Here is a 56,827-nt window from a genome sequence, read left to right as displayed (position 1 = left end):
TGTTGTGGTGTGCCGATCAGGTTGGTCTTGAAGCCATCGTTGTACTGCACCAGGTCCTCAAAGCTGGACTTGGCCCAGTTGCCCTCACCCTCCGGTGATGCCCTGCCCGCTTGTTTGGCGGCATCCCCAAAGGCGTTGACGGCCTCCGGGTCGGCCTTGTCGATGATTTCTGCCAGCACGGCCCGCGCTTCTTCTTCGGTATCGCGGGCGATCACAAAGGCGTTCACGCCGACCTTGACCGAATGGTGGTTGGCAGCGGCCTTGGCGCGGATGTCATCGACCTGGGCCTTGATGCCTTCGGGGGTGTTGCCGTTGGTGAAATACCAGTCTGAAACCCTTGCTGCCATGTCCCGCGCCGCCCTTGAGCTGCCGCCCTGGAAAATCTCCGGTTGACCCAACGGCTTGGGCTTGAGGGTGTAGTTGTTGAAACGGTAGAAGTCGCCCTTGAAGGTGAAATCGTCTTGGGTCCAGATGCCTTTGAGGGTGCGAATGAACTCTTCGGAACGACGGTAGCGCTCATCGTGCTCCAGCCAGGGTTCGCCAATGGCCTGGAACTCGCCCTTGAACCAGCCACTGACGATATTCACCGCGATACGGCCGTTGGTGAGCTGGTCGATGGTTGCCAACTGCTTGGCCGCCAGCGCCGGTTGCCAGGGACCTGGCAGGATCGCCGCGATCACCTTGAGCGTGGTGGTTGCCGCCAGCAACGCATGGCTGAACGCTACGGACTCGTGCTGGTTTTCGGCGCCGTAACCGGCGGTGAAACGAATCTGCGTCAGGCCATACTCGAAGCCGGCGGCTTCGGCCAGTTGCGCCAGCTTGCGGTTGTAATCGATGCCCCAATGGGTACGTTGTTCGATCCTGCTCACCACCAGCCCACCGCTGACGTTGGGCACCCAATAGGCAAATTTCACGGCTTGCTGGCTCATCGAACACTACCTCACACGAAAGGATGTAAGGGTGCTGGAGCAGCAAGCGTGCCAGACTCAGGCAAAGGCCCGCGCCATGGGTGTTGCAGTAGAAATGCCAACTTGGATCATCCGGCGGCTAATGTCGGGGATCACAGTGATTTGTCGATAGGCTGTTGCTGGAGCAACACTTACTGGGGCAAATGTGCAGCTTAGAACGCCAGCTTGTAACCCACGGCCATCAACATCACCGCCAGGCACGGGCGCAATACGCCGTCTGGAATCCTGCCAGTCATATGGCTGCCGAAGTAGATCCCCGGCAACGAGCCCATCAGCAAAAAGCCCAGCAGATGCCAATCCATATTGCCCATGCTCGCGTGGCCCAGGCCCGCCACCAGGGTCAGGGGCACGGCGTGGGCGATTTCGGTGCCGACCAGCCGCCGCGTGGCCAGGAACGGATACAGGATAAACAGTGCCACCGTGCCCAGGGCGCCGGCGCCGATGGAGGTCAAGGCCACCATCGTACCGAGGACCGCGCCGGTGACCACGGTCAGTGCGTTCAGGTTGCGCGGGCGCATATGGTAGTCGTCGCCGGCATGGCGCTGGGCAAAGGCCAACAGGCTTTTCTTGAACAGGATCGCCAGGGCTGTGAGCAGCAACACCACGCCGAGGGCCTGCTTGATCACGGCGTTCATTGCGCTGGGGTCGGTGTGCAGGCTGGCGAGGAACCATAAGGTCAACAACACTGCCGGCACGCTGCCCAGGGTCAGCCAGCCGGTGATGCTCCAGTCGATGTTCTTGTTCTTGCCGTGCACCAGCACGCCACCGGACTTGGTGATGGCGGCATATAACAAGTCGGTGCCAACCGCAGTGGCCGGGTTGATACCGAACCACAACAGGATCGGCGTCATCAGCGAGCCCCCGCCTACACCGGTCATACCCACGATAAACCCCACGATCAGGCCGGCCACCACAAAACCAAAATTACCTACATCCATTACAGCTACCTGCGGCCTTATAAATTTCTGGCCGCAGGATAGCGATTTTTCTTATAACTACTTATACCAATGTGATCTGACTTTATGCCTTTTAGCTCAGTCGCTCACACAAGTACGCCTGGGTCTGGTATGGGAAGGCTACGGTATCGCGGCCTCGCAGGGCGGGATGGGTGTCGATCAAGGTGCGCAATTGCGCGGTGACTGTGGCTTTTTCCGCAGGTGGCAGCGCCGCGATAAAACTCACCGACAGGAATCGATCCATGATCACTTCCTGGGGGCTGCCCACGTGCTGGTAGGCAAAACAGGTCATTTGCGGAGCGCCAAAGTACTCACCGGTGAAGGCTTCGCGCCAACGTCCGCTATGAAAGCGCGGGGTGTCGCCCTCATACGGGGTGATGATCTCAGTGATCGCCGCCACCCAGTCCACCGACTCATCACGTACATTCCACACCAACCCCAATCGCCCGCCAGGCTTGAGCACACGGTGGATTTCCGCCAGTGCAGCGTGGGTGGAGAACCAGTGGAATGCCTGGGCACACACCAGGGCATCGGCGCTGGCGGACGCCAAGGGGATGGACTCGGCGGTGCCGTCGAGCAGGCGTACATCCGGCAATAGCTTGGCCAACTGCGCGCCCATCTCTGCCACTGGCTCGACCGCAATCAGAGTCGGCGCCAGGCTGCTGAGCAAGCGGGTGAACTTGCCAGTGCCGGCGCCGAGGTCGATCACCGTCGATTGCGAATTGATCTGCAGCGCCTCGGCCAGCCAGGCGGTCAGTTGGCGCGGATAGTCCGGTCGGCCTTGGGCGTAGGTGACGGCCTGGGTCGAGAAACCCTGTTGAGCAGACGTGTGAACACCAGTCATTGCCAATCTCTCCTCGGGTAAAGCGGGGCGCACAGTGTGCGCCCTTCCCCGCGGTTTTTCTAATCGGTTCGAGTGGGCAGCCACACCCGAAACCGCGCACCACCCAGGGGCGACGCCAGGGCCGTCAAGGTGCCGCCCTGAGCTTCCAGGGCACGCCGGCTGATCGCCAGGCCAAGGCCGAAACCGCCGGTGGCGCGGTCACGACTGCGATCCAGGCGGTAGAACGGCTCGAAGATGCGCTCGCGTTGATCCGCCGGAATGCCGATGCCATCGTCATCCACCCAGATTTCACAGCCGTTGGGGCACACCTTGACGCCCACCTGGATGCGCTTGTCGCAGTAACGCGTAGCGTTGCGCAGCAAATTCTGCAACGCCCGGGCAGTGAGGCGCGGGTCGAGGCTGAAACGCTCAACCGTGCAGTCGAGCACCACATCGATGACGATCTCCGGGTTTTCCAGCTCATCGTCGACACTGCCCAGCACGCTGTCGATAAACTCGTCCAGCGCCACTTCTACTCGCTCGGGCAATTGCGCCGGGTTTTGCAGGCGGCTGTAAGAGAGCAACTCCAGCACCAGCTCGTCCAGCTCGCGAATATGCGCCACCAGGCTTTGCAAGCGCTCGCGACTGGCCTCGGGCAAGTCTTCGGAGAGCGCCAGGGCCAGGCCGAAGTCCAGGCGTGTGAGCGGCGTGCGCAGTTCATGGGAGACCGCATTGAGCAAATCACGCTGCTGGTTGAGCAGGTGCTCGATATCGTCCGCCATGGTATCGAACACAGCCGCCAGGCTGCCGATGCTGGAACTGGGCGGCAGTCGCGTGCGCTCCCCCAGGTGGCCCTTGCCCAACAGTGCGGCGGTGCTTTTCAGGCGTTCCAGGTCACGCCAGTGCGGGCGCAGCCAGACCAGCAGGCACGCCAACAGTGCCGCGCCGATCAGCACGTTCATCGACCAATACAGCAGGTTCATGTCCAGCGGATCCGGCGGCACGGTGAGTTTGACCGCGAACTGCTGGTTGATCGGCGAGCTGATTTCTTCCATCCAGCCCCACTCGCCCAGGCGGATCACCGGCTTGCCTTGCTCCAGCAGCTGTTCTTCCTGGGGTGTGTAGCGGGCGTCCTGGCGCAGCAGCAGCTCGACCTTCAGCGGCGCGAAATCCTGGCTCAGCTGGTCGGTGACCTGGGACCAGCGCTCCACCGGCGCGCGCTGGTATTGCTTGACCATCAATTTTTGCAGGCCACGGGACTGCTCGACGTTGTAGTCCATGTAGCGGTGTTCGAACAGCTGGATCACCAGCTTGGGAATCAGGAAAATCGCCGCGCTATAAGTCACGATGGTGATCAGATAGAGGCGTAGCAGCACACGGAACATGGTTCAGCATTCCCACTCGGAACGGCTGAACAGATAGCCCTTGCCCCACACAGTCTTGATCTTGCGCGCCTCGCCGGCGTGGTCGTCGAACTTGCGGCGCAGCTTGGAGATCGCCACGTCCACCGAGCGATCGGTGCCGTTGAACTCGATACCGCGCAGGCGCTGCAGGATCTGGTCGCGGCTGAGCACTTCGCCGGCATGCCGGGCCAGCACCACCAGCAGGTTGTATTCACCGCTGGACAGCTCCACTGCCTGCTCGCGCCAGGTCACGGTGCGCTCCGACAGGTCGATGCACAGGTTGCCCATGATGATCCGGTCGTTGGCCACCTGGGGTTCGGACAGGCTGCTGCGGCGCAGCAGCGTACGCACCCGGGCCAGCAGCACACGCGGCTCGCAGGGCTTGGTGACATAGTCGTCGGCGCCCATCTCCAGGCCCAGTACCTGGTCATGGCTGTCGTCGCGGGCGGTCAGCATCAGGATCGGCAGGCCCGCCGAGTCGGCGCGCAACAGGCGGCAGACCTGCAGGCCGTCGAGGCCCGGCAACATCAGGTCGAGGATCACCAGGTCCGGTGGGTTCAGGCGCGCACGTTCGCGCACATGGTCGCCACGGCTGAGCACGCAGACGTGGTAGCCGTTGCGTTCCAGGTAGCTGGCAATCAGCTCGGAGAGTGCGGCGTCGTCTTCGACCAGGAGGATGTTGGGCATGGAGGTGTTTCCAGAAAATACAGTGATAAGTCGTACACAAATCCCATGTGGGAGGGGGCTTGCTCCCGATAGCGGTGGATCAGTCAACCCTTGTGCAACTGATCCACTGCCATCGGGAGCAAGCCCCCTCCCACATTTGATCTTCATTGTAAGCAAGGTTGTGCAAGGATATACGCCACCGACGCCACGCGCGCCGTACCTTACACTTCTTCACACACGACCTACACAGCTTCACAGCACCACGGCGCAGGTGTCCTTAGGATGCGCCAGTCAATATTGGGATAAGAGCATGTCGAAGAATCTATTTGCGCCGTTTTGCCTGTTGGCCCTCACACTGGCGCTGAGCGCGTGTGGTCAGTCTGCAGACGAGGCGCCACAAATGCCCCTGGCCAAAGTGCGCATCGAAACCCTGCAGGCCAAGCCCCTGTCCATCACCAACGAACTGAGCGGGCGTATCGCCGCGCCGCGGATTGCCGAAGTGCGCGCCCGGGTTGCCGGCGTGGTCATGCAGCGGGTGTTCAACGAAGGGCGCGATGTGAAACAGGGCGACGTGCTGTTCCGTATTGACCCCGCGCCGTTCAAGGCTGACCTGGACAGCGCCCAGGCCAACCTGAGCAAGGCCGAGGCCAATGCCTTCCAGGCACGCTTGCAGGAGCAGCGTTACAGCCAGTTGGTTGAAGGCAACGCCATCAGCGGCCAGGAATACGACAACGCCCGTGCTGCCTTGCGCCAGGCCAACGCCGAAATCGCCGCCAACAAGGCCGCCGTCGAGCGTGCCAAGTTGAACCTGGGCTATGCCACTGTGACGGCGCCGATTTCCGGGCGCATCGGCCGCGCCCTGGTCACCGAGGGCGCGTTGGTCGGCCAGAACGAAGCCACACCGCTGGCGATCATCCAGCAACTGGACCCGATCCACGCTGACCTCACCCAGTCCACCCGAGAGTTGAATGACCTGCGCCGCGCCTTTCGCGCCGGCAGCTTGAAGCAGGTCGGCCAGGACCAGGCCAAGGCCACCCTGATCGAGGATGACGGCAGCCTGTACCCGTTGCCGGGCAAATTGCTGTTCGCCGAGATCAGCGTCGACCCTGGCACCGGGCAGATCACGCTGCGCAGCGAGTTCCCCAACCCGGACCTCGACCTGTTGCCCGGCAGTTTCGTCCGGGTGCGCCTGGAGCAGGCCGTGGACAAGCAAGGCATCAGTGTGCCGCAACGCGCCATCACCCGTGACAGTGCCGGTATCCCGATGGTGCTGCTGCTGGACGCCGAGCAGACCGTCAGCCAGCAACCGGTGGAATTGGGTGCGGTGATCGAGGATCGCTGGATCGTCACCAGCGGCCTCAAGCCCGGCGACCGCATCATCGTCGAGGGCCTGCAACACGCGCGCCCCGGTGAAAAAGTTGAAGTGGACGACAGCCCGCTCGTAAAGGAATAACCCGTCATGCCGCAGTTCTTTATTGACCGCCCGATTTTTGCCTGGGTGGTGGCCCTGTTTATCCTGCTGGCTGGCTTCCTGGCGATCCCGCAGTTGCCGGTAGCCCAGTACCCCAACGTCGCGCCACCGAAGGTGGAAATCTACGCGGTGTACCCAGGTGCTTCGGCCCAAACCCTGGATGAAAGCGTGGTCAGCCTGATCGAGCAGGAGCTCAACGGTGCCGATCACCTGCTGTATTTCGAATCCCAGAGCAGCCTGGGTTCGGCGACGATCACCGCGACCTTCCAGCCGGGCACCGACCCGGAAATGGCCCAAGTGGATGTGCAGAACCGCCTCAAGGTGGTCGAGCCGCGACTGCCGCAAGCCGTGACCCAACAAGGCTTGCAGGTGGAAAAAGTCTCCGCCGGCTTCCTGCTGCTGGTGACCTTGACCTCCAACGACGGCAAGCTCGATGACGTGGCGCTCAGCGATTACCTGGCGCGCAACGTGATGAACGAACTCAAGCGCCTGGACGGCGTCGGCAAGGCCCAGCTGTATGGCGCCGAACGCGCCATGCGCATCTGGATCGACCCGCAGAAGCTGATCGGTTTCAACCTCACGCCGGCCGATGTCAACGCGGCGATCAGCGCCCAGAACGCCCAGGTCTCGGCGGGCAGCATCGGTGACTTGCCGGGCACCAATACTCAGGAAATCACCGCGGCGATCCTGGTCAAGGGCCAATTGTCGACCCCTGCGGAGTTCGCCGACATCGTGCTCAAGGCCAACCCCGACGGCTCTACCGTACGCATCGGTGATGTGGCGCGGGTCGAAGTCGGCAGCCAGGAATACCAGTTCTCTACTCGCCTGAACGGCAAGCCCTCCACCGCCGTCAGCGTGCAATTGTCGCCGGGCGCCAACGCGCTGAGCACCGCAACCCTGGTGCGGGCAAAGATGGACGAACTGTCGCGCTATTTCCCGGCCAATGTGGAATACAAGATCCCCTACGACACCTCGCCGTTCGTCAAGGTCTCGATCACCAAGGTGGTCTACACCTTGCTTGAGGCCATGGCGTTGGTGTTTGCGGTGATGTTTCTGTTCCTGCAGAACGTGCGCTACACCTTGATCCCTACCCTGGTGGTGCCGATTGCGCTGATGGGCACCTTTGCCACCATGCTGTTGCTGGGTTTCTCGATCAACGTACTGACCATGTTCGGCATGGTGCTGGCCATCGGCATCCTGGTGGACGATGCCATCGTGGTGGTGGAAAACGTCGAGCGCATCATGGCCACCGAGGGCCTGTCGCCCAAGGACGCGACGAAAAAAGCCATGGGCCAGATCACCGGGGCCATCATCGGTATCACCCTGGTGCTGGTGGCGGTGTTCCTGCCGATGGCGTTCATGCCAGGTTCTGTGGGAGTGATCTACCAGCAGTTCTCGCTGTCGATGGCCACCTCGATCCTGTTCTCGGCGTTCCTCGCCCTGACCTTGACCCCGGCCCTGTGCGCCACCTTGCTCAAGCCGATTGCCCAGGGCGAGCACCATGCCAAGGGCGGTTTCTTCGGCTGGTTCAACAAGCGCTTTGACCAACTCACCAACCGCTATGAAGGCTGGGTGGCGTACGCCCTCAAGCGCAGCGGCCGCTACCTGCTGATCTACCTGGTATTGCTGGTGGGCATGGGGCTGTTGTTCAGCCGTTTGCCCTCCTCGTTCCTGCCGGTGGAAGACCAGGGCTACACCATCACCGATATTCAGCTGCCGCCGGGCGCCAGCAAGAACCGCACGGTGCAGGTGGCCGAGCAGATCGAGGCGCACAACGCCGAGGAGCCAGGGGTGGGTGACACCACCATGATCATGGGCTTCAGTTTCTCCGGCGCCGGGCAGAACGCGGCGCTGGCGTTTACCACGCTCAAGGACTGGTCACAGCGCGGCAGCGATGACTCGGCAGCGTCGATTGCAGACCGCGCCAACATGGCCTTCAGCGAACTCAAGGATGCGATTGCCTATGCGATCCTGCCACCACCGGTGGATGGCCTTGGCACCTCCAGCGGGTTCGAGTTCCGCTTGCAGGACCGCGGTGGCGTCGGCCATGCCGGGTTGATGGCCGCACGTACCGAATTGCTGGACGCGGCGGCGAAAAGCCCGATCCTGGCCAACGTGCGCGAAAGTGCCCTGGCCGAAGCGCCGCAAGTGCAGCTGGAAGTCGACCGCAAGCAGGCCAATGCCTTGGGCGTGTCGTTCGCCGATGTGGGCAATGTGCTGTCTTCCGCGATCGGCTCGGCTTACGTCAATGACTTCCCCAACCAGGGCCGCATGCAGCGCGTGGTGGTGCAAGCCGAAGGCGACCAGCGCAGCCAGGTTGCCGACCTGATGAAGATCAACGTGCGCAACAACGCCGGCAAGATGGTGCCGCTGTCGGCCTTTGTCGAAGCCAAGTGGACCCAGGGCCCGACACAGTTGACCCGTTACAACGGCTACCCGGCCATCGCCATCAGCGGTGAAGCGGCGCCGGGGCACAGCACCGGCGAGGCCATGGAGGAAATCCAGCGCCTGGTCAGCCAGTTGCCTGCGGGCCTGGGCCAGGAATGGACCGGCTTGTCCTTGCAGGAACGCCTGTCCGGCTCCCAGGCACCGTTGCTGCTGGTGCTGTCGTTGCTGATCGTGTTCCTGTGCCTGGCTGCCTTGTACGAAAGCTGGTCGATCCCGACTTCGGTGTTGCTGGTGGTGCCCCTGGGCGTGCTTGGCGCAGTCCTGGCTGTGTCCCTGCGTGGCATGCCTAACGATGTGTTCTTCAAGGTCGGCCTGATCACCATCATCGGCCTGTCGGCGAAGAACGCGATCCTGATCATCGAGTTCGCCAAGGACCTGTATGACCAGGGCGAGGACTTGATCGACGCCACCCTGAAGGCTGCACGGTTACGACTGCGACCAATCATCATGACCTCGCTGGCGTTTATCCTCGGCGTTGTGCCGCTGGCAATTGCCAGCGGGGCCAGTTCGGCCAGCCAGCAGGCGATTGGTACCGGTGTGATTGGCGGGATGATCACGGCGACCTTGGCGGTGGTGTTTGTGCCGGTGTTCTTTGTGGTGGTGATGAAGCTGGTGCGCAAGCGACACAACAAAGATTAATCCAATGTGGGAGGGGGCTTGCTCCCGATGGCGGTGTATCAGTCAGCATATTTGGCACTGATACACTGCCATCGGGAGCAAGCCCCCTCCCACAGGATCAGGTACAGTCTGCTCAACTATCGCCAGCTGTGACCAACCATGCCCTTCCTCGCCCGCACCCACCCTCGCCTCTCATCCGCCGCCGTACTGGGCCTTGTCGTGGGCATTCTGGTACCGGCCGACACTCTCGCCAGCAAAATCCTGATCGGCTGGAACGCCGGAGTCTGGACCTACCTGGTATTGATGCTATGGCTGACCATTCGCGCCAAGGCCGAAGACGTCAAGCGCATCGCCGAAATCGAGGACGAGAACGCCGGCCTGGTGCTGTTCATGGTGTGCATCGCCGCCATCGCCAGCCTGGCGACCATTACCTTCGAACTGGTCGGCAGCAAGGACCTGGCCACCTCCGAGCGCCTGCTGCACTACGGCTTTACAGGGCTGACGGTGATCGGCTCATGGCTGCTGATCGGGGTGATTTTCAGCGTGCACTACGCCAGGCTCTATTACACTTGGCCGGGCAAGGAACCGGCGCTGCGCTTTGCCGAAGGCTTGCTCACCCCTAACTACTGGGACTTCTTGTATTTTTCCTTCACCATCGGTGTGGCGGTGCAAACCTCGGATGTCGGCGTCGCTACCCGTGGCCTGCGCAAGGTGGTGCTGGGGCAGTCGTTGATCGGGTTTCTATTCAATACCGCCATCCTGGGGTTTTCGATCAACATCGCCGCCGGGCTGTTCGGCTAGGGCTGCACAAACCTTCTAGACGCTCACACAACCGCCGAGCATGAATACGCTTAACTTTTCCATCTCGGTGGTTTATGGCCGCGCACAATTGGATCGATCTGTCCCAGGACGCCGACACCGGCATCGAGACGTTGCGTGCGCATTTCGAAGGCCACGCCTACGACCCCCATTGGCACGATAGCTACCTGATCGGCGTCACCGAACAAGGCGTGCAGCAGTTCAATTGCCGCCGCACCCGCCATAACAGTGTACCCGGCCAGGTGTTCCTACTGGAGCCCGGCGAGTTGCATGACGGCGACGCACCAACCGTAGATGGCTTCACCTATCACATGCTCTACCTCGACCCGCAATGGCTGGCGCGGGAAGTGAGTGCGGTATTTGAAGAGGCGCCTGCCAACAGCCAGTTGAGCTTTGCCGATACCTTGATCTGCGACCCACGCCTGGCGTTGGCCACCAGTCAAGCGTTCCAGTCGCTGCACAGCAGCGAATTGCGCATCGTGCGCCAGCGTGCGATGGACCAGTTGCTGGAGCTCATCACCGGCCAACTTTACTGGCGCACCCGTTATCATCCAGACCCGCGTCTGCCACAGGTGGCCCACAAGGCCCGGGAATATCTGCATGCACATCTGCATCACGACGTGGGTATGGATGAACTGGCGCGGGCCTGCAACGTCGACCGCTTCCGCCTGACCCGTGCCTTCAAGAGCGCCTTCGGCTTGGCGCCCCATGCTTATCTGGTGCAACTGCGCCTGGCGCGTGCCCGGCACTTGTTGGCTAAAGGCGAGCCGCCAGCGCAAGTGGCCACTCTGCTGGGCTTTGCCGACCAGAGCCACCTGGGCCGCTGGTTTATGCGCGCCTACGGCCTGACCCCGGCGGCCTATCGCAAGCGTTGCTCAAATCTTCCAGACAGGTAGCGCGTGGGTTTGTGAAGCTCGACTCCATCGATTGGTTCATCGGAGTCTCCCCGCCATGCAGTCCACCTTGTTCCCTTTCATGCTGTTTGCATTCGTCGCCTCCATTACCCCCGGGCCCACCAATATCCTGGTGCTGAGCAACAGCGCCCGATACGGTTTCAAGGCTGCGCTGCCGATCATTTTCGGTGCCTGCGCGGGAGCTGCGGGGATCGTGCTGCTGGTGGGCTGCGGGATCGGCCAGTCGCTGGTGCAAATGCCCAAGGTGCAAACCGCGATGCAATGGGTCGGCGTAGCCTGGCTGAGTGTCCTGGCCTGGCGAATCTTCAGCGCCCCGGCTCAAGCCATCCAGGCCGATGCCAGGCAGGAACCCTTGGGCCTGTCCGGTGCCGCGGCGCTGCAATTGGTCAACCCTAAGACCTGGGTGATGGCGCTGGCAGTGGTGAGCGTATTTGCGGGTACTGGCGCGCAACGCGAGAGCCAGGTGATGTACCTGTCTTTGGTGTTTTTTCTGATTTCACTTCCCTGCCTGGGTCTGTGGGCACTGCTGGGCTCGGGTTCAGCCCGGATACTGCGGTCGGCCCAAGCCATGCAATGGTTCAATCGCGCGATGGCGCTGGTGCTGCTAGCTGCAACCTGGGTGAGCGTGTTTCGCTGAACACCCGGTCATCCGGTCACGTCCTACAATTTCTTGACGACTTTCCTACTTTAATGGTTTCCTGAAACCGGTTTCAGTCATTCCAATAAGAACAGAAGGTCAATGGCCGTGAACAACTTTTCCGCTGCCCAGCGTAGCCGCGTGACCATGCTCGACGTCGCCGAGCGCGCTGGCGTGTCCAAGGCCAGCGTCTCGCGCTTCATCGGCGATGACCGTGCCCTGCTCTCCAATGCCATCGCCCTGCGTATCGAACAGGCTATCGACGAACTCGGCTATCGCCCCAACCAGATGGCCCGCGGCCTCAAGCGTGGGCGTACGCGCCTGATCGGTATGCTGGTAGCCGATATCCGCAACCCCTATTCCATTGCCGTGATGCACGGCGTCGAAACCGCCTGCCGCCAGCACGGTTACAGCCTGGTGGTGTGCAACACCGACCGCGATGACGAACAGGAGCGCCAGCACTTGGCGGCGCTGCGCTCGTACAACATCGAAGGGCTTATCGTGAACACCCTCGGCCACCACCTCGACCAACTGCTGGAACTGCAACGGGAAATGCCCCTGGTGCTGGTCGACCGCAAGGTCGAACTCTTGCACAGCGACTTGGTGGGCCTGGATAACCCGGCGGCGGTACGTATCGCGGTGGAACATCTTGAACAGCAGGGCTACCGCGATGTGCTGCTGGTGAGCGAGACCACCGATGGCACCAGCTCACGTTTGGAGCGCCTGGAGAGTTTCAAGGCCGAGATTGCCAGGCGCCCAGGCTTGACCGGTGCCGTGGTTGAGTTGGATGACGAACTGGAAAGCCGCCTGCAGACCTTTTTGGCCAAGCCCGGTCCCAAGGCGCTTTTTTGCGCCAACGGTGTTGCTGCGCTGGCCTGCACACGTGGGCTCAAGGCATTAGGCTGCGAGCTGTTCAACGATGTCGGCCTGATCGCCCTGGATGACCTGGATTGGTACCCGCTGGTGGGCAACGGCATCACCGCCCTCGCCCAGCCGACGCAAGCGATTGGCGCCAGTGCCTTCGATTGTTTGCTCAAGCGTCTGCGCGGCGATACCGCCCCCACGCGCACTCTGGATTTTTTACCCGAGTTGATTATCCGCGGCTCCACCGCCCTGTCCCTTTGTAGGAGCGAGCTTGCTCGCGAAAGTCGTTAACGATAACGCGCAGCGTCAGGATTAGCGCGGCGCCCTCGAGCTTTTCGCGAGCAAGCTCGCTCCTACAAGGGTTGTGTGTTTTTTTCAGAAAAAATGAAACCGGTTTCAGAGGTAAACAACAATGCATAAATACCCCGTCTCCATCAGCCTTTCCAGCTACGGCGCCGAGCTTGTGCGCCAGCAGGGCCAATTGAGTTTTGTCGCGCTGCTCAGCGCAGCCGGCGCCCAACGCATCGAATGGCGTGAAGAGCTGCTGACCAACGAACATCCCGCCACTTTGGCCCAGGCCGCCGCCGAGCAAGGCCTGAACAGCGTGTTTTCGTCGCCCCTGGAACTCTGGGTCGCCGGCCGGGCCCAGCCGAATGCCGAACTCGCCGCAACCCTGGACCGCGCCCAGGCGTTCGGGTCGGGCTGGCTGAAAGTCTCCCTCGGCTACTTCACCGACACCAACGATCTGGAAAGCCTGCACGCCCTGCTCAATCGCCACCCGGTCAAGCTGCTGGTGGAAAACGATCAGACCCTGCACGGTGGGCGCATCGAACCGATGCAGCGGTTTTTCACCGAAGTCGAACGCCTGGGCCTGCCGGTGAAGATGACTTTCGATATCGGCAACTGGCAGTGGCAGGACCAATCCGCGCTCACCGCCGCACGCCTGCTGGGCCGGCATGTGGATTACCTGCACTGCAAGGCCGTGGCCCGTCGCCCGGACGGCAAGCTGGTGGCCTTGCCGCCCGGCGCCACCGACCTGCATCTGTGGGAACAACTGCTCAAGCACATGACTCAAGGTATTACCCGGGCGGTGGAATTTCCGTTGCAGGGCGATGACTTGATCGAGGTCACCGCGCAGCAGGTCGCCACCCTCGCCCACCTTGGCCAACCCCGTGTGGAGAATGCCCATGTCTGAGATCGATATCCTGTCGTTTGGTGAAACCATGGCGATGTTTGTCGCTGAGCAGACCGGCGACCTGGCCCAGGTCGGGCAGTTCCACAAGCGTATTGCCGGTGCCGACAGCAATGTCGCCATTGGTTTGTCGCGCCTGGGGTTCAACATCGCCTGGCTGAGCCGGGTGGGTAACGACTCTCTCGGGCGTTTTGTGGTCGAGACGCTGAGCAAGGAGGGGCTCGATTGCCGTCATGTAGCAGTCGATCCACTGCACCCCACCGGTTTTCAACTCAAGTCCCGTGAAGAAGCGGGCGCAGATCCCCAGGTGGAGTACTTCCGCAGAGGCTCGGCGGCCAGTCATTTGTCCATCGCCGATATCAGCCCCGCACTGCTTCAAGCCCGTCATCTGCACGCCACCGGGATTCCACCGGCATTGTCGGATGCCACCCGTGAACTGTCCTTCGAGCTGATGACGCAGATGCGCAAGGCCGGACGCAGTGTGTCGTTCGACCCGAACTTGCGCCCCTCCCTGTGGGCCAGCCAGGCGCAGATGATCCGCGACATCAACGCCCTCGCCGGCCTGGCCGACTGGGTATTGCCCGGTCTGAGTGAGGGTCGCCTGCTCACCGGCTTCGACGACCCGGCCGACATCGCCGCGTTCTACCTCGATCAGGGCGCCGAAGCCGTGGCGATCAAGCTCGGCCCCGACGGCGCCTATTACCGCACCCACATGGACCAGGGCTTTGTCGCTGCCGTCAAGGTGGAAGCAGTGGTGGACACCGTCGGCGCCGGCGATGGTTTTGCCGTGGGCATGATCAGCGCCCTGCTGGAAAACTCAAGCTTCCCCGAGGCGGTGCAGCGCGGTAACTGGATCGGCAGCCGCGCCGTGCAGAGTCGTGGCGATATGGAAGGCTTGCCCAACCGCAGCGAACTGCCCACACGATCCGTAGCTTGACCCATTACCTGTTGCCACAACTACAACAAGCTCAGGAGCAACCCCATGGAAACCGTGAAACTCGCCACCCGCCGCTGGTGGTACATCATGCCCATCGTTTTTATCACCTACAGCCTGGCCTACCTGGACCGCGCCAACTACGGCTTTGCCGCCGCCTCCGGGATGGCCGAAGACCTGATGATCACGCCGGGCATGTCCTCGCTGCTCGGTGCACTGTTTTTTCTTGGCTACTTTTTCTTCCAGGTACCCGGGGCGATCTATGCGCAGAAGCGCAGCGTCAAGAAACTGATCTTCGTCAGCCTGATCCTCTGGGGCGGCCTGGCGACCCTGACCGGTGTAGTGTCCAACGCCTATATGCTGATCGCCATCCGCTTCATGCTCGGGGTGGTCGAAGCGGCGGTGATGCCGGCGATGCTGGTGTACCTGTGCCACTGGTTCACCCGTGCCGAACGCTCGCGGGCCAATACCTTCCTGATCCTCGGCAACCCGGTGACCATGCTGTGGATGTCGGTGGTCTCGGGCTACCTGGTGCAGCATTTCAGCTGGCGCTGGATGTTTATCATCGAGGGCCTGCCGGCGGTGTTGTGGGCGTTTATCTGGTGGAAACTGGCGGATGAAAAACCCGCCGATGCCAAGTGGCTCAGTGAACAGCATAAAAAAGACCTGGAAACCGCCCTCGCCGCCGAACAGGTGGGGATCAAGGCGGTGAAGAACTACGCCGAGGCCTTCCGTTCACCCAAGGTGATCATCCTCGCCCTGCAATTCTTCTGCTGGAGCATCGGCGTGTATGGCTTCGTGTTGTGGCTGCCATCGATCCTCAAGGCCGGTTTGCAGATGGACATGGTCGAAGCCGGCTGGCTCTCGGCGCTGCCTTACCTGGCGGCGGTGATCGGCATGCTCGTGGTGTCCTGGGGCTCGGACAAGCTGCAAAAGCGTAAGCGTTTTGTGTGGCCGCCGTTGCTGATCGCGTCCATCGCTTTCTACGCGTCCTACGTATTGGGCGCTGAACATTTCTGGTGGTCCTACACCCTGCTGGTGATCGCCGGGGCATGCATGTATGCACCCTACGGCCCGTTCTTCGCCATCGTCCCGGAAATCCTGCCGGCCAACGTCGCCGGTGGCGCCATGGCGCTGATCAACAGCATGGGCGCGCTGGGCTCGTTCGGCGGCTCGTATCTGGTGGGCTACCTCAACAGCAGCACCGGTTCGCCCGGCGCTTCGTACCTGTTGATGAGCGGCGCGCTGCTGCTGTCGGTGGTGCTGACGATTTTCCTCAAGCCCGGCGCCAGTGACCGCTCGCCGGCGCCAACCCTGGAGTTGAAGGTAAAAACCTCATGAAAAAGTCCGTTGTGTTGTACAAGAAACTCTCCGCGCCGCTGATGGCTCGCCTGCATGAGCAGGCCGAGGTCACGCTGATCGATGCACTGGATGAGACCGGCCTGGCCAAACTGCGCGATGCGCTGCCCGGCGCCCATGGCCTGTTGGGTGCAAGCCTGCGCCTGGACGCCCAGTTGCTCGACCTGGCACCCAAGCTGGAAGCAGTGGCCAGCGTTTCGGTCGGGGTCGACAACTACGACATCGATTACCTGACCCAACGCGGCATCCTGCTCAGCAACACCCCGGATGTGCTCACCGAAACCACCGCCGACACCGGCTTTGCGCTGATCCTGGCGACCGCCCGGCGTGTGGTCGAGTTGGCCGACATGGTGCGTGCCGGCCAGTGGAACAAGAACATCGGCCCGGCGCATTTTGGCAGCGATGTGCATGGCAAGACGCTGGGCATCATCGGCATGGGCCGCATCGGCGAAGCCTTGGCCCAGCGTGGGCATTTTGGCTTCGGCATGCCGGTGATCTACCACAGCCATTCGCCAAAGCCTGCGGTGGAGGCGCGCTTTGGCGCGCAGTACCGAAGCCTCCAGGACTTGCTCAAAGAGGCGGATTTTGTCTGCCTGACCCTGCCGTTGACCGCCGAAACCGAGAAGCTGATCGGCGCCGAAGAGTTCGCAGTGATGGGGCCGGAGACGATCTTTATCAATATTTCACGCGGCAAGGTGGTGAACGAGGCTGCGCTGGTCGAAGCGTTGCAGCAACGCACCATCCGGGCGGCGGGGTTGGATGTGTTCGAGAAAGAACCGCTCAGCCACGACTCGCCGTTGCTGCGCTTGAACAACGTGGTGGCGACGCCGCATATCGGCTCGGCCACCCATGAAACGCGCGAGGCGATGGCCAAGTGTGCGGTGGATAATCTGCTGCAGGCCTTGTCGGGTGAGCGGCCACAAAACCTGGTGAACGCGGCTGTCTGGAAACAGTGAACCCATGTGGGAGGGAGCCCACTCCCACATTCGACCGCGTTTCAAATCAGGTCAGATTACAAACCGCGCCACCATCCCATTCAAATCCACCGCCAACCTCGACAGCTCATGGCTGGCTGCGCTGGTCTGGTTGGCGCCCGCCGCCGACTGGGTGGCCAGGTCGCGGATGTTGACGAGGTTGCGGTCCACCTCGCGGGAGACCTGGGCCTGTTCTTCCGACGCGCTGGCAATCACCAGGTTGCGTTCGTTGATCAGGCTGATGGACTGGGTGATCTGCTCCAGGGCCACGCCGGCAGCACGGGCCATTTCCAGGGTGGCTTGGGTACGTTGATTGCTTTGCTGCATGGACTGCACAGCTTCACCGGTGCCGTTCTGGATGCCGGCGACCATCTTCTCGATTTCCTGGGTCGACTGCGCGGTGCGATGGGCCAGGGCCCGCACTTCATCGGCAACCACCGCAAAGCCACGCCCGGCCTCACCGGCGCGGGCGGCTTCAATCGCGGCGTTGAGCGCCAACAGGTTGGTCTGCTCGGCAATCGCCCGGATCACGTCGAGGACCTTGCCGATATCCCGACCTTGAGTCGCCAGGCCTTCGATCATCACGGCGGTGTTTTGCACATCCTGGGTCATGGTCTGGATCGCGCCGACGGTGTCCATCACGCGGTCGCGGCCATCGCGCGCCGCCTGGTTGGACTGCCCGGAGGCCTCGGAGGTGGAGACAGCATTACGCGCCACTTCTTCTACCGCTGCGGTCATCTCGTTAACCGCCGTGGCGGCCTGGTCGATCTCATTGTTCTGTTGCTGCAGGCCGCGGGAGGCTTCCTCGGTGACAGCGCTCAACTCTTCCGCCGCTGACGCCAGCTGCGTGGCCGAGCCGGCGATATGCTGGATGGTCTGGCGCAGGTTGGCCTGCATGCTCGACAAGGCACTGAGCAAGCGCGCAGGTTCATCCTTGCCATCGTCCGCGAAGGTTTTGCTGAGGTTGCCGGCGGCGATGGTCTCGGCAACTTCCACGGCTTTGCGCAATGGCGTGACGATGCTGCGGGTCAGCAGCCAGGCCAACAGCACCGTGAGCAATGCGGCCACCACCGACACCGCCACCACGCCGGTGATTGCGCCCTCATAACTTTGCCCAGCCGCCGCGTCAGCGGTCTTCGCATCGGCGGCGTTGAGGGCGATCAGCTTGTTCAACTGCTCGCCCATCTGGTCGGTGCCGTCCTTGATGCGACTGTTGATCAGCGTACGCATTTCATCGACCTTGCCTTGCTTGGACAGCACCAGCATGTCGGCCTGGGCCTTCAAGTAGTTATCCAGCGTCACGCTGAAGGTCTTGTACAACACTGCCTCTTGCTCGCCCATCGGCAACTGGACGTAATGGGCCTGGGCAGCCTTGACCTTGTCGGTCAGTACGCCGATGCGGGTTTCGGCTTCCTGCAGGGCAGCCGGTTCGCGATTGACCAACACCCGGAACGACAGGATGCGCATGCGCAGTACGTTTTCAGTGATGTTGCCCAGGGACGTCACGCTGGGCAGCTGGGTTGCGCTCATGTCCACGGAAGACTGCCGGATCTGCGTCATGCGGTTGACCGCAAACACCCCCAGGATGACCACCAACACTGCAATGAAGGCGAAACCGAGAAACGCTCGAGGGGCGATATTCAGATGACGAAGGGACATAGGGCTGCTCTCAGAAGTAGTGTTTGCGAGCATCCCTGCCGCGAAACGATCCGTCAGCGTCAACGCACTGGCCAGACCTTGGTCACCACTGTTGTGGTTTTAATGTGGGCCTATATTTACTATCGGCCGGGGCCGGGGTTTTGCGCAGGGTCTTTATTAATATTTTTTTACACTTCTGACGGCTGGCGGTTTCTGGCATTCTTCGCCTCCATTTTCCGACCCGAGCCATCATTTTGTCTGACGCTCAAGCCCCCCGCCCGCGCTATAAATCCGACCTGATCTATGGCCTGGAAGACCGCCCGCACTTCACCGCCGCGATATTTGCCGCCCTGCAGCACGTCTTGGCCAGTTTCGTCGGCATCATCACCCCGACCCTGATCGTCGGCGGCGTACTCGGCCTGGAAAGCGAGGTGCCGTACCTAGTGAGCATGGCGCTGTTCGTCTCGGGGCTCGGCACCTTCGTGCAGGCGCGTACATTCGGGCCGGTGGGCTCGGGCCTGTTGTGCCTGCAAGGCACCAGTTTTTCGTTCATCAGCGTGATTCTCAGCGCCGGCTTCATGGTCAAGGCCCGGGGCGGCGGCACCGATGAAATCCTGTCGACGATCTTTGGTATCTGCTTTTTCGCCGCGTTTATCGAGGTAGTGCTAAGCCAATTCATCGGCAAGCTGCGCAAGCTGATCACCCCGGTGGTCACCGGAACCATCATTACCCTGATGGGCCTGTCGCTGATCAAGGTGGCAGTCACCGACATGGCCGGTGGCTATGGCGCCGGCGACCTCGGCGCCGCGGGCAATATGGGCCTGGCGGCGCTGGTGCTGCTGACCATCGTGGTTCTCAACCGGTTCAGCAACCCGTTCCTGCGCCTGGGTTCGATCGTGATCGGCCTGAGCCTGGGTTTCTTCGTCGCGTGGTGGCTGGGCCGGGTCGACATGGCCGCCCTGCCCCAGGTGCCGTTGATCAGCGTGCCGGTGCCGTTCAAGTATGGTTTCTCGTTCGACTGGGTGGCGTTTATCCCGGTGGCGGTGATCTTCCTGATTTCGCCCCTGGAAGCCGCCGGTGACCTGACTGCCAACTCGATGATTTCCCAACAACCGGTCAAGGGCCCGCTGTATATCAAGCGCATCAAGTCCGGCCTGCTGGCCGACGGCCTCAACTCGGCGATGGCCGCCACCTTCAACAGCCTGCCGATGGTGACCTTCGCCCAGAACAACGGGGTGATCCAATTGACAGGCGTGGCCAGCCGCTACGTCGCCTATTTTATTGCCGGCCTGCTGGTGCTGCTGGGGCTGTTCCCGATGATCGGCGCGGTGCTGCAACTGATGCCCAAGCCGGTGCTGGGCGGCGCGACCCTGATCATGTTCGGCACCGTGGCAGTGGCCGGGATCAAGATCCTCGCCGAAGCCGGCCTGCATCGGCGCAATGTGCTGATCGTGGCAATCTCCCTGGGCATGGGCCTGGGCGTTGCCGCCGTACCGGAAGTACTGCGCGACCTGCCCAAGGCGCTGCACAACATCTTCGAGTCGCCCATCACCGTGGGTGCGTTCTGTGCAATCCTGCTGAACATTTTCCTGCCCGAAGAGTTCATAGAGCTGGAAGAAGATGAATTCGATCCGGAGTCTTCTACCCTCAAGGTCATGCAAGACCCCGACGTCACGAAACAATAGGAGCACCTTTCATATGCGCAAGCTCATGGTTCTATCGCTGTTGCTGCTGACCTTGAGCGCCTGCGCGCTGTTCCCCAACCGTGACCCGGTCAACATCAACGTAGTGGGCATCGAGCCGCTGCAAAGCCAGGACCTGGAAGTGCGCTTCGCGGTGAAGCTGCGGGTGCAGAACCCCAATGAAACCGCGATCGACTACAACGGCGTGGCCCTGGACCTGGAAGTCAATGGCCGACCGTTGGCCTCAGGCGTGAGTGACCAGGCCGGCAGCATCCCACGTTTCTCCGAGACGGTGCTGATGGTGCCGGTCAGCGTTTCGGCGTTTTCGGTGTTGCGCCAGACCCTGGGCCTGAGCCAGACCCAAAGCCTGAATAACCTGCCCTATGTACTGCGCGGAAAACTGGCGGGCGGGTTGTTCGGCACCATGCGCTTTGTAGAGCGTGGCACCCTGGATTTGCCCAATACCGCCACCTGGTGATGCGAGAAAGATCTGATCCAAATCCGCGAAATGCTGAAGATCAACTGTAGGAGCGAGCTTGCTCGCGAAAAACGTCAACGATAACGCGTGTTTCCTGAACAAACGCGGCGCCTATGGGTTTTTCGCGAGCAAGCTCGCTCCTACAAAAGCTTTGGTTTGACCCGGTTCAGTCAGTGATGAAGCGAACACCGGGCTGGGCGCGCTCGTCTACGGTCAGTTCAAAAATATCCGGCCGGGCGTAGTGCCCCGCCACGTCATAATCGTAGCGTGCCCGCACCAAGTCATCGGTATTGATCTGCGCCGTCAACAACCCCGCCTCTCCCAGCATCGGCCCGGCCAGAATGTCACCCATGGGCCCGACAATCACGCTGCCGCCGGCAATCAACGGGCGATCTGCGGGCCAGTTGGCAACCTCGACACCCGACGCCTCTGGCGATGCCTGCACCTGGCAAGCACTCACGACAAAACAGCGCCCTTCATGGGCGACATGGCGCATGCTCACCTGCCACATTTCGCGCTCGTCCACCGTGGGCGCACACCACACCTCCACCCCTTTGGCGTACATCGCGGTACGCAGCAGCGGCATCATGTTTTCCCAGCACACCGCGCCGCCGATACGTCCAACTGCCGCGTCGATCACCGGCAGCGTCGAGCCATCGCCTTTGCCCCAGATCAGCCGTTCGGTACCGGTCGGCATCAACTTGCGGTGCTTGGCGACCAGACCACTTGAGGGTTCGAAGTACAGCACAGTGCAATACAGCGTACTGCCACTGCGCTCAATCACCCCGAGCACCAGGCTGGCACCGGTACGCGCCGACAACCCGGCCAGCGCCTCGGTCTCCACACCCGGCACGTCGATGGCATTGGCAAAATACCGCGCAAACGCTTCACGCCCTTGGGGCAGGCGATAGCCCAACTGTGTACCGAAGCTTTCGCCCTTGGGGTAGCCGCCCAGCAACGCCTCGGGCATGACCACCAATTGCGCGCCACTGTGCAAAATCTCATCTTCAAAAGTCAGGATCTGCGCAAGGGTGTCAGCCTTGCCACTGGGCAAGGAACCGATTTGCAAGGCAGCGACGATAGAAACAGGCATCAGAATCACTCCGAAAGTGGGGGTTGCCCATTCTCCGGCCAGGCTCGATCATGAATAAAGCCCACTCCAGTGCTAAATGATATGAGCCAAATGAATATCGCCCAGGTTGACCTTAACCTGCTGAAAACCTTCGAAGCCCTGCACGACGAGTCCAGCGCCAGCCGCGCAGCGTTGCGCCTGGGGGTGACGCAATCGGCGATCAGTGCCGGCTTGCGGCGTTTGCGCGAGGTGTATGGCGACCCATTGTTCATCCGCACCGGCCGCGGCCTGGCGCCGACATTGCGCGCCAATCAGTTGAAACCGGTGATCAGCGAGGCACTGGATCGCTGCCGGCAGAGCCTGGCGATGATCAACCCGGATAACCTGCACTACGAGGGGCGCTCGGTGGTCCTGGGGCTGTCCGACGACTTCGAGATTGCCTACGGCCGTCGACTGATGGACGCCATCGCTCAGCGCCTGCCAAAACTGCGGGTAATCTTTCGCCAGACCCACAGCCAGATCGTCGCTGGCGCCCTGCTTGACCGCAACCTGGACCTGGCTGTCACCGCCGGCGGTTTTGCCGAGCGCAGGTTGAGTCGACAGGTACTGGGGGAAGGCGATTATCGCTGCCTGGTAGACCCGTCCAGCCTGGCGCCCGGCCAGCAACGTATCGACCTTGAGGAGTTCGTCGCACGGGAGCATGTGCTGGTGTCGTCGGGCGGCTTTATCGGCATTACCGACGAAGGCTTGGCGGCGCAGGGCTTGAGACGTCAGGTGTGCGCGTCCACCAGCCACTTCGCCGCGCTGCCGTACCTGCTCAAAGGCAGCGCGGCAGTGGCGACGATTCCCGGGCACGCGGCCCAGGCCATCGCGCAGATGACCGGCCTGCAGGTGTTGCCCTGCCCGTTGGCGCTGCCGCGTTACCCGGTGGAGCTGGGTTGGCGCACCCAGACCCAGCTTGATCCGCTGTTGCTCAAGGTGCGCGAGGCGGTTGTGGCGTGCTTTACTTCGCCGCCGCCATCAGCTTGTTGACCTCACTGCGCACCATGTTGGAAAACTCCGGCGGCGACATGCCGTCCAGTTCGGCACGCACCCATTCGGCCCACTTGCCCTTGCGCTTGGCGCGCTCGCCGAACAACCGCGCGGCTTCGCCCTTGGCCTTGCCCAGGTTGGTTTGCCACAGGTCATAGAGGCGGGACTTTTCATCTTCCAGCTCGGCGCGTTCGGCGAGGGTCTTGTTGGCGAGATTGAAGCTCATGTTAAGTTACCTGCTGCACAAATAGGTGACATCTTACACTGTAGGTCTAAAGTTCCCGATCCGGATTTTGCCGCAGATGAACGCCCGGGAAAATAACTGCAACTTTTGCCGCTGCCCGACACTCCATTGTTCACTGTCACATTCACCTGCAAGGAGTCACCCCAATGGCCCGCAAAACCGCCGCCCAAGCTGCCGAAGAACAAATCAAGGACCAAGCTTTCAGCGAATTGACCGCGCTGATCGAGGAGTCGGACAAACTGCTCAAGAACAGCGCATCCCTGGTGGGCGAAGAAGGTGAAACCCTGCGCGAGCAGGTCGCCATCAAGCTCAAGCAAGCCCTGGACTCGCTGTCCAGCGTGCGTGAACGCAGCAAGCCGGTGGTCGATGCCACCGAGACCTATATCGGTGGACACCCATGGCAGACCGTGGCGATTTCCGCCGGTTTCGGGCTGGTGGTCGGCCTGTTGCTGGGTCGCCGCAACTGACCCATGGCGTGGCAACGGCCCACCGCTGCCACGCCATTGTTTCAACTCGCCAGCTCGCGCAATTGCTGCAATACCTCCACCTCCAACATGATTCCCTCCTGCAACGATTTCGCCCGCGTGCGATGCCGCCGATCCCCCGGCAACCTCCTCAACCCTGCCGCATGCATCTGCCGCACCAGTTCCTGGCTGCGCTCGGCGAAGCCTTGCCCTGCCGTTTTGGCCGGATCGATCACGATCAGCAACTGGCCGGTCCAGGGTGTGCGGGCGCCAGGGTGGTTGGACCAATCAAACTCAAAGGAAAAATTGCCGCCAGTCAGGGCTGCCGCCAACAGTTCGACCATCATCGACAGTGCCGAGCCCTTGTGCCCTCCAAACGGCAACAACGCGCCGCCCTCAAGGATGGCCTTGGGGTCCTGGGTCGGCTGGCCCAGGCTGTCGACCCCGGTGCCCAGGGGCAAGCGCTCGCCCTTGCGTGCGGCAATCTGCACATCGCCATGGGCAATGGCGCTGGTGGCCAGGTCAAATACAATCGGCGGGCCATCGGCGCGGGGTGCGGCAAATGCAATGGGGTTGGTGCCGAACAGCGGCCGATCCGCGCCGTGGGGCACCACGCAGGTCATGCTGTTGACCACGCTCAGGGCCACCAGGCCTTCTTCGGCAAAGGGCTCCACGTCTGGCCACAGTGCGGCGAAATGGTGGGAATTGCGAATCGCCAGCAAGGCGATCCCGGCACTGCGGGCCTTCTCCACCAACAGGCTGCGCGCCGCCGCCAGGGCCGGTTGGGCGAAGCCGTTGTTGGCATCCACGCGTACAAACCCGGAGGCGACATCCTCGACCACCGGCACTGCCTTGCCGCTGACCCAGCCACTGCCGAGCGTCGAGACATACCCGGGAATACGGAACACCCCATGGCTATGGGCGCCATCGCGTTCGGCGCTGGCGCAATTGTGCGCGAGCACCAAAGCCACCTCGGGCGACGTGCCATGCCGAACAAATACCTGTTGCAGCAAGGTCACCAGCTCGGTGAACGGGATCGAGGTCGAAGCCGTGGCGACTGTCGGAGACTGTGCAGACATTTGAAGCTCCGTTTTTATGATTGGAAGGGGCAACGAATGGACAAATCCAGATCGTCGATTAAACACCACGCACAGCGCTCACTGTCAACTTGCCGCTTGGCTCAATAGTTACCCCCGCCCGGTACAAGGGCCTGACTACCCTGCGTTTCCGTATTCACGCTGGAGCCAGGCCATGACTCGCGTCACCCCACCGTATTTTTTCGACGAATTTTTGCAACCCGTCAATCGTTCGACACTGAGCGAGCGCGAGCGCGCCCTGGGGCTTACGGTCAAGGACCTGGAATGGCTACATGGCGTGTATTACGCCAGCGCTGCCAGCCGTCAGGATAGCCGCCTCCAAAGCCCCGCCATGCGTGTCGAAAAGCTGTTGCTCACGGTAGCGGGCAAAGCCGTGATCCCACTGGCCGGTGTGTTCCTGATGAGCCCCAGTCCGGACGGTAGCAAGGCCCTGCTGTATACCCCCTACGGCGGTATCCAAGTCTTTGACAGTCATGCCACGCTGCTCGCCGAGGTCAGCCAGGCACTGGCCGACCCGGTTCAGCGCGTCGAATTGCTCAGTTTCCTGTCGATCGCCCAGCGCAACAGCCTGCCGGTGGGCACGGCCATGACGCTGACAACCCTACTGGTCGAAGGTGCCGTCATGGCGGACCAGGAACAAACCCTGCAGGCCTGCCAGCAGGCCAACGTACACGCCATCCTGGCTCAGTTGCAGAAAACCCCGACCCTGTCCGGTATGCTCGACACCCTGCTCGGCATCATGGCCCATCCGTATTTCCCCGGCTTGGATCAACGGGATACGCGGGTCAATTGCTTTATGCAAAGCCCGACGGATGCCGACCGGCGCTGGATCGACCCGCTGCCGCTACGGGAAGCGCTCCTGCTGTTCTACGTGAAACACGCCTGGCCTACAGGGCAAACCCGCGAATTCTTCAACCCCAAGCATGTCACCACCGACTTCACCCCGACCCAGTTGCAACAAGACCGGGAACACTGGGAGCGCCTCGTAGAACAAACCTCCGGTACGCTGTCCAAACTGCTCGATAGCCTGCTGCAAACCTACTGGAACGAAGACATCGACGGTGGCACCTCGCGCCTGCAACTGTTTGCGCAAGTCATGGCCGACAAATTTCGCCTCGATATACTGCTCAAGCGCCAGGCCGGCATCCTTAGCTCCACCGATAGCCATATGCTCCAGGCCATGTTCCTAGACGACCAGGCCGCTCGCAGCGCCTACGCCGCCAACCTGAGCGTGGAAAAAGTGCGTATCTATGCGCCCTACCAGCACTACGTGGAATTGGCCAGCACCCTGATGCTGCACGAAAACCACGCTTATCTGTACACCCAATCCCGTGGCCTGCAGGTACTCCAAGACCTGGATGACCTCAAGGACACACTGTTGAGCATGCTCAAGGCCGCCGGACACGAAGATGAGCTGCTTAATTTCCTGTCCCTGGACGAACGCAACATCTTCATCGGCCTGGACCAGATAAACATTGCTGCGCGCCCCGTCACGGGGCATGTGTTTACCAGCATGATCGAAGACATTGCCGCCAAGCAGATCAGTAACATGAACCACGCCCTGGGCCTCTATCGCGCAAGCGCCGGCCAGGTGGACCTGGACGCCTTGCTCGATTACGCGTTGGACATCCGCACCATGCTCGACCATCGGCTGGTCGACCTGGAAACCAAGGGGCGCTGGACGGTCCATCCTGTGACCAGCGGTAATGGCCGCCCCTCCACGGTCCTGGCCGAGCGCGCCAAATTACATCTGCGCCGCCTGCAAGCTGCCCAAGAGGGGTTAAGCATTGAGCTCGCTAAGCACCCTACACTGCGCGGCATGGCAGCCGTGGCGCTGGACATGCAACTGCAAAAGCACCAGCTGGACCTCAAGGCCGATGAGGTCCACATCAACACCTACGCCTCCCGCGCCCAGCAGCGCGAGGAGCGTCCGGCGCTTTCGTCCCTGAGCATGGTTGAACACTTCATCCAGCGCCTGGCCCAGGAAAGCAGACCGCTGCCGGTGTCATCCAGGACGGGTTTCTACACAAAGCGCGACCAGGGTGTGGCCCAACAGCTCAATAACATAAGCCTCAAAAGCTTTAACGCCATCATCGAACAGGTGCTGAACGTGTTTGCCGGCCATGATATGCGTGAACTCCCGCGTCTGTTCCTGGAAAACACCCGCGATAAACATGCGCACTCGATGCTGCTGGGCCTGCGCAGCGAGGCTGAACTACGGCTGCTGGGGAAAACCCTGCCGACCGCTCCCCATGCCATTCTGGATACGGTGTTGCGCACCGACAGCCTGGTGCGCCTGACCCGCCATGGGATCAACGGTTTCCTCCCGGATGCCTACGCACTGACCTTGCAACAGGGCACGTACGATACGCTGCTGCCGTTGGCCAACCTGTTTGTAATCACCGAGCGTGGCGGCCTTGACCCCAGGCGCTCGGGCCAGGCGACTCTATGGACGCCCCGGCGCGGCCATGAGGTATTTGCCTCGGTCCCGGCCCTGCTCCAGGCCCTCACCAAGCGCCTGGAGCATCCGATCAAACGCCTCTCGCTGCTGGAGAACCTGCCGTTTTCCCAACGCGTGCCTCATCGGCAGTATCGCCTGGGGCCACTGCAACGTATTGACGAGAACCTGCTGGATGATCGTCTGAAAACTTACGGCAACTGCGTCATGGACGCGGTGGATCATCTGTTGGCAATGGACCTGCCCGCGCGCGCCGTGCAGGACCGCCTGGATGCGGTCCTGCAGACGCCTGCCCCAACCAACCTGGGGCGGGCCCAGGCGTTGGCCGAGGCCATGGTCAACCAGCAGGCCCTGCCCGTCTGGCTGGCAATGGCGCCAGCCGCGGAGCAGATCCACCACGCCGAACTGCTGGAGCAATATCACAACAGCGCCCCCGAGGAAGAAGACTACCTGCATGGCATTACGACCATCCGCGAGCATACCTTTTCCGCCCTGCTGGAGCTGCTCCAGGCACGCTTTCCCAAGCAGACCATCAGCCCTGATAACGTGCTGATTCCCGTACACCAGGCCCTCGATATCCACGACTACAATCTGACCGATTTTGCCTTGCGCCACTGGCCGGACCTGAACAGCCAGATTATTCGCCCGCGCTCACGTAGCGCCGAGCCCTTGCCCCCTACCCTGGATGCCAATGCGGTGATCCAGATGGTGCGGCAGTTGGACTTGAAATCGATCTACCAGAAGCACCTGCAAACTGCGCTGGACACCAGCACCGAGGCAGCCCGTGCACGCCGGCGTCGGTTCTGCCGGCAATTGCCTTGGCAGGTGTTGCAATATGCCCACGAGCAACGTCTGCAAGAACGCCTCTCGAGCGAGGCCCTGGGCCTGGTCCAGCAAGTGTTCGACATGCCTGATGGCCTGGCACGCGCGGCGCTGGAGGGCGCGTCTGCGCTGATCCGGCCCGTGGAATTGGTGGCGACCGCAGGCGCCACTGCCGCCAAGGTACTGGGCATGTACCTGATCGGTGCGCCCAGCAAAGAGGCCGGCCCTGTGGTGCTGTATGCCCCCTACAGCGAGCACCATGTGCTCAAGCAATACGCCAGCGAACAAGCGTTGCTGGATGAACTGGAGCGCCCGGGCGAGCTGCAGGACTGGGCCCTCCAGCACCTGGAGGATCCGCACCAGGCCATTTACCGTGGCTTGTGGCAGGACAATCGTCATCGCCCATCGGAAGTCCACCTTGCCTCGGCTCCGGTCATGGGTAACCTGCTGCATTACCTGTTCAGTGAAAACACGCTGATCCTGCTCAAGATGCTCGCCTGCCAGTTCAAAAAAGGCACCAAGCTGCTCTGGGACAAGGTCGTCGACCTACTCGGCAAGGGGATTCCCACGGCGGTGTACTTCATGGCGGGCAAACTCGCCTATCCGCTGGTGGTCTGGCGCAGCTACAAGCTGGTCAAGCGCTCGATGGAAGCGTTGCAACTGCACCAGTGGAAAGCCGCAATGAAGGACTTCATCCTGGCCGTGGTGCAAATGGCCTCGCTGTACAGTGAACTCGACGGCAGCGAAACCCCGCCGCCCGATGAGGCAGAGGTCGTCGACCTGCCGGAGGGCACACTGCCCACGGCCACCACCCTGGCCACCTTGGACCTCACCGCCACCTCACGTACGCGGTTGCAACAGTTCGAGGAACACGACATCGACCTGCAGGACCTTGAGCTGAACACCGCCTCCCATGTCTACAAGGACAAGACCAGCGCCAAAGACTATGTGCCACTGGGCGGCAAGGTGTATCCGCTGAAGAAAACCAAGGACCACTGGCGCCTGGGCGGCGACGATCAGCAAGGCCCTTACGTCGGCCGCAACGCCGAGGGGAGATGGGTGGTGGACCTGGCCATACACAAGCCGCGCTTCGGTCAAGCCTGGACGCGCCACAAAGTGCTGCGGGCCGAACGGCACGATATCAATATTGAAGCGCGGGGTATCAGGGCGATTGCCGCAGTGTCCAGCTGGAAAGCCCAGGCCATCGACGAAGCGCTGAATGTGGCGACCTACTATGCCGTTAACTGCAAGCGCAACATCCAGCACTTTGCAAACCTGCTCACGCCAGACAGCCGGGTCGGCCTGTTCTTGTGCGACCTGTTCGGCACCCTCAACCTGAGCCCAGACCAGGTCAGGAAAATCGAGCACATCGTCGACGGAATATTGGACGAGTTGAGTGACCCCACGTTGATCAGCGCTGACTCGATGCGTTTCGTCAGCGGCGCCAGCCTGGTGGATCCTACCAGTGAATACGCCATGGTGCTGGTCACTGACAGCGAACGCAAAGTGTATTTATTCGAGCGATTCTTTGATCCGAACATGTCGGATTACCTGGACAGGTTGAGCGTTCCCTTCGACATGTCGGCCCACGCCAGGGCCGCTACCCTGATCCATGAACTGACCCACCTGAGGTTCGAGACAGCAGATATTGCCTACCTGCGCAGCTTAGAGCCGTTTCGCGACCTGATCGACACCGCCAAGCCTGGCGCCCAGGCGGTGAAGACCCGCCAGGATGATTTGCAAACCACTGCCTTGTCCACATTGACGCCGGCCAGCGTATTGTTCAAGACGTGGGATGATGTTTCGAATACCTGGGAGGACTACGGTTTTTTCACTACCACCCACTACCTCAAGCGCAAAGTCCTGAGCACCACCGGTGCCAAGAACCTGATTGAAGCCAGGCAAATCTTTATGAGCAACGTTGACAAGCGCATTGACGTGATTCTATCCAACGCAGACTCAGTCACTTACCTGATAACGCATCTGGGGCGTATGCTTGATGTGGGGGCCTGAGCAGGCCCCCAGCGGGCAAATCAGTCTTTCTGGTCGCGCAGGACATTGCCGGAGGCGCCGTCGATACGGGCTTCATAGACAGTGCCGTCGGACTTGCGACCTTTGACTTCCCAGTAACCGTCGTTGTCGGCTTCAGCCGAATAGACCTCGACATACCCAGCCTTGGTCTTCGCCACTTCAATGGCCTTCTCGATAGTGATCCAGCCGGCGCCCGGCTTATCGGCCAGGGCGGCGCCAGCGCTGAGCAGCGCGGTGGTTGCACACAGGGCGACTAAGGTTTTCTTCAACATATTCGTACTCCATTGTGGGAATGCCGGACACTTGTCCTGATATTTTAGGTATTACCAAATAAGAATAAGTTCCAATTGATGTGCAATCGCCATGATGGCGGTTCTCGCCGCCTGCCTCGGGGGGTTAGAATGCGGCAAACCAGGATGAGTCAATGAGCGAAAAGCCCCTTTCAGACGCCGAATACGATGCGATCACCGACGCCGCCGCGCATTGGTGCATGCGCCTGCATGCCGCCGATTGCACGGCGAGCGAACGTCAGGCTTTTACGCAATGGCACGATGCTCATCCGCTGCACGCCTTCGAATATGCGGCCATGCTGGAGATCTGGGAGGTGGCCGATCACCTGCCCCGCCCCCCACCTGCCCCGACGGTGGCCCCCGTCAAGCCACGCAGCCGGTTACGCAACTACGCAGTGGCCGCAGCGGTCTGCCTTGGCGCATTGCCGCTTGCGGCCTTTACCGGCTGGGAAGCCGGTTGGTTGCCCAGTTCTTATGAACATTTCGAGGCAACCAATGGCCTGGAAAAAATCACTCTGGGCGATGGTAGCCAAGTGGAGTTGAACCTGGGCACCGAGCTGGTCTACAGCCACTACAAGGACCAGCGCCGGGTCACCTTGAAAAAGGGCGAAGCGTTCTTCAAGGTGACCCACGACCGCGAACACCCGTTTATCGTGCGGGCCGGCGAAGGCCAGGTGCGGGTAACCGGTACCCAGTTCAACGTCTGGGAATACGACGAACAGGTGCGGGTGATATTGCTGGAAGGCTCGGTGCAGGTTTCCAGCGACGCGGAGCACGCCAGTGTACCGCTGAGCCCAGGCATGCAGGCCAGCTTTCGCCAAGGTGACGACACCCCGCAAGTCGCCGCCATCAGCCCCGATGACAGCGCGCTGGCATGGCGCCACGGCAAGCTGGTGCTCGACAACCTGCCCCTGACGGATGCGCTGCCGCTGATCAACCGTTACCTGAAAACGCCGGTCATGCTCGCAGACGCCGGTACCGGCAAGATCCGCATCGGCGGCATCTACAATATCAATGAAGTCAGCAACCTCGTTCCCTCCCTGCCCAAGGTACTGCCGGTCTATCTGACCCAGAACCAGGACGGCAACCCCGTACTCAATTCCATCCCAGGTAAAACCCCCAAGGGTTGAGCCCTCATGCAGGAGTGGGTTCGCTCACGCCCGCAGTCTCAGTTTTGAAACACCTTCCGCCCCTGAATCGCCCGCATTGTGCGGATTCATCCATTTGTCATGGGCGGTGTTACATCGCTGAGACAGTGCGAGGTGAGGATGGGCCTGTCTCAAGCGCCGGGGGACTGTTTCAACGTTGAAACAGCGTTGCCATCACTTTGCCTGGCTTTAAACATAACCATCTGTAAATAAACAAAAAATCAAAAGCGGCACGGCTTCTGCTCTTTCCCTGACAACGCTGTTTAGGGTCAGCGTGAAGCATAAGGACTGCCGCCGTGAACACACTTGCTCAAGGTTCGATGACCGTACTGCTGGTCAGCTGTGTACTCAGTGCCGGTATCAGTATTCCGAGCTTTGCCGGTGACGGCGTTATCGTCACGGGTCGTAATGTGCAGGGGCATATGGTTGGCCGCCCGGCCTTCGGCCCCGACCCCTACCCCACTACCGCCAACGCCAACCCCAGCAAAGAGATCATCAACGCCCTGTCCGGCGAACTCAGCGACGCGGATATTGGCGGCATCAGCAGCGGCGCAAGCCTCGCCCGCTCCATCCAGCCCAATGCCAGTTTGTCTGGCCTTGGCACCACACAGCACGGCATGTCGACACTGGGCACTGGCGCAGCCGCCGGCCATGGTGCGGGCAACAGCATGGGCGGGCAGATCAGCGACTCGATCCAGCGCGGCATGGCGCCCTTGAACAACCTCGGCAACATGCTGGGGGGCAAGTGATGAATCGTGCCCTGTTGATGTTCGCCCTGCTGGGCAGCGCCTTGGCCATGGCCGACAACACCGCGGTGATCAACAACAGCGGCCAGCATTTCGAAGGGTTGATGTCGATCAACCAGGCGGCCGGCACTCAGCAGCAAAGCTCCAACAGCCGCGCCATGGCGTTCGGTGGCCAAGCCACCACCGTCGACATCCAGAACCTCAACGGCAAGGTCGACCCGGCCCTGAACGCCAAGGCGACGATCCAGGGCACCTCTTTTACCAATGGCAAAGGTGTACTGGGCGTCAACCAGTCGGCCGGGGCCAATAACCAATCGATCAATGCGCTGCGGATCAGCCTCAACCCTGGCCCGCAAAGCATCGATGACAGCGTCCTGTTGCAACAGAACACGACGACGCTGGCAACTGACTCAGGGCTCACCCCCACCACTGGCAGCCGCCAGGTCGTTACCAGCGACCAGGCCTTCACCGGCAGCCGAGGTGTGATTCAGGTGAACCAGAGTGCCGGGGTGGGGAACCGAGTGGCTAACACCCTGGGTATCACTATCAAGTAACCGCTTGGTAGACGTTAGTTAGACCGTACCAACACTTAACCCAACTAATTAGAAGCAAGGAGAAACACCATGAAACCTCAAATGGCGCTCAAACCACTGGTTTTCGCTCTCGCCGCGCTCATGGCTGCTGCTGCTCAAGCGGGTGGCTGGCATCCAACCCCTCAACCCACCGGCACTGTTGCCGCTGTCGTCACTGATGTCCAAAAAAGCGAACACAACAAATTCGACGACACCAACACCGAAAACAACGCCTCGGCCGATAACTCGGTCAACAGCAACAGCGGTAACGTCGGCGTCAACGCGCAATCGGGGTCCGGTAACCAGGCCGACAATGCCGGTGCCATCTCCAGTGCAAAAGGTGACTTTGCCACTGTGTTTGCGGTGATCGATGTAGATCAAGGCAGTTCAGGCAATAACTTCGTCAACAAAGGCACGCAAAACAACGCCTCTCTTGACGGTTCCATCACTGGTAACTCCGGCAACGTGGGTTACAACGGTCAGGCCGGGCAAGGCAACCAAGGTAAAAACAACCTGGCAATCACTACTGCCGATGGCAAGAACATCGCAGCGGCCTCCAACACCGAGCAAAACTCGCTCAACAACAGCTACCTCAATGCGGCCGCCAGCAGCCATGGTTATGGTGGCAAGCCGCAATACGTGTCCAACAACGCAAGCCTCGACAACTCGGTTAACCGCAACTCCGGCAACGTAGGCGTCAACCTGCAATCCGGTGCGGGCAACCAAGGCAGCAACAGCCTGGCGATCGGCCAAGGTTGCAGCGTCTGCAGCAGCAGCGTGCGCTTCTGATCCAACGGGGCCTTGGCAACAAGGCCCTATCTTATTCCAGTGTCCAGCAGGTGATCCGATCATGCGCCTCGCGATTCTCACCCTCCTGATGTTGCTCACCGGCACGACCTGGGCAGGCACCATGGCGATCTCCGCCATGCCCGGCGGCGCGGTGATCTACAAGAAGGTCGAGAGCATCCGTGAGCGCCGCTTCGCCAACCTGGTGGAACAGAAAACCGATTTCAGCTGCGGTGCCGCGGCACTCGCCACCATCCTGCGCCAGGCCTATTGGCTGGACGTCGACGAAGACCACATCATCAAAGGCATGCTGGTGACCGCCGACCAGGACCTGGTGCGAACCCAGGGCTTTTCCATGCTGGACATGAAGCGCTACCTCGAAAGCATCGGCATGCGTGCCCGCGGCTACAAGATCGCGCCGGATACCTTGCTGACCGTGAAAATCCCCGTGGTGGTGCTGCTGGAAATCCGTGGCTACAAGCACTTCGTGGTGATGCAACGGGCCGACAAGGACTGGGTATATATCGGCGACCCGGTGCTGGGCCACAAGCGCTATTCCCGTGACGATTTCGTCAAAGGCTGGAATGGCATTGTCTTCGCCGTGCTGGGTGAAGGTTACGACAAGGCCAACGTCCTGCTCGACCCGCCCATGCCGCTGACTGCCAAGAGCCAGATGAATGAGTTCAAGCCGGTGGGCGATGCAGAGCTGATGGATTTCGGTTTTATCCAGAGCGACTTCTTCTAGAAGCGCAATAAGGGGCAGGACGCCCCAGGAGCCGCAGATGAACACTTGCCGTTGGCTGACGCTGTTGTGCGTGGCAGCCTCAATGCCCGCTTATGCGTCATCGGGGTTTAAGCCTATCGAACTCAAGGACGCAGAAATGGCCGAACTGCGTGGCCGCTACGTAATGCCGGGGCGCATCATCAGCTTCGGCATCGTCATGAGCAGCACCTGGACCAATGCCGTCGGTGACAGCATCACCGGCACGGCCAACATGCAGATCGACAAGACCACTATCACCCCCCAGTTCTATGTGCAAACCACCGGTTCGACCGGTACCGGCATGCCTCCAACCACCGGCACCGGTAACGTGGTCGGGGGGGCGGGCCTGGGCAGCGGCCAGGGCGTGACCCAAAGTGTGCGCACGGCCGGCGATGGCAACACCGCCTACAACAACGTCGGCATCAATGTTGAAAACGGCGTTACCCCCGCCAATAACGTCCAATCCGGGCAGGTACTGGTGGCCGGCGGTACCGTGAGCGGTGACAGCGCAGCGGGCCGCGTCAGCGTATCGGCCAACAATGGCGGCGTGCAGATGGCGATCCAGGCCAACCACAACCAAGGCAGCAGCCTGCAGCAGATCGGTGGCGGCAACGTGCTGCAGGGTACGGTGCTGACCGGCAATACCAACCTTGTCAGAAATATCACTCAGATCAACGTGGTGATGAACAATAACGGCTTGAATAACGCCGCGTTGAATTGCAATTTGGATCAGCTCAAAGGCCTACGTACGCTCGGTTATTGAACTACGCTGACCCTTCGACACTTACGCATTAGTAAAGGACGGCTTATTTCATGCATCGATCGTTATCGCTACGTGCGGTGGTTTGTTTAAGTACGCTCTTGCCCGCATCCCTGTTGTATGCCGCGCCAGACGCCGATATCGAAGCCCTGAAGAGGGAACTCCTGGAACTCAAGCAACGTTATGACGTGCAGCAAAAAGCCTTGGCTGTGCTGGAGCAACGTGTACGTCAGGTAGAGGATCAACCGGCGACGCCCGCCCCCAGGCGCCTGGCCAAGTCACCTGCCGACTTCAAGAATGGCGGTAACGCTGTCGCGACCACGGGTACTGGAGCCGCAGCCGCCTCGGGTGGTGCAGGCAGTTCCTACGGCCAATCCCTCAAGGACGATTCGGCCCCGGCGCAAAGTGTGAGCAACCTCTACAACGAGGCCAGTGGCTTCTTCGGCAACGGCAAGTTCAGCGTTGAAACCGGCATCACCTATGCCCGTTATGACGCACGCCAATTAACCCTCAATGGCTTCCTCGCGCTGGACTCGATCTTCCTCGGCAACATCAACCTGGACCGGATCAAGTCCGACAGCTGGACCCTGGACCTCACCGGGCGCTACAACGTCGACAACCGTTGGCAGTTCGACCTGAACGTACCGGTGGTGTACCGCGACTCGACCTACCAGTCGGCCGGCGCCGGCAACGATGCCACCGCCACCTCGGAAGGCTCGGTGACCCGCGACCCGACCATTGGCGACGTCAACTTTGGCGTGGCCTACAAGTTTCTCGACGAAACCCCGACCCTGCCGGATGCGGTGGTGTCTGTACGGGTCAAGGCGCCCACGGGTAAAGAGCCTTTCGGCATCAAGCTGGTCCGGCAGCCCAACAACGACAACCTCTACCTGCCGGAAAGCCTGCCGACGGGCAACGGGGTCTGGTCGGTCACCCCGGGTATTTCCCTGGTCAAGACCTTCGACCCGGCAGTGTTGTTTGGTTCGCTGTCGTATACCCACAACTTTGAAGATTCGTTTGACGATATCAGCAGCGACGTCAACCAGAAGGTCGGCGGTAAAGTCCGCCTGGGCGACAGCTTCCAGTTCGGCGTCGGCGTAGCCTTCGCGCTCAACGAAAAAATGAGCATGTCGTTCTCGGTCTCCGACCTGGTGCAGCGCAAGAGCAAGCTCAAGCCGGACGGCGGCGACTGGCAATCGGTGGTGTCCAGCGACGCCAATGCCGGTTACTTCAACGTGGGCATGACCATTGCCGCCTCGGATAACCTGACCATCGTGCCGAACCTGGCGATCGGCATGACCGATGATGCGCCGGACTTTACCTTCAGCCTGAAATTCCCGTATTACTTCTGACTACACCCCGATAGCAGTGTGTCAGCCAGCTTATCTATAGCTGACACACCGCCATCAGCGAATCTGGTGTTTATGCAGCAACCGGTAGAACGTCGGCCGGGAAATCCCCAGCACACGCGCGGCAACACTGAAGTTGTCGCTGTGCCGGTTGAGCACATCGCACAGCGCCTGGCGTTCGGCGCGGTGCTTGTAATCTTCCAATGTCGCCATCGGCGCCGAAAGGGCCGGCTGACCTTGCAACCCCAGATCAACGGCTTCGATCTGGCGCCCTTCGGCCAACACCAGGCCGCGACGCACGCGGTTGGCCAGTTCCCGCACATTGCCCGGCCAAGGGTGTTGCCCCATCGCCACCAGCGCGTCCTCGCTGAAACTGCGCGGGCGCCGGCCGGTTTCCCGGCTATAGAAACGCGAAAAGTGGTTGGCCAGCATCGCCACGTCGCCATGGCGCTCGCGCAAAGGCGCGGTGACCACTTGCAGGACATTCAGGCGGTAATACAAGTCTTCGCGAAAGGTGCCCTTCTCCACCGCAGCTTCGAGGTCGACATGGGTCGCGGCAAGCACCCGCACATCCACCGGGATCGGCTGACTGCCGCCGACGCGCTCGATGTGTTTTTCCTGCAGGAAACGCAAAAGGTTGGCTTGCAGCTCCAGCGGTAGGTCACCGATTTCATCCAGGAACAGCGTGCCACCGTTGGCGGCCTCAATGCGCCCCACCTTGCGCTGATGAGCGCCGGTGAACGCGCCTTTTTCGTGGCCGAACAGTTCGGATTGGATCAGGTGTTCAGGGATAGCACCGCAATTGATCGCCACGAACGGTTTAGCGTGCCGTTGGGATTGCCGGTGCAAGGTCTTGGCCACCAGCTCTTTACCGGTGCCGCTGTCGCCGCGGATCAACACAGGGGATTCAGTGGGGGCCAACTTGGCCAACAATTTGCGCAGTTCACGAATGGGGCGGCTGTCGCCCAACAGCTCGTGGGGCTCATCTACAGGCGCGTAACCCTTGCCACGCAGGCGCGCCATGCCGAACGCACGGCCGATGGTCACCTGGACCCGGGACACATCGAACGGCAACGTGTGGAAGTCAAAGAACCATTCGCAGACAAAATCACCGACGTTCTGCAGGCGTAATACATCCTGGCTGAGCACAGCAATCCACTCGGTGCCGCTGCGGCCAATCAATTCCTTGACCGCTTCGGGGCGCTCCAGATGGCTGGGCTGCAAGCGCAGCAGCCCCACATCGCAGGAGCGCTCACCTACCGCCTGCAAGGCACAACTGTCCACTTCCCAACCGGCCGTGCGCAGTCCGGGTAATAGGTCGTGGCAATCATCACAGGGGTCGACCACCAGCAAGCGACGTTGGACGGGTGTCACAAGCATGTCGATTCCTTGGCGCCAGAATTATTAAAGTTATTTAGAAACAATGGTTTGTGGCGCCTGGCGGTAACCCTAGCAAGATATTGACGCCTGCCTTGTACCATTTCGCTATAAGTGCGGGCAAAAAACCATGTGGTGCTCACAAGTTGCCGGCGGCGGAAACTTTCATTCAGCTTTCAAAACAGGCATTTAGATGATGTTAATCAGGGAAAGTTAAAATTTCTTGCTCTAGCATGTGACCCGCACCCCATCATCGTGCATCAGTACAAGTAACCCACCGCACGGTCAGCCCAACCGCCGGTACTCACTTGAATGGGCATACAGAGAGAAGACCCAAATGAACGCTCCGCTGCGCATCAACGAAGCTCTTTTGATTGCAGACCGTGCCTTCCAACCCTTCCAGTGCGTGGCCTGGCACGATGGCAATGGCGCCCTCAGCCTGAGCGTCGTCGACCGTACCAATACCCGTATCGGCAGCAAACAGCTGTCATCGAAGACTTATACCGATCCAGCGCAATTGGAAAACCTGTTGTTGCAGGCTCGCGCCGAGCTCGATAAAGATGGCTACCAGTTGCAACACTGGGCAATGCCGAAGTAATTCACTACAACAACTTCCAGCCCTTGGGAAACACAAGCTGGAAGTTGTGCAGCGAGACTTCAGGTTTAACGTGCCGCGAGAATAAACCGTTCGAATGCCTCGGCAGCGCCGTCTTCGATATTACTGCCGGTGACCACATTGGCCTGGCGCTTGACGGTTTCTTCGGCCTGGCCCATGGCGATGGATAATCCGGCCACTTTAAACATGGCCGGGTCATTACCGCCGTCGCCGATGGCTGCGGTCTGTTCAAGCGGCACCCCAAGATGCTCGGCCAGGGTTTTCAATGCTTCGCCCTTGTTGGCCAGCATCGCCGTCACGTCCAGGTACACCGGTTGCGAACGTGACACCTGAGCCAACCCTTGCACCTTCGGCTGCAATTGCGCCTCCAGCTCCACCAGCAACTGCGTGTTGTTACTGGCGGCGACGATCTTGTCGACACGATCCAGGTAGGGCTCGAAACTCTCCACCACCACTGGCCCGTACCCTAAGCCATCGGCTTCGCGCTGCACCATCGGCCCAGGCGGGTCACGGCGCAGCCAGTCGCCGTCGGCAAACACCCAGACCTCCACGTCCGGCTCGGCTGAAAACAGCGCCAGGGTGACCAGCGCCGCCTCTGCCGGCAGATGGTGCGCAACCAGGATGCTGCCATCCGGGTTGACCAGCGTACCGCCATTGAAACCGGCCACCGGCACATCGATGCCAAACGTCTCGATCAGATGCAGCATGGCCTTTGGCGGACGCCCGCTGGCCAGGCTGAATAGCACTCCAGCTTCACGCATCGCACGAATCGCGTCGGCGGTACGCTGGCTGAGGCTGTGGTCGGGATGCAATAAGGTCCCGTCCACATCGCTGAGAACAAATCGGATGGGATGAATCGTCGCGTCACTCATCCGAGGCTATGCCAGGTGCGGCCATCACGGGCCAGCAGCGCGTCTGCCGCCGCGGGGCCATCTTCACCGGCCTTGTACGTCTGGATGCCGTCATCTTCCTTCCACGCATCGAGGAACGGCTGCACGGCACGCCAACCGTTCTCGATATTGTCGGCACGCTGGAACAAGGTCTGGTCGCCGGTCATGCAGTCGTAGATCAGGGTTTCGTACCCCGTCGACGGCTGCATCTCGAAGAAATCCTTGTAGTCAAAACCCAGCTCGATATTAGCCATCTCCAGGGTCGGCCCAGGTTTCTTGGCCAGTAGGTCGAACCACATGCCTTCGTTTGGCTGGATCTGGATCTTCAGATAGGTGGGCTTGAGCTCATCGACTTCGGTGTCGCGGAACTGCGCATAGGGCGCGTGCTTGAAGCAGATCACGATCTCGGTATCGCGAATGCTCATGCGTTTGCCGGTACGCAGGTAGAACGGCACGCCAACCCAGCGCCAGTTGTCGATCATCACCTTGAGGGCGACAAAGGTCTCGGTGCTGCTGTCAGGCGCAACGTTGGCTTCCTCGCGATAGCCTGGCAGCGCCTTGCCGGCGATTTCGCCGGCGGTGTACTGGCCGCGAACCGAGTTGGCTCGGGCATCCTCCAAAGACCAGGGGCGGATCGCACCGACCACCTTGGCCTTCTCGCCACGCACCGCATCGGCGCCAAAGGCGGCAGGCGGCTCCATGGCGACCATCGCCAGCAACTGGAACAGGTGATTGGGCACCATGTCGCGCAGGGTGCCGGTTTTCTCGAAGAAATTGCCCCGGGTTTCCACACCGACCGTTTCCGCGGCGGTGATTTGCACGTGGTCGATGTAGTGGTTGTTCCAGAACGCTTCGAACAGCACGTTGGAGAAACGGCTGATCAAGATGTTCTGCACCGTTTCCTTGCCCAGGTAATGGTCGATGCGGTAGATCTGCTTCTCGCTCATCACTTTGAGCAGGCACGCATTCAGCGCCTCGGCAGTGGCCAGGTCGGATCCGAACGGCTTTTCGATGACCACGCGGCGAAAGCCCTCATCCGTTTCGTTCAGCAAGCCGGCGCTGCCCAGGCGCTGCACCACTTCACTGAAGAAGCGCGGAGCGGTAGCCAAGTAGAACACCGCGTTGGCGGTGCCGCTGTCGGCGATCTTCTGCGCGATATCCGCGTAGGTGCTGTCGTCGAGAAAGTCGCCCTCGACGTAGCTGATGCCCTTGGCCAATTTTGCCCACATTGCCGGGTCGAGGGCATTTTCGGCATTGCCGCGCACCTTACTGGCGGCCTCGGTGCGAATGAAGTCCTCAAGCTTCTTGGCGAAGTCGGCATCGCTGATGGCGTTGTGATCAACGCCGACAATGCGCAGGCCATCGCCCAGCAGCCCGTCACGGCTCAGGTTATACAGCGCCGGCATGAGCAGGCGCTTGACCAGGTCGCCATGGGCGCCAAACAGAAACAGGGTGGTGGGGGGTGCGGGTTCGGCCTTGGGTTTCTTGCCGTTGGCGGTCATTTTTTTGAAGTCTCCACATGGCCACCAAAGCCGAAGCGCATGGCAGACAGCATTTTGTCACCGTAGGTGCTCTGCTGGCGGGAACGGAAACGCGCAAACAACGACGTCGACAGCACCGGTACCGGCACCGCTTGTTCCATGGCCGCTTCGATGGTCCAGCGACCTTCACCGCTATCGGCCACGGAACCTGAGTAGCCATCGAGCTTCGGATCGGTGGCCAGGGCGTCGGCGGTCAGGTCCAGCAGCCAGGACGACACCACGCTGCCACGGCGCCAGACTTCGGCGATATCGGCAACGTTGAGGTCGAAACGCTGGTCTTCCGGCAGGTTTTCCGAGTTCTTGGTCTTGAGGATGTCAAAACCTTCGGCAAACGCCTGCATCATTCCGTACTCGATGCCGTTATGGATCATCTTGACGAAGTGACCGGAGCCCGCTGGGCCGGCATGGATATAACCGTGCTCGGCACGCGGGTCGGCAGACGGCGAACGGTCCTTGGTGCGCGGGATGTTGCCCATGCCCGGCGCCAGGCTCTTGAAGATCGGGTCAAGGCGCTGCACGGTCTCGACGTCGCCACCGATCATCATGCAGTAGCCGCGCTCCAGGCCCCAGACGCCGCCCGAAGTGCCGACATCGACATAGTGCAGGCCCTTTTCCGCCAGGGCCTTGCCGCGACGCACGTCGTCCTTGTAGTTGGTGTTGCCGCCGTCGATGATCACATCACCGTTTTCAAGCAACTCGCTCAGCGCGTTGATGGTGTCTTCAGTGGGCGCGCCCGCCGGCAACATTACCCACACGGCACGGGGCTTTTGCAGGCCGGCCACCAGGGCTTTCAAGTCGGCGACGCCGGTAGCGCCCTCCTCGCTCAGGCCTTTGACAAAGGCTTCGTTACGGTCGTATACAACGGTGGTATGCCCATTGAGCATCAGGCGCCGCGCAATGTTACCGCCCATGCGGCCTAGTCCGATAATCCCCAGTTGCATGTGCTGATGCTCCTAACTGCTAAAAAATGTGTGACATAGTTTATAGCGCAATGAGGCTAATGAGGGTTAGTCCAGAGCGGATCCGTGTAGTTTCATGACAAAAAAACTGCCATCGTTTCACCATCACCCTCGGAAAAGTCACACGACCGCGAAAAATAAAAAAGTTCCCTTGTCTCGCAAAAGAATTCAAACTTGCTCCCGACTGTTGCTGGAAACCTGTTCCGGCACCGCGATCTACCGGCTATTTGCGAGGTAAGCAATGAGCACAGCACAGATGACCCGCCCGCCACAGACCCTCTACGTCAGCATCCGTCGCGATGAATTGCGTCAGTTGAAAGATGAGCGCGATCAGTTGCAGCAGGAAGTCCTGCGACTGCGCTCGTACCTTCAAAGCCAGCTCGAATTGCCGTCTGACGCCAAGCCTGCGCTCTGCTGAACGCCTCTGGTTAGTTTGTAAGGCAATACTTACAGAAAACTCACAAAGTTTTCACACGCCTGTCCCGATACTCCCGCCCGCGATGCCGCTCACTTCCTGAGCGGCCCGATGTCGCGCGCCTGTGCGCGACAATCATTCTCTGATGGGGCGCTGGATGGCGATGTTCAAACGCAGCACGACGACTGCGAAAGGCTTTGATTGGGCCGGCCTTGGCTGGTTATTTCTGTTTTTCTGGTATTTCTCGGGTATTACTCAACTGCTAATCCAACTGACCGGCACCTCCGGCTTCAGTGGTTTTCGCCAAGCCTTCTTCATGAGTGCGCTATGGCTGGCGCCGATGTTGTTGTTCCCGCGTCGTACGCGCCTGCTTGCCGCGCTGATCGGCGTGGTGCTGTGGGCCTGCTCAATGGCGAGCCTGGGTTATTTCTTCATTTACCAGCAGGAATTTTCCCAGAGCGTCATCTTCATCATGTTCGAATCGAACATCTCTGAAGCCGGCGAATACGCGACCCAATATTTTGCCTGGTGGATCGTGCTGGCATTTATTGCCCACACCGCCTTTGCCGTCTTCCTCTGGACACGCCTGCGCCCTGTGTACCTGCCGCGCGGCCAGTCGATCGTGGCAGCGGTAGCCATCGTCCTGGCCGTTGTGGGCTACCCGCTGGTCAAGCAGATCGCTACCAGCGAAACCATGGAATTGGCCATCGACCGTTTCGAGACCCGTATCGAACCGGCTGTGCCTTGGCAGATGATCGTCGCCTACCGTCGCTACACCGAACAGCTGGACAATATGCAAGGCATGCTGACCAGTGCCAGCCAGATCCCGCCATTGAAGAACCTCAAGGACAGCATGGCCGGCCAGCCGTCCACCCTGGTGCTGGTGATCGGCGAGTCCACCAACCGCCAGCGTATGAGCCTCTACGGTTACCCGCGCAATACCACGCCGGAGCTGGACAAGCTGCGCGACCAACTGGCCGTGTTCGATAACGTCATCACCCCGCGCCCCTACACTATTGAGGCACTGCAACAGGTGCTGACCTTTGCCGACGAAGAAAACCCGGACCTGTACCTCAAGACGCCGTCGATTGTCAGCGTAATGAAGCAGGCCGGCTACAAGACCTTCTGGATCACCAACCAGCAGACCATGACCAAGCGCAACACCATGCTCACGACCTTTTCCGAACAGGCCGACGAGCAGGTGTACTTGAATAACAACCGCAACCAGAACGCCCGTCAGTACGACGGCGATGTGCTGGCGCCGTTCTCCAAGGCCCTGGCCGATACCGCTGAGCGCAAGTTCATCGTGGTACACCTGCTGGGCACTCACATGAGCTATCAGTACCGCTACCCGCCGAGCTTCGACAAGTTCACCGACCGCCAGGGCGTGCCCGCCGGTGTCAGCGATGCGCAGTTGCCGACGTACAACAGCTATGACAACGCCGTGCTGTACAACGACTTCGTGGTCTCCAGCCTGATCAAGGACTACGCCAAGACCGACCCCAACGGCTTCCTGCTGTACCTCTCGGACCACGGCGAAGACGTGTTCGACTCCGTCGGCCACGACACCCTGGGCCGCAACGAAGGCAAGCCGACCGCGCCGATGTACACCATCCCGTTCATGGCCTACGCCTCACCGAAGTGGCGCGAAAGCCACGACTGGAGCTTCGCCGGCGACCTGCAGCGGCCGTACAGCAGCTCGCAGCTGATTCACACCTGGGCCGACATGGCCGGCTTGAGTTTTGACGAGCTGGACCACAGCAAGAGCCTGGTCAGCGACAGCTTCAAGCCACGTCCCTTGCTGATCGGCAACCCTTACGAAACCAAGCAGAAGGCGCTGATCGACTTCAGCCTGATCAAGCCAAAGAAGGCCGATAGCAGTGAAGTGGTGCTGAAGTAAACCTGGGCTCGGCGACAGAACGATACAATCATTCTCGTCCAGGCCTGAAGTTCTTCATCCCCTTGCGTCTTTGAACCCCTGCCCTGCCCCGTGCCTGCGAAGTTAACAAACTGTTAACTTCGCAGGCACTTTGCGTTAACTCCCACTTAATACGATACGTCCATAGTCGCCCCATGCTTCTGATCAAGGAACGGCCAGACACCTATCACTCTTAATGGGAATACTGCGATGAAACTCTCGACCTTGATGTTTGCCAGCCTGATGACACTGACCTCCGCCGCCGCCTTTGCAGAGGGCGGTTCAGAGCGTTCTAAGGAGTTCTACCAGAACTTCAGCTTCATTCAGCAACAAACCCATGGCGCAGCTGAACAGCGAATGGCCTCCGCAGACGGTAAGACCTTGAAGGTCGACACCGTCAATGAGGAACAACCGAACAGTTGATTTAATGTTGATTTAATCTGCAACACCCTGCGCCATTCCGCTCCGTTGGCGAAGGTATATTGGGCGCCACTTAACGGCGCCCTTTTTTTCACTTGGTATTTATTAAAGCGACTTGCTCCAGAACAACATACGTCCATGACTCGGATCAAATACTGAATCATCGAAACCGAACTTTCGGTAGGCCGACTGGGCCAGTTCATTGCCTTCGAGCACTTCCAGGGTGATCTTGCAGCAGCCGCGCTGCCGAGCGATTTCCTCGACCTTCTGCAGCATTTTCTGACTCAACCCCAAGCCACGAAACCTATCCATCACCACCACGTCGTGGACGTTGACCAGCGGGCGGCAGGCAAAGGTTGAGAAACCTTCAAAACAGTTGACCAACCCCGCCGGTTCGCCACCGATAAACGCCAGGACGCTGAACGCGTGTGGGCGCTTGGCCAACTCGGCAGGCAGCTGCTGCAAGAGATCGGCCGGCAAGGTGTGGCCGCCGCCCATCGAATCTTCAGCATAATGATTGAGCAACAGGCCAATGGCATCGGCATGCACGGCGTTGGTGTAGCTGGCTTGCAGCACCAGGATGTCTGGGGTGTCCATTTCCTTCCTCGATAACGACAACCAGGGATTCGTTTCCCTTTGAGAGCTGCGATTGTAAGCGCGGAGTCGGCAACAGATGAAGGAGATTAACTACAAATGCCCGACAGAAATCGCGAAGCTTGAACGCGTCAAAACCTGCAAACATCCCTGAAACGGCGATTTTTCCTAGACGGCGAAGCGTTGCAACTGCATCGCCTGCAAACGGCTCAGGGTGCGACGGAAAGGAAACTCCAGGTAGCCTTCGGTGTAAAGGCCCTCCAATGGCACCGCGGCGTCGATAAAGAGCGGCACCTTGCGGTCGTAGCATTCGTCCACCAACGCGATAAAGCGTCGCACGCTGTCATCGTGTACCGACAGCTGCGGCAATTCGCGATCCCCCGCCACTACACGTTCGACGCCGTCCTCGGTGCCACGGGCAATCCGCCCGGCACGCCTCTGTGCGCTGAGGTTGGGGACGTCACCCAACAGGATGGCCTGGTAGCGATCACACAGCAGCATAAAGTCCATGGCGGCCAGGGGTTGCTCGCACAGCTCGGCATAACGACACCAGAGCACCCTGTCACTGGCCTGTACCGCCACGATAGAACGGTGACCTACACTCACTGCCCCGCTGATCACACGCTGCCCCAGGCTTAATTGCTTGAACACCGCAGCCAGTGCAGCCGGTTGGTTCACCCAGTATCGCTGCATGCCCGCACCGGGATGCAAGCGATGGTCCTCGCCTCCGTCCACTGCCACCACCTGCATGTGCTCCTGGACTGCAGCGATGCCCGGCAGGAAACGCTCGCGATTGAAGCCATCGGCGTATAGCTGATCGGGCGGCTGGTTAGAGGTGCACACCATCACCACGCCCTGCTCGAACATCACCTGGAACAGGCGACCGAGGATGATCGCGTCACCAATGTCATTCACAAACAGCTCATCGAAGCACAGCACCCGCACCTCCCGACTCAACTCCCGGGCCAACGCCCGCAACGGATCCTGGGTTCCCGTGAGCTGGAACAAACGTTGGTGCACCCACCCCATGAAGTGATGAAAATGCTGGCGTCGTGCGGGAATACGCAGGCTTTGGTAGAAATGGTCCATCAGCCAGGTCTTGCCGCGGCCTACCGGCCCCCATAGGTAAACCCCGGCAATCGGCGAACGGCCTTGGTGCAAGACCTCGTGACAGGCTTGCAGGGCGTGCACCGCCTGCTGCTGGGCATCGTCAGGGACGAAACCTTGCTGGGCGATGGCATGTTGGTAAGCGGCGAGCGGCGAGTCGAAAGTCATGCGTGCCAGTATGACTTACGCGCAGATATCCAGCCGTGAAATCTTGCCCTGTTCGTTCAGCCGAAAGGTGTAGCGCAGCTCCAGCGGACTGCCGGGGAAATTACCGGAGACGATATTGCTGACCAGCACTTTGCCGGTGCGTTGCTGCACGCTGAGCACCTCGACCCGTGGCTGGTAGCGGCGGCCGGTATCTTCCATCCAGCGTGCAATGGCGGCCGTACCCACCTGATGTTCGCCTTCATCGAATACATTGGCATCGTCAGCGAAACACTGGGGGATCGCGGTGATGTCGCCGGTATTGGTTGCTGCAATATAAGCCACGATGGCCGGGGCCAACTCGGGAAAAGACATGGCACAACTCCTTGCCTGGATGATTTGTGACGCCATGCTAAGCCACGGGTGTGTCAGTTTTTGTCAGGAGTAAACGGCGCGGACTCTTGCTGCTCCATCAGCTTGCGCCAGCCTCGCAACAGGTCGCTGCGCCTCCCGGGGTAACGCTCACCCTGGGCATCGGCGCTGGCCACGCGGTCGGTGCGAAAGGTGCGATAGGCACCGCGCAACTCGCACCACGCCACGATCACCCGCGCCTCATTGAGAAAGCCCAGAGCCAGCGGCCAGATAAGGCGTTGGCTCTGGATTTGGCTGGCGTCGGCGTAGCTGATATGCAGCTTGGCCTGATGGCGAATAGCATCGCGAAACACGTTAAGCGGGACGCGGTTTTCCGGATAGCCGAAGCCGGGAGGTCCAGGGAGCAGCGTCGGGTTACGCAACGCCTCTTGAGCCGCAGGGTCCAGTACATCGGCGATCTTCGCCAGGGCGTTGGCGGCGGCGCGGCTCAATACGTCATCGCCGCGCTGGTCTACATAACGCAAGCCCAGCACGACCGCCTCGGTCTCTTCGGCGTTGAGCATCAGGGGCGGCAGAAACAGGCCGCTGCGCAATACGTAGCCGACCCCGGCTTCGCCAAAAATCGGCGCGCCCAAGGCGGTCAATTCAGCGATATCGCGGTACAGCGTGCGTTCCGATACTTCCAGTTGCGCCGCGAGAACGGCGGCGGTGACCGGGCGTTTTCTGCCCCGCAGGGCCTGAAGCAACGTTAATAGGCGAGTGGTGCGCGACACGTTGATGCCACCAGAATCAGGGATAGAGGTGCGGCAGCTTAGCAGAGGTTCCTGTCAGCAAATGTCAGTACTACGGGCTCGATAGCGACCTTCGAGCCGGCCGCTTTCAAGACCTCTAACTCCGTCAGAAATGCCATGAATGTGGGAAAGGGCTTGCCCCCGATGAGCATAGATATCTAAACAACTTCGTAGCAGCCGACGGTAACCACGATGCGCAGCGAGCCGCTCTTGATCTTGATCTTGATCTGCTTTTGATCTCAGGCGCCCCGTTAAACCACGCAGGCCGGAATTCGACAGGGATTTGGGGGGTAAACCGGCAGGGATGCCGGTTTAGCCGCCCCGCGCCATGGATGGCGCGTGGCGGCGGCCCCCCAAATCCNATTCGACAGGGATTTGGGGGGTAAACCGGCAGGGATGCCGGTTTAGCCGCCCCGCGCCATGGATGGCGCGTGGCGGCGGCCCCCCAAATCCATGTCGGATTACGGGCACACCGAGCCTGAGCGAGGTGCCGATTGGTGGGGCGAAGCGTTTTTGGTTACTTTTGGCGCTCTTCCAAAAGTGACCCGCTGTAAGAGCGGAACCAATAGTGGCCGTTATCTAAACAATGGATATGTACTTGGTCTGATCCAACATTCTGGTCGGCTGTCAGGCCGCCATCGGGGCAAGCCCCCTCCCACATTGGATCAGGGCGCTGGTTAGATAACGGTCGGCTGTAAGGCCCCAGCGGAACCAAGCCCCCTTGGATTGAAGATCACCCGCTCAATAACCGCCGGCAGCCACCCTGCCCCCAAATTACGCCAGGCTCTTGCTGACCACCTCGAACACATCACTGGACAGCTCGCCGGAGGCAAGAATGCGCTCCAGTTCCGCTTTCATCAGCGCCTGCCGCGCGCTGTCGTATTTGCGCCAGCGCGTCAGCGGCGCCAGTTGGCGCGAGGCGATCTGAGGGTTCAGGGTATTGAGCTGTATCACCAGGTCCGCCAGGAAGCGATAACCCGAGCCGTCCGCCGCATGGAAGTTGATCAGGTTCTGCCCGGCAAATGCACCGATCAGCGCACGCACCTTGTTCGGGTTCTTGATGGTGAATGCCGGGTGCTCCATCAGTGCCTTGACCCGTGCCAGCCCGCCCGGCAAGGTGCTGCCGGCCTGGACGCTGAACCACTGGTCCATCACCAACGGGTTGTCCTTGAAGTTCTCGGCAAACACCGCAAGGGCCTGGGCTTTTTCCGCCTCGAACGGCGAGTTCACCAGTACCGCCAGGGCGGTCAGGCGCTCGGTCATGTTGTCGGCAGTATCGAACTGATCCAGGGTGGCCGCGAGTACTTGCGGCTTGCCGCTGAGCATCAGGTACGACAACGCGATGTTTTGCAGGGCGCGACGGGCAAAGTGCTCGGCCTCCGCCACGTACGGCGTCTGCTTGGACAGGTCGCGGTTGGCCTGGTAACGCAGCCACAATCCTTCGAACAGGTTGTCGGCCAATTGCTTGCGGGCATACTCACGGGCGGCGTGAATGGCATCCACATCCGCCACGTCGCTGATTTCTGCCAGGTAGGCTTCGCTCGGCAGCGAGAGCATTTCCGCGACCATGGCCTGGTCCAGGCTTTCATCGCTCAAGACAGTGCGCAGCGCGTCGATAAGGCGCTGATCCAGCTTCAGCGGCTGCCCCGCCTGATGCTGGCCGATCAGTTCCTGCAGCACCTGCACCGACAGTTGCTGACCGGCATCCCAGCGGTTGAAGCCGTCACTGTCGTGCTGCATCAGGAACATCAGCTGGTCACGGTCGTAAGGGAAGCTCAGTTTCACCGGCGCCGAGAAGCCACGCAGCAGCGAAGGCAAGGGTTTTTCGGCTATGTCGACGAAGGTGAAGGTCTGCTCGGCTTCAGTCACCGAGATCACCCGGGAAGTGCCGCCAGCCGTCGCCTCACCGGCCAGGCGCAAGGCAATACCCGCGCCCTGCCCGTCCAGCAAGCCGAGTGCCACCGGAATCACGAACGGCAGTTTCTCGACCTTATCCGGGGTGGCCGGGCAGCTCTGGCGGAAGGTCAGGCTGTAGGTCCTGGCCGCAGCGTCATACGACTCGCTGACCGCCAGACGTGGCGTACCGGCCTGGCTGTACCAGCGTTTGAACTGGCTGAGGTCGGCGCCATTGGCGTCTTCCATGGCCTTGATGAAATCATCGCAGGTCACGGCCTGGCCGTCATGGCGCTCGAAGTAAAGGTCGCTGCCTTTGCGGAAACCGTCGGCGCCGAGCAAGGTATGGAGCATGCCGACTACTTCCGAGCCTTTTTCGTACACGGTCAGGGTGTAGAAGTTGGAGATCTCGATAAAGCTGTCCGGGCGCACCGCGTGGGCCATGGGCCCGGCGTCTTCGGCGAACTGGTGGGTACGCAGGTAGGCCACATCCTGGATACGCTTGACCGTGGCCGAGTTCATGTCGGCAGAGAAGCCCGAGTCACGGAACACGGTGAAGCCTTCCTTGAGCGACAGCTGGAACCAGTCTCGGCAGGTCACGCGGTTGCCCGACCAGTTATGGAAGTACTCGTGGGCGACGATGGCCTCGACCCGTTGGTGGGCGGCGTCGGTGGCGGTTTCGGCGCGAGCCAGCACGGCGCTGGAGTTGAAGATATTGAGGCCCTTGTTCTCCATGGCGCCCATGTTGAAGTCGTTGACCGCCACGATCATGAAGATGTCGAGATCGTACTCGCGGCCGTAGGTTTCTTCGTCCCAGCGCATGGATTTTTTCAGGCTGGTCATGGCGTGCTGGCACTTGTCGATGTTTTCCGGTTCGACGTAGATGCGCAGTGCCACTTCACGGTTGGTCATGGTGGTGAAGCTGTCTTCCACGCACCACAAATCACCGGCCACCAGCGCGAACAGGTAGGCCGGCTTCTTGAACGGGTCTTCCCAGGTCGCCCAATGCCGGCCGTCTTCGCCGGGGCCGCTGGCAATTGGGTTGCCATTGGACAGCAACACCGGGTAGCTGTGCTGCTCGGCGATCACTGTGGTAGTGAAGACGCTCATCACGTCCGGACGGTCGAGGTAGTAAGTGATCTTGCGAAAGCCTTCGGCTTCGCACTGGGTGCAGAACATGCTGCCGGATTTGTACAGCCCTTCGAGGGCAGTGTTGGTTTCCGGGTGGATCTTGACGGTGGTGTCGAGGGTGAAGGTTGCACTCTTGGGCTGCACGGTCAGGTGGCCGTCGGTCAGCTGGTAGTCAGCGTCCGTCAGTTCCTGGTCAGCCAGGTTCACGCTCAATAGCTCCAGTTGCTGGCCATCGAGCACCAGCGGCGGCAGGCCGGCACCGCGCTCGGGGTTGCGGCGCATCACCAATTGCGCGTGGACCAGGCTGTGGTCCTCGAACAACTCGAAGGTCAGGTGCGTCTCGTCAATCAGGTAGTCCGGCGCCTGATAGTCCTTAAGGTAGATCATCTTCGGTTGTTCGGTGCGCATGCTTGGGATCCTTCTACTGATGCACGGCGAGCTGGTAGGCCGTGTATTTACGAATATTGATAACGCCGGTATCGAAGATCAGGTATTGGCCCTTGATCCCCAGCAGCGTGCCTTCGGCAATCGGGTTCTTGTCCAGGTTGAAGCTGACGATCTTGGTCGGATACTGCTCGACCGGGTAGCGGATTTCAATCGGCTCGATGTCGGCAATGGTTTGGATGGCTTGCAGGCCAAAGCGTTCCTGCAAACCCAGCAAGCCTTCGGCACAGGAAGCAAACAGCTCATCGCGCACCTGCTTGAGGTCCACTGCTACCGCGTCGCCCTTGAGCAAGGCGCGCCAGTTGGTCTTGTCGGCCACCTGGCTGCGGAACAGGTCTTCGACGAAGCCAGACTGCTGGCGCGTGGCGACACGCATGATCGGCAGCGCCTGGCTGGCGCCCTGATCGAGCCAGCGGGTGGGCAATTGGGTGGCGCGGGTGATGCCGACCTTGATCCCCGACGAATTGGCCAGGTACACCACGTGGTCGGTCATGCAGAACGTTTCGCCCCAGCCGGGATCACGGCAGGTGCCGGCGTCGTAATGGCAGCGCTCGGGGCTCATGATGCACAGGTCGCACTGGGCCAGCTTGGTCATGCACGGGTAGCAATAGCCCTGGCTGAAGCTGATCTTGGTCTTGCGCCCGCAATGGCTGCAATGAATGGCACCCAGGTATTCGAGGCGCACATGGGTGCCGATCAGAGGGTTGACCGGCACCTCGACATCGCCCAGGCGAAAAGCGTATTGAACAGTCGGCTCACCGAGTTGCGCCGACATTTTGCTGACTGCACCGCGACCAATTTCAATCAATGGATCGCATCCGACTTGAACAGGATGTTCGGCACCGGCGCCGACTTGGAGGCGCATTCCTGCGGGCCCATGTAGCCGGTGCGCTGCTCTTCGGGCAGGTTCTGGATTTCCCAGGCGATCACTGCCTGCAAAGACAACTCGCGCTGCTCGGCGGTGAGCTTGCGGCCGTCAGACCATTTGCCGATTTCCACGGCGAGCTTGAGGCTCTCGTAGATGTCCGGGGTGATGTTTTCGATCATTGCAGCAAAAGAGGACATAAGGCTCTTCCTTATCAAATAGACGCTTTGCGACGGTTGTACAAACCGCCGAGCAAACCCGTCAGGCAACCGATGACCAAGCCGCCCACATGGGCCGCGTTGGCGATTTCGCCGAAGCCGATCATCGAGACCAGCCCCGACAGGCAAAGCAGCAGCCACACCAGCATCATCACCAGCACCCCACGGGGCAGGCGATAGGCGGGGTTGGGTGACAATAATTGAAAGATCCAGCAATGCCCGAGCAGGCCATACAGCACGCCGGACAAACCGCCAAACAGGCCGGGCCCGCCATAGGCATATTGAGCGTAGTTGGAGACCAGGCTGAACAACAGGGTCAGGCCCAGCAGGTTGATACTGCCCTGGCGGGCTTCAATGCGCCGGCCCAGCTCCCAGTACCACATGCCGTTCATGGCCAGGTGCAGGATGCCGAAGTGAATCAGCATCGGCGTGACCAGGCGCCACCACTGCCCCGAAGCCAGCGTGTCGGCGAGCGGCGTGAACTGGATGTACTCGCCCAGCACCCGGAACGGCAGGAAGGTCAGCCAGGCCATGGCTTGCAGGTTTTCGCCGAGCAGGGTCACGGCACCAACGATAAGGCTGGCCAGCAGCACCAGCGCGGTGACCGGGCTATGGCGCACTTGCTGGACAAAGCTTGGCCGAGCAACCGGTGCCTGTTCGGGAATATCCAACTGCTGGTCCGGGTCGCCGGCAGGGAAACGCTGATACAACACGCGCACGTCATCACTGATGGTTTCGGGCACCCACAACACTTGCTCGCCCGCCTCTTCACTGACGCGATGGGGCACTTGCATGCGTTGCAGCAACTTGACGAAACCACCCAGGTCGACGCTCAGGGGCAAGCGCAATACAGCTACGGTACTCATGGAATAGCCTCTGGTCGCTCAACGTCGACCCATACGAATTTACGTGGATCCAGCTGGGTTTCCTGGTCCAGTCGATACGCCACCAGCTTGCCGTACAGCACCGCGCTGTAGTCCAGGCAGGCCAGGTTCGGGCGGATCGGCGCCGGTTTGCCGCTGCGCCAGTAGTGGCCGACGAACAACAGCGGTTCATCGACGCCGTAGCGCAGCAACGAATTCTTTTGCTTGGAAGACAACGGCGTGCGCGCCACCGGCTCTGGCAAGGCGTCGGGCTGGAACACGATGTCGCCGTAGGTCTTGGGGTCGTCTTCCCAGAACTTGGTGCGAAAAAACGAGCGCGTCAGGCCATCGCCACCGGTCAGGGTCAAGCCGTCGGGCAAGCGCATATCGGTGCCGCGCAGCAGCCGGTCGAAGGCGTTGCAGGCAAAACTGCCCGGCACGGCGGCGGCCTGCAGGAAGTGCTGGTCGATACAGCCATCCGGGAAGGTCGCGCGCAGCGGCTGGATAAAGCCCTCGTCCCAGCACGCGTGCACCACGCGGAAACGCCCGGCATCGACAAACAGCGGCATGTCGTAGAACCAGCCGAGGAAGTCGTGCCAGTCGGCCGGGTGGTGTTCGAATTGGGTCAGGGTCTCTTGGATCAAGCGCGCATGCCGTGGGTTGTGCTCTCGCACGAACTGCTTGCCGCTGCCAGGCGGCGCCGGCGTGGTCCAGCCCAGCGCGTTGAACTCATGATTGCCCATGATGCACAGCGCCTGGCCGGCCTCGGTCATATCGTGAACGATATGCAGCGCCTCGCGGATGCGCGGGCCACGGTCGATGATATCGCCGAGGAACACCGCCATGCGTGACGGGTGGCGCCAGGTGCCGCCCTGCTTGTGGTAACCCAATTGGTCGAGCAAGTGCTCAAGGGTATGAGCGCAACCGTGCACGTCACCAATCAGGTCATAACTACGCGCGGGATCGAGCATCAGTCGCCTCCACCCCCCAAGCGGCTGCCCCAGCCCAGCTTGGTACGGCACACTTCGTAGTAGTTGTGATCCAGCGGGTGGATCAAGCGCAACTTCTGTGCCTTTTTGCTCACGGTGATGGTGTCACCGGGGGCGCAGGTGAAATGGTTCTGCCCGTCGCAGGAGACTTGCGGGTAAATCTGCATGTCTTTGGACACCACGATTTTCAACTCACTGTTGCCATCGACCACAATCGGTCTGCTGGACAACATATGGGGGTACATCGGCACGATCACAATGGCATCGAGCTTGGGATGCATGATCGGACCGCCAGCCGACAGCGCGTAGGCGGTCGAGCCGGTGGGGGTGGCGACGATCAGGCCGTCGGCCTTCTGGCTGCACACGAACTGGCCGTCGATGTACAACTCGAACTCGATCATCCGCGTGGACTTGCCCGGGTGCAGCACTACATCGTTGAGGGCATCGCCCTGGCCAATGGCCTCGCCGTGGCGGCGCACTTCGGCTTGCAGCAGGAAGCGGTTCTCCACCAGGTAATGGCCGTCGAGCACCTTGGCCACTTCGACTTCCAACTCATCGGGGCGGATATCGGTCAGAAACCCCAGGCTGCCGCGGTTGATCCCCAGCACCGGCACGTTATGCCGCGCCAGCGCACGCGCGGCGCCGAGCAGGCTGCCATCGCCGCCGACCACAATGACCATGTCGCAGACTTCGCCGAGCATCTTGCGCGACGAGGTTTGCAGGCCATGGCCTGGGAGGATTTCAGCGATGGTGTCTTCGAGGATCACATGCAGGTGGCGCTCGAGCAGAAACTTCTTCAGTCGGCGGACGGTGTCCAACACCTGGGTACTGCCCAGGCGACCGATAATGCCGATATTGCGAAATTGCTCCATGGGGCTCCTGCGGGGTGTGGGGTGCGACCAAAAAGAACGATTATGGGCGAAAGGCCGTCTCAGGCAAAATCCTTTGTCGCCGCAGAGCCTTGATGACAATGGTTCTCAGGCACCTTACGCACGTCTGAAAAGGCTATGCTCGGACCATGACAGTGTTCCCTGACTTGCACGCCCTGCCCCGTCAATTGCGCCACCCCGAGGTGCGCGACCTGGCGTGGGTGATACTCGCCCCGCCGATGCTCGCGCAGACGCCATGGCCGCAGCGCCATCCGTTGGCCGGCAGTGACTGGGTACAGGCGCCCCACTTGCTCGAAGCCTGGCTGCGTGATCTGGACCGCGACAGCAGTGCCCTGCAGCAATGGCTGAACCTGTCACGCACGCGGCGCCTGGGCCTCTATTACGAACGCCTGTGGCAGTTCGCGGTGCAACATGCGCCGGGCGTGGAATTGCTGGCCGCCAACCTGCCGATCCGGCGCGCCGGGCATACCCTGGGCGAGCTGGACATGCTGCTGCGCGACCGCGATGGCGTGCACCACCTGGAACTGGCGATCAAGCTCTACCTGGGCCCTCAGGACGGCGATGGCCAAGACACCGCGCAATGGCTTGGCCCTGGCTGCCATGACCGGCTCGACCGCAAGTTGGCACACCTGGCCCAGCACCAGTTGCCGATCTCGGCACGTGCCGAGAGCCGCGAAGCCTTGGCGGCGCTGGATATCCAACAGTTCGATGCGCATTTGTGGCTGGGCGGTTATCTGCTCTATCCCTGGCCCGGCGCGGCGCAATCCCCCCTTGGCGCTCACCCGCAGCATTTGCGCGGGCGCTGGTTGCATCAACGCGACTGGCGGGACTTTGTCAGCACCACCCCGGCCGGCCGCTGGCAACCCCTGCCCCGCCATGCCTGGCTGGCACCGGCGCATTACCCGGCGGGTGAAGTATGGAGTGAAGAACAGATGCAAGGCTGGCTGGCGGACCTGGACCCAATGGCGCCGGCGCAGTTGCTGGTGCGGATGGTGCAGAGCGGTGAGGATTGGGAGGAAGCGGAACGGTTGTTCCTAGTGGCCGATCTTTGGCCGAATGTGCCGGGGGCGGGCTGATGAAGCTGTGGTGTATTTGAAGGCCTCATCGGGGGCAAGCCCCCTCCTACATTTTGAGCACACCGCATCCCCCCTGTGGGAGGGGGCTTGCTCCCGATGGCGATGGCCCAGGCACTACAAACCATCGATATGCCGATACTCCAACTGCATGCTGAAGGTGCTGATATTTCTCGCGCCCTATCCCAGCAGTCGCCACTCAATGCGCTCCTCGTTGACGGTGATAGTGTCTGGCAGCAAAAAGCGGCGTTCGCGCCTTTGCACGCTAAGCGTGGGCATTATCTGGTCCTGCTCGAAGCGGCGGATAGCACCGTCTTTGTACCCCGAGCGTACGTTCAGGCTGAAGCCCACCGCTTCCCAGTAGCCTGTCTGCGGACACGGCTGGCCACTGGTGCAGGTTGGCGCCGGGTAACTGGCCTTGATGAACGCCGCTGAGTCGGGCGTAGGTTTGCCGGTGGCGGGCTCGAGAAATTTGGTTTTAGCTAGTTGATCAATCAGCCCTTCGCTGGGTTTTGGCGGCGGGACATTGGCCAGACGGGCTTCCAACCATTGCAACTTGCCGTCCCAGGCAGGGAGTTTGGCCGGCGGCAACGGGAGGATTTCGTTGATCTCGGGGACTTTTGGGTCGGCGTAGGAGTAGTTTGCGAGAATTCGCCAGATTTTTTCATAGCGTTCGGCGCGTTCGAGGTCTTTCTGTTGGTCGAGGTAATACAGCGTATCGGTAGCCGGTGGGCCGCGAAATGAACTGGCCTAATGATCCCGGACACCTCTTAAGGGCGATATGATTCGCCCATTCAGGAGGTTCCATGCAAGAACGAAAAACCTATACCCGCGAGTTC

General features: G+C 60.8%; 51 protein-coding genes and 1 pseudogene (1 of these 52 cut by a window edge). 27 read left to right on the top strand and 25 right to left on the bottom strand.

Features of this window, described 5'->3' with window-relative positions:
* The 5 genes from sfnG to ASD70_RS05160 all read right to left on the bottom strand — a co-directional run.
* Positions 1 to 929: the 5' portion of a dimethylsulfone monooxygenase SfnG gene (gene sfnG, locus ASD70_RS05180; protein WP_056845832.1), read on the bottom strand. The gene continues 190 nt to the left of window position 1, outside the view; the window shows 929 of its 1,119 coding nt (coding positions 1-929); the start codon lies at positions 927 to 929; its stop codon lies beyond the left edge, outside the window.
* A gap of 191 nt (positions 930 to 1,120) precedes the next feature.
* On the bottom strand, positions 1,121 to 1,906 hold the full coding sequence (locus ASD70_RS05175; protein ID WP_046067933.1) for a sulfite exporter TauE/SafE family protein: 786 nt from the start codon (positions 1,904 to 1,906) through the stop codon (positions 1,121 to 1,123).
* A 91-nt stretch (positions 1,907 to 1,997) separates the two neighbouring features.
* Complete coding sequence (locus ASD70_RS05170) at positions 1,998 to 2,768, bottom strand: class I SAM-dependent methyltransferase (RefSeq protein ID WP_056845831.1); 771 nt, start codon at positions 2,766 to 2,768, stop codon at positions 1,998 to 2,000.
* A gap of 59 nt (positions 2,769 to 2,827) precedes the next feature.
* Positions 2,828 to 4,132: an ATP-binding protein gene (locus ASD70_RS05165; RefSeq protein WP_046067931.1), complete on the bottom strand. Its 1,305-nt coding sequence runs from the start codon at positions 4,130 to 4,132 to the stop codon at positions 2,828 to 2,830.
* Between the two features lie 3 nt (positions 4,133 to 4,135).
* Positions 4,136 to 4,837: a response regulator transcription factor gene (locus tag ASD70_RS05160; protein WP_043051055.1), complete on the bottom strand. Its 702-nt coding sequence runs from the start codon at positions 4,835 to 4,837 to the stop codon at positions 4,136 to 4,138.
* Between the two features lie 289 nt (positions 4,838 to 5,126).
* Between ASD70_RS05160 and ASD70_RS05155 the strand changes: the two genes are divergently transcribed.
* From ASD70_RS05155 to ASD70_RS05110, 10 genes are all read left to right on the top strand, one after another.
* Positions 5,127 to 6,269 carry an efflux RND transporter periplasmic adaptor subunit gene (locus tag ASD70_RS05155; protein ID WP_046067930.1) on the top strand — a complete coding sequence of 381 codons (1,143 nt, stop codon included), beginning with the start codon at positions 5,127 to 5,129 and terminating at the stop codon, positions 6,267 to 6,269.
* 6 nt (positions 6,270 to 6,275) lie between these two features.
* Positions 6,276 to 9,374, top strand: coding sequence for an efflux RND transporter permease subunit (locus ASD70_RS05150; protein WP_056845830.1), 3,099 nt, complete (start codon positions 6,276 to 6,278; stop codon positions 9,372 to 9,374).
* A gap of 138 nt (positions 9,375 to 9,512) precedes the next feature.
* On the top strand, positions 9,513 to 10,154 hold the full coding sequence (locus ASD70_RS05145; RefSeq protein ID WP_046067928.1) for a DUF1345 domain-containing protein: 642 nt from the start codon (positions 9,513 to 9,515) through the stop codon (positions 10,152 to 10,154).
* Between the two features lie 74 nt (positions 10,155 to 10,228).
* A complete protein-coding gene (locus ASD70_RS05140; RefSeq protein ID WP_056845829.1) occupies positions 10,229 to 11,068 on the top strand; it encodes an AraC family transcriptional regulator in 840 nt (279 codons plus the stop codon).
* 55 nt (positions 11,069 to 11,123) lie between these two features.
* Positions 11,124 to 11,723 carry a LysE family translocator gene (locus ASD70_RS05135; RefSeq protein ID WP_056845828.1) on the top strand — a complete coding sequence of 200 codons (600 nt, stop codon included), beginning with the start codon at positions 11,124 to 11,126 and terminating at the stop codon, positions 11,721 to 11,723.
* A 102-nt stretch (positions 11,724 to 11,825) separates the two neighbouring features.
* On the top strand, positions 11,826 to 12,878 hold the full coding sequence (locus ASD70_RS05130; protein WP_201783015.1) for a LacI family DNA-binding transcriptional regulator: 1,053 nt from the start codon (positions 11,826 to 11,828) through the stop codon (positions 12,876 to 12,878).
* 121 nt (positions 12,879 to 12,999) lie between these two features.
* Positions 13,000 to 13,782 carry a sugar phosphate isomerase/epimerase family protein gene (locus ASD70_RS05125; protein WP_046067924.1) on the top strand — a complete coding sequence of 261 codons (783 nt, stop codon included), beginning with the start codon at positions 13,000 to 13,002 and terminating at the stop codon, positions 13,780 to 13,782.
* Positions 13,775 to 14,716 (top strand): sugar kinase, encoded by a 942-nt coding sequence (locus tag ASD70_RS05120; protein ID WP_056845827.1) that lies wholly within the window; start codon positions 13,775 to 13,777, stop codon positions 14,714 to 14,716. The genes ASD70_RS05125 and ASD70_RS05120 overlap by 8 nt, the downstream gene beginning before the upstream one ends.
* A gap of 45 nt (positions 14,717 to 14,761) precedes the next feature.
* The gene (locus tag ASD70_RS05115; RefSeq protein WP_046067923.1) at positions 14,762 to 16,054 is read left to right on the top strand and encodes an MFS transporter; all 1,293 of its coding nucleotides are present in this window, start codon (positions 14,762 to 14,764) and stop codon (positions 16,052 to 16,054) included.
* Positions 16,051 to 17,028 carry a 2-hydroxyacid dehydrogenase gene (locus ASD70_RS05110; RefSeq protein WP_046067922.1) on the top strand — a complete coding sequence of 326 codons (978 nt, stop codon included), beginning with the start codon at positions 16,051 to 16,053 and terminating at the stop codon, positions 17,026 to 17,028. The genes ASD70_RS05115 and ASD70_RS05110 overlap by 4 nt, the downstream gene beginning before the upstream one ends.
* A 51-nt stretch (positions 17,029 to 17,079) precedes the next feature.
* Here the strand turns inward: ASD70_RS05110 and ASD70_RS05105 are convergent, their stop codons facing one another.
* A complete protein-coding gene (locus ASD70_RS05105) occupies positions 17,080 to 18,705 on the bottom strand; it encodes a methyl-accepting chemotaxis protein (protein WP_046067921.1) in 1,626 nt (541 codons plus the stop codon).
* Between the two features lie 233 nt (positions 18,706 to 18,938).
* Here ASD70_RS05105 and ASD70_RS05100 point away from each other — a divergent pair, with 233 nt between their 5' ends.
* Together ASD70_RS05100 and ASD70_RS05095 are read left to right on the top strand one after the other, a co-directional pair.
* Positions 18,939 to 20,369 (top strand): nucleobase:cation symporter-2 family protein, encoded by a 1,431-nt coding sequence (locus ASD70_RS05100; protein ID WP_043050714.1) that lies wholly within the window; start codon positions 18,939 to 18,941, stop codon positions 20,367 to 20,369.
* 13 nt (positions 20,370 to 20,382) lie between these two features.
* Entirely contained in the window at positions 20,383 to 20,844 is a 462-nt protein-coding gene (locus ASD70_RS05095; RefSeq protein WP_043050713.1) for an LEA type 2 family protein, read from the top strand.
* Between the two features lie 166 nt (positions 20,845 to 21,010).
* Here ASD70_RS05095 and ASD70_RS05090 read toward each other — a convergent pair whose 3' ends face one another.
* Positions 21,011 to 21,937 carry a carbon-nitrogen hydrolase family protein gene (locus tag ASD70_RS05090; protein WP_056845826.1) on the bottom strand — a complete coding sequence of 309 codons (927 nt, stop codon included), beginning with the start codon at positions 21,935 to 21,937 and terminating at the stop codon, positions 21,011 to 21,013.
* A gap of 90 nt (positions 21,938 to 22,027) precedes the next feature.
* Here ASD70_RS05090 and ASD70_RS05085 point away from each other — a divergent pair, with 90 nt between their 5' ends.
* Positions 22,028 to 22,948 (top strand): LysR family transcriptional regulator, encoded by a 921-nt coding sequence (locus ASD70_RS05085; protein WP_056845825.1) that lies wholly within the window; start codon positions 22,028 to 22,030, stop codon positions 22,946 to 22,948.
* On the opposite strand, the gene ASD70_RS05080 is transcribed toward ASD70_RS05085, so the two are convergent.
* On the bottom strand, positions 22,920 to 23,174 hold the full coding sequence (locus tag ASD70_RS05080) for a hypothetical protein (protein WP_003190904.1): 255 nt from the start codon (positions 23,172 to 23,174) through the stop codon (positions 22,920 to 22,922). The two genes, ASD70_RS05085 and ASD70_RS05080, sit on opposite strands and share 29 nt — an antisense overlap.
* A 164-nt stretch (positions 23,175 to 23,338) precedes the next feature.
* Between ASD70_RS05080 and ASD70_RS05075 the strand changes: the two genes are divergently transcribed.
* On the top strand, positions 23,339 to 23,659 hold the full coding sequence (locus ASD70_RS05075; protein ID WP_046072367.1) for a DUF883 family protein: 321 nt from the start codon (positions 23,339 to 23,341) through the stop codon (positions 23,657 to 23,659).
* Positions 23,660 to 23,700: 41 nt separating this feature from the next.
* Here ASD70_RS05075 and ASD70_RS05070 read toward each other — a convergent pair whose 3' ends face one another.
* Positions 23,701 to 24,735 (bottom strand): Ldh family oxidoreductase, encoded by a 1,035-nt coding sequence (locus tag ASD70_RS05070; RefSeq protein ID WP_046072366.1) that lies wholly within the window; start codon positions 24,733 to 24,735, stop codon positions 23,701 to 23,703.
* 172 nt (positions 24,736 to 24,907) lie between these two features.
* On the opposite strand from ASD70_RS05070, the gene ASD70_RS05065 reads away from it, so the two are divergent.
* Positions 24,908 to 30,046, top strand: coding sequence for a dermonecrotic toxin domain-containing protein (locus ASD70_RS05065; RefSeq protein WP_056845824.1), 5,139 nt, complete (start codon positions 24,908 to 24,910; stop codon positions 30,044 to 30,046).
* Positions 30,047 to 30,066: 20 nt separating this feature from the next.
* On the opposite strand, the gene ASD70_RS05060 is transcribed toward ASD70_RS05065, so the two are convergent.
* Positions 30,067 to 30,336: a PepSY domain-containing protein gene (locus ASD70_RS05060; protein ID WP_056845823.1), complete on the bottom strand. Its 270-nt coding sequence runs from the start codon at positions 30,334 to 30,336 to the stop codon at positions 30,067 to 30,069.
* A gap of 152 nt (positions 30,337 to 30,488) precedes the next feature.
* Here ASD70_RS05060 and ASD70_RS05055 point away from each other — a divergent pair, with 152 nt between their 5' ends.
* From ASD70_RS05055 to ASD70_RS05025, 7 genes are all read left to right on the top strand, one after another.
* Positions 30,489 to 31,484: a FecR family protein gene (locus ASD70_RS05055; protein WP_056845822.1), complete on the top strand. Its 996-nt coding sequence runs from the start codon at positions 30,489 to 30,491 to the stop codon at positions 31,482 to 31,484.
* Between the two features lie 338 nt (positions 31,485 to 31,822).
* Positions 31,823 to 32,251 (top strand): hypothetical protein, encoded by a 429-nt coding sequence (locus tag ASD70_RS05050; RefSeq protein ID WP_420794068.1) that lies wholly within the window; start codon positions 31,823 to 31,825, stop codon positions 32,249 to 32,251.
* Positions 32,251 to 32,802: a hypothetical protein gene (locus ASD70_RS05045; protein ID WP_056845820.1), complete on the top strand. Its 552-nt coding sequence runs from the start codon at positions 32,251 to 32,253 to the stop codon at positions 32,800 to 32,802. Before ASD70_RS05050 ends, ASD70_RS05045 begins: the two co-directional genes overlap by 1 nt.
* Before the next feature lie 69 nt (positions 32,803 to 32,871).
* On the top strand, positions 32,872 to 33,609 hold the full coding sequence (locus ASD70_RS05040) for a hypothetical protein (protein WP_046072360.1): 738 nt from the start codon (positions 32,872 to 32,874) through the stop codon (positions 33,607 to 33,609).
* 61 nt (positions 33,610 to 33,670) lie between these two features.
* Complete coding sequence (locus tag ASD70_RS05035; RefSeq protein WP_056845819.1) at positions 33,671 to 34,351, top strand: C39 family peptidase; 681 nt, start codon at positions 33,671 to 33,673, stop codon at positions 34,349 to 34,351.
* 37 nt (positions 34,352 to 34,388) lie between these two features.
* Entirely contained in the window at positions 34,389 to 35,132 is a 744-nt protein-coding gene (locus tag ASD70_RS05030) for a hypothetical protein (protein ID WP_046072358.1), read from the top strand.
* A gap of 50 nt (positions 35,133 to 35,182) precedes the next feature.
* Entirely contained in the window at positions 35,183 to 36,481 is a 1,299-nt protein-coding gene (locus ASD70_RS05025) for an autotransporter outer membrane beta-barrel domain-containing protein (protein ID WP_056845818.1), read from the top strand.
* A 54-nt stretch (positions 36,482 to 36,535) separates the two neighbouring features.
* Here the strand turns inward: ASD70_RS05025 and ASD70_RS05020 are convergent, their stop codons facing one another.
* Complete coding sequence (locus ASD70_RS05020; protein WP_046072356.1) at positions 36,536 to 37,858, bottom strand: sigma-54 dependent transcriptional regulator; 1,323 nt, start codon at positions 37,856 to 37,858, stop codon at positions 36,536 to 36,538.
* A 334-nt stretch (positions 37,859 to 38,192) separates the two neighbouring features.
* Between ASD70_RS05020 and ASD70_RS05015 the strand changes: the two genes are divergently transcribed.
* Positions 38,193 to 38,453, top strand: coding sequence for a hypothetical protein (locus ASD70_RS05015; RefSeq protein WP_056845817.1), 261 nt, complete (start codon positions 38,193 to 38,195; stop codon positions 38,451 to 38,453).
* Positions 38,454 to 38,518: 65 nt separating this feature from the next.
* Here ASD70_RS05015 and ASD70_RS05010 read toward each other — a convergent pair whose 3' ends face one another.
* Genes ASD70_RS05010 through gnd form a run of 3 tightly spaced genes read right to left on the bottom strand, consistent with a single transcriptional unit; the run spans position 38,519 to position 41,843 of the window.
* Entirely contained in the window at positions 38,519 to 39,343 is an 825-nt protein-coding gene (locus tag ASD70_RS05010) for a Cof-type HAD-IIB family hydrolase (RefSeq protein ID WP_056845816.1), read from the bottom strand.
* Positions 39,340 to 40,863, bottom strand: a complete 1,524-nt coding sequence (zwf, locus tag ASD70_RS05005; RefSeq protein ID WP_056845815.1) for a glucose-6-phosphate dehydrogenase — start codon at positions 40,861 to 40,863, stop codon at positions 39,340 to 39,342. The genes ASD70_RS05010 and zwf overlap by 4 nt, the downstream gene beginning before the upstream one ends.
* Positions 40,860 to 41,843, bottom strand: a complete 984-nt coding sequence (gene gnd / locus ASD70_RS05000) for a phosphogluconate dehydrogenase (NAD(+)-dependent, decarboxylating) (RefSeq protein WP_046072353.1) — start codon at positions 41,841 to 41,843, stop codon at positions 40,860 to 40,862. The genes zwf and gnd overlap by 4 nt, the downstream gene beginning before the upstream one ends.
* Positions 41,844 to 42,102: 259 nt before the next feature.
* Between gnd and ASD70_RS28860 the strand changes: the two genes are divergently transcribed.
* The 3 genes from ASD70_RS28860 (at position 42,103) to ASD70_RS04990 (ending at position 44,617) form a co-directional block, all read left to right on the top strand.
* A complete protein-coding gene (locus tag ASD70_RS28860) occupies positions 42,103 to 42,279 on the top strand; it encodes a DUF6026 family protein (protein ID WP_156382907.1) in 177 nt (58 codons plus the stop codon).
* Positions 42,280 to 42,433: 154 nt separating this feature from the next.
* Positions 42,434 to 44,176: a phosphoethanolamine transferase CptA gene (locus ASD70_RS04995; RefSeq protein WP_046072352.1), complete on the top strand. Its 1,743-nt coding sequence runs from the start codon at positions 42,434 to 42,436 to the stop codon at positions 44,174 to 44,176.
* Positions 44,177 to 44,404: 228 nt separating this feature from the next.
* Entirely contained in the window at positions 44,405 to 44,617 is a 213-nt protein-coding gene (locus ASD70_RS04990) for a hypothetical protein (protein WP_046072351.1), read from the top strand.
* A 102-nt stretch (positions 44,618 to 44,719) separates the two neighbouring features.
* Here the strand turns inward: ASD70_RS04990 and ASD70_RS04985 are convergent, their stop codons facing one another.
* The 10 genes from ASD70_RS04985 to ASD70_RS04940 form a co-directional block, all read right to left on the bottom strand.
* The gene (locus ASD70_RS04985) at positions 44,720 to 45,211 is read right to left on the bottom strand and encodes a GNAT family N-acetyltransferase (RefSeq protein ID WP_046072350.1); all 492 of its coding nucleotides are present in this window, start codon (positions 45,209 to 45,211) and stop codon (positions 44,720 to 44,722) included.
* A 165-nt stretch (positions 45,212 to 45,376) separates the two neighbouring features.
* Positions 45,377 to 46,483: a cell division protein ZapE gene (gene zapE, locus ASD70_RS04980; protein ID WP_056845814.1), complete on the bottom strand. Its 1,107-nt coding sequence runs from the start codon at positions 46,481 to 46,483 to the stop codon at positions 45,377 to 45,379.
* Between the two features lie 15 nt (positions 46,484 to 46,498).
* Positions 46,499 to 46,834 (bottom strand): nuclear transport factor 2 family protein, encoded by a 336-nt coding sequence (locus ASD70_RS04975; protein ID WP_043051616.1) that lies wholly within the window; start codon positions 46,832 to 46,834, stop codon positions 46,499 to 46,501.
* Between the two features lie 53 nt (positions 46,835 to 46,887).
* Positions 46,888 to 47,604 carry a helix-turn-helix transcriptional regulator gene (locus tag ASD70_RS04970; RefSeq protein ID WP_056845813.1) on the bottom strand — a complete coding sequence of 239 codons (717 nt, stop codon included), beginning with the start codon at positions 47,602 to 47,604 and terminating at the stop codon, positions 46,888 to 46,890.
* Between the two features lie 792 nt (positions 47,605 to 48,396).
* Entirely contained in the window at positions 48,397 to 51,054 is a 2,658-nt protein-coding gene (pepN, locus tag ASD70_RS04965) for an aminopeptidase N (protein WP_056845812.1), read from the bottom strand.
* Positions 51,055 to 51,067: 13 nt separating this feature from the next.
* Positions 51,068 to 51,898, bottom strand: a complete 831-nt coding sequence (locus ASD70_RS04960; RefSeq protein WP_056845811.1) for a DUF2797 domain-containing protein — start codon at positions 51,896 to 51,898, stop codon at positions 51,068 to 51,070.
* Positions 51,895 to 52,155 (bottom strand): YeaC family protein, encoded by a 261-nt coding sequence (locus ASD70_RS04955; RefSeq protein ID WP_043051201.1) that lies wholly within the window; start codon positions 52,153 to 52,155, stop codon positions 51,895 to 51,897. The genes ASD70_RS04960 and ASD70_RS04955 overlap by 4 nt, the downstream gene beginning before the upstream one ends.
* A gap of 14 nt (positions 52,156 to 52,169) precedes the next feature.
* A complete protein-coding gene (locus ASD70_RS04950) occupies positions 52,170 to 53,039 on the bottom strand; it encodes a rhomboid family intramembrane serine protease (protein WP_046072345.1) in 870 nt (289 codons plus the stop codon).
* Entirely contained in the window at positions 53,036 to 54,010 is a 975-nt protein-coding gene (locus ASD70_RS04945; RefSeq protein WP_162252748.1) for a metallophosphoesterase, read from the bottom strand. The genes ASD70_RS04950 and ASD70_RS04945 overlap by 4 nt, the downstream gene beginning before the upstream one ends.
* The gene (locus tag ASD70_RS04940; protein WP_003217892.1) at positions 54,007 to 54,897 is read right to left on the bottom strand and encodes an NAD(+) kinase; all 891 of its coding nucleotides are present in this window, start codon (positions 54,895 to 54,897) and stop codon (positions 54,007 to 54,009) included. The genes ASD70_RS04945 and ASD70_RS04940 overlap by 4 nt, the downstream gene beginning before the upstream one ends.
* A gap of 146 nt (positions 54,898 to 55,043) precedes the next feature.
* On the opposite strand from ASD70_RS04940, the gene ASD70_RS04935 reads away from it, so the two are divergent.
* Complete coding sequence (locus ASD70_RS04935; protein WP_056845810.1) at positions 55,044 to 55,991, top strand: DUF1853 family protein; 948 nt, start codon at positions 55,044 to 55,046, stop codon at positions 55,989 to 55,991.
* 177 nt (positions 55,992 to 56,168) lie between these two features.
* Here the strand turns inward: ASD70_RS04935 and ASD70_RS04930 are convergent.
* Positions 56,169 to 56,723: pseudogene (locus ASD70_RS04930) on the bottom strand (DUF6396 domain-containing protein); the annotation flags it as partial.
* Positions 56,724 to 56,827: the final 104 nt, after the last annotated feature.

This window comes from Pseudomonas sp. Root569, assembly GCF_001427465.1.
Lineage (GTDB): Bacteria > Pseudomonadota > Gammaproteobacteria > Pseudomonadales > Pseudomonadaceae > Aquipseudomonas > Aquipseudomonas synxantha.
The sequence above is the reverse complement of the archived record's forward strand: the minus strand, read 5'-3'. Positions and strand labels throughout refer to the sequence as shown.

What these genes read in the sequence shown, in the direction of transcription:
- ASD70_RS05110 (WP_046067922.1), top strand. Translation starts at nt 16,051, where the DNA reads ATGAAAAAGTCCGTTGTGTTGTACAAGAAACTCTCCGCGCCGCTGATG.
- pepN (WP_056845812.1), bottom strand. Translation starts at nt 51,054, where the DNA reads ATGCGCACCGAACAACCGAAGATGATCTACCTTAAGGACTATCAGGCG.
- ASD70_RS05175 (WP_046067933.1), bottom strand. Translation starts at nt 1,906, where the DNA reads ATGGATGTAGGTAATTTTGGTTTTGTGGTGGCCGGCCTGATCGTGGGG.
- ASD70_RS05120 (WP_056845827.1), top strand. Translation starts at nt 13,775, where the DNA reads ATGTCTGAGATCGATATCCTGTCGTTTGGTGAAACCATGGCGATGTTT.
- ASD70_RS05170 (WP_056845831.1), bottom strand. Translation starts at nt 2,768, where the DNA reads ATGACTGGTGTTCACACGTCTGCTCAACAGGGTTTCTCGACCCAGGCC.
- ASD70_RS05080 (WP_003190904.1), bottom strand. Translation starts at nt 23,174, where the DNA reads ATGAGCTTCAATCTCGCCAACAAGACCCTCGCCGAACGCGCCGAGCTG.
- zapE (WP_056845814.1), bottom strand. Translation starts at nt 46,483, where the DNA reads ATGACTTTCGACTCGCCGCTCGCCGCTTACCAACATGCCATCGCCCAG.
- ASD70_RS05035 (WP_056845819.1), top strand. Translation starts at nt 33,671, where the DNA reads ATGCGCCTCGCGATTCTCACCCTCCTGATGTTGCTCACCGGCACGACC.
- ASD70_RS05015 (WP_056845817.1), top strand. Translation starts at nt 38,193, where the DNA reads ATGAACGCTCCGCTGCGCATCAACGAAGCTCTTTTGATTGCAGACCGT.
- gnd (WP_046072353.1), bottom strand. Translation starts at nt 41,843, where the DNA reads ATGCAACTGGGGATTATCGGACTAGGCCGCATGGGCGGTAACATTGCG.
- ASD70_RS05010 (WP_056845816.1), bottom strand. Translation starts at nt 39,343, where the DNA reads ATGAGTGACGCGACGATTCATCCCATCCGATTTGTTCTCAGCGATGTG.
- ASD70_RS05060 (WP_056845823.1), bottom strand. Translation starts at nt 30,336, where the DNA reads ATGTTGAAGAAAACCTTAGTCGCCCTGTGTGCAACCACCGCGCTGCTC.
- ASD70_RS05045 (WP_056845820.1), top strand. Translation starts at nt 32,251, where the DNA reads ATGAATCGTGCCCTGTTGATGTTCGCCCTGCTGGGCAGCGCCTTGGCC.
- ASD70_RS05140 (WP_056845829.1), top strand. Translation starts at nt 10,229, where the DNA reads ATGGCCGCGCACAATTGGATCGATCTGTCCCAGGACGCCGACACCGGC.
- zwf (WP_056845815.1), bottom strand. Translation starts at nt 40,863, where the DNA reads ATGACCGCCAACGGCAAGAAACCCAAGGCCGAACCCGCACCCCCCACC.
- ASD70_RS05085 (WP_056845825.1), top strand. Translation starts at nt 22,028, where the DNA reads ATGAATATCGCCCAGGTTGACCTTAACCTGCTGAAAACCTTCGAAGCC.
- ASD70_RS05025 (WP_056845818.1), top strand. Translation starts at nt 35,183, where the DNA reads ATGCATCGATCGTTATCGCTACGTGCGGTGGTTTGTTTAAGTACGCTC.
- ASD70_RS05065 (WP_056845824.1), top strand. Translation starts at nt 24,908, where the DNA reads ATGACTCGCGTCACCCCACCGTATTTTTTCGACGAATTTTTGCAACCC.
- ASD70_RS05040 (WP_046072360.1), top strand. Translation starts at nt 32,872, where the DNA reads ATGAAACCTCAAATGGCGCTCAAACCACTGGTTTTCGCTCTCGCCGCG.
- ASD70_RS04940 (WP_003217892.1), bottom strand. Translation starts at nt 54,897, where the DNA reads ATGGAGCAATTTCGCAATATCGGCATTATCGGTCGCCTGGGCAGTACC.
- ASD70_RS05150 (WP_056845830.1), top strand. Translation starts at nt 6,276, where the DNA reads ATGCCGCAGTTCTTTATTGACCGCCCGATTTTTGCCTGGGTGGTGGCC.
- ASD70_RS05105 (WP_046067921.1), bottom strand. Translation starts at nt 18,705, where the DNA reads ATGTCCCTTCGTCATCTGAATATCGCCCCTCGAGCGTTTCTCGGTTTC.
- ASD70_RS05070 (WP_046072366.1), bottom strand. Translation starts at nt 24,735, where the DNA reads ATGTCTGCACAGTCTCCGACAGTCGCCACGGCTTCGACCTCGATCCCG.
- ASD70_RS05115 (WP_046067923.1), top strand. Translation starts at nt 14,762, where the DNA reads ATGGAAACCGTGAAACTCGCCACCCGCCGCTGGTGGTACATCATGCCC.
- ASD70_RS04935 (WP_056845810.1), top strand. Translation starts at nt 55,044, where the DNA reads ATGACAGTGTTCCCTGACTTGCACGCCCTGCCCCGTCAATTGCGCCAC.
- ASD70_RS05055 (WP_056845822.1), top strand. Translation starts at nt 30,489, where the DNA reads ATGAGCGAAAAGCCCCTTTCAGACGCCGAATACGATGCGATCACCGAC.
- ASD70_RS28860 (WP_156382907.1), top strand. Translation starts at nt 42,103, where the DNA reads ATGAGCACAGCACAGATGACCCGCCCGCCACAGACCCTCTACGTCAGC.
- ASD70_RS05095 (WP_043050713.1), top strand. Translation starts at nt 20,383, where the DNA reads ATGCGCAAGCTCATGGTTCTATCGCTGTTGCTGCTGACCTTGAGCGCC.
- ASD70_RS05125 (WP_046067924.1), top strand. Translation starts at nt 13,000, where the DNA reads ATGCATAAATACCCCGTCTCCATCAGCCTTTCCAGCTACGGCGCCGAG.
- ASD70_RS04990 (WP_046072351.1), top strand. Translation starts at nt 44,405, where the DNA reads ATGAAACTCTCGACCTTGATGTTTGCCAGCCTGATGACACTGACCTCC.
- ASD70_RS05155 (WP_046067930.1), top strand. Translation starts at nt 5,127, where the DNA reads ATGTCGAAGAATCTATTTGCGCCGTTTTGCCTGTTGGCCCTCACACTG.
- ASD70_RS05145 (WP_046067928.1), top strand. Translation starts at nt 9,513, where the DNA reads ATGCCCTTCCTCGCCCGCACCCACCCTCGCCTCTCATCCGCCGCCGTA.
- ASD70_RS05165 (WP_046067931.1), bottom strand. Translation starts at nt 4,132, where the DNA reads ATGTTCCGTGTGCTGCTACGCCTCTATCTGATCACCATCGTGACTTAT.
- ASD70_RS05075 (WP_046072367.1), top strand. Translation starts at nt 23,339, where the DNA reads ATGGCCCGCAAAACCGCCGCCCAAGCTGCCGAAGAACAAATCAAGGAC.
- ASD70_RS05030 (WP_046072358.1), top strand. Translation starts at nt 34,389, where the DNA reads ATGAACACTTGCCGTTGGCTGACGCTGTTGTGCGTGGCAGCCTCAATG.
- ASD70_RS05020 (WP_046072356.1), bottom strand. Translation starts at nt 37,858, where the DNA reads ATGCTTGTGACACCCGTCCAACGTCGCTTGCTGGTGGTCGACCCCTGT.
- ASD70_RS04995 (WP_046072352.1), top strand. Translation starts at nt 42,434, where the DNA reads ATGGCGATGTTCAAACGCAGCACGACGACTGCGAAAGGCTTTGATTGG.
- ASD70_RS05050 (WP_420794068.1), top strand. Translation starts at nt 31,823, where the DNA reads ATGACCGTACTGCTGGTCAGCTGTGTACTCAGTGCCGGTATCAGTATT.
- ASD70_RS04985 (WP_046072350.1), bottom strand. Translation starts at nt 45,211, where the DNA reads ATGGACACCCCAGACATCCTGGTGCTGCAAGCCAGCTACACCAACGCC.
- ASD70_RS05130 (WP_201783015.1), top strand. Translation starts at nt 11,826, where the DNA reads ATGGCCGTGAACAACTTTTCCGCTGCCCAGCGTAGCCGCGTGACCATG.
- ASD70_RS04975 (WP_043051616.1), bottom strand. Translation starts at nt 46,834, where the DNA reads ATGTCTTTTCCCGAGTTGGCCCCGGCCATCGTGGCTTATATTGCAGCA.
- ASD70_RS05160 (WP_043051055.1), bottom strand. Translation starts at nt 4,837, where the DNA reads ATGCCCAACATCCTCCTGGTCGAAGACGACGCCGCACTCTCCGAGCTG.
- ASD70_RS04950 (WP_046072345.1), bottom strand. Translation starts at nt 53,039, where the DNA reads ATGAGTACCGTAGCTGTATTGCGCTTGCCCCTGAGCGTCGACCTGGGT.
- ASD70_RS05135 (WP_056845828.1), top strand. Translation starts at nt 11,124, where the DNA reads ATGCAGTCCACCTTGTTCCCTTTCATGCTGTTTGCATTCGTCGCCTCC.
- ASD70_RS04955 (WP_043051201.1), bottom strand. Translation starts at nt 52,155, where the DNA reads ATGTCCTCTTTTGCTGCAATGATCGAAAACATCACCCCGGACATCTAC.
- ASD70_RS05090 (WP_056845826.1), bottom strand. Translation starts at nt 21,937, where the DNA reads ATGCCTGTTTCTATCGTCGCTGCCTTGCAAATCGGTTCCTTGCCCAGT.